Here is a 41,350-nt window from a genome sequence, read left to right as displayed (position 1 = left end):
TGGGGTCAGACCCCGATCTTCCGCATGGAAAATCGGGGTCTGACCCCAATTTGTTTGCGAGGGAATTCTGCTTAGCCGAGCCAGGTGCGCAGCAAGGTCAGCGCGCCGGAGCCGGCGGCGGCGAGGGTGACGATCAGTAAGGCCTTGCGGCGGGCCAGCGTGGCCGGGTTCAGTTGGTTCATCTGTTGTCTCCGATTTTCGCGTTTGTCTGTACAAGGGCCGGCCATCTGTGGGCCTGGTCCGCTTGTTGATGACTAAATTAGCACGAAAAACTTGATGTGTCTCAAGGATTTCGGAGAATTTTGCGCGAATAGTTGCAAATGCAACAATTTTCGCTTGACACAATCACTCAGACGAGTTTTGGTGCGCTGCAGTAGGCGGCAATCGCTTCGAGCACGGCGGCGTTCTCGCCCACGGCCTCGGCCAGGGCGATCGGCACCTGCGGATGGGCTGCGCGCAGGTCCGCGACCAGCGGCGGCAGGTCGCGCAGCACATGGCCGCCCTGCCCCAGGAAAATCGGCACGATGCTGACGGCCTCGGCGCCGGCCGCAATCGCCGCGTGGACGGCCTCGGGCAGGCGCGGCTCCATCAGCTCGAGGAAGGCCAGGCTCACGGCCGCGTCGGGATTGCGCGCCGCCACCAGCTCGGCCAGGCGCTCAAACGGGGCGCGCCAGGACGCGGAACGGGCCCCATGCGCAAACAGGACAATCGCGCGTTTGCTCATCAGTGGCGCTCCACCCACCACAGCGCCGCCAGTGCCATCGCGAAGAACAGCACCGAGGGCGCCACGGCCGTCAGGAAGGCGGGCCAGGTCGACAACAGGCCGAGGTGGGAAAACAGGGCATTGACCCAGAAGAAGGTCACGCCAATCATGATGCCGATGAAGATTTTCAGGCTGACCCCGCCGCTGCGCGTATGCAGATAGGCAAACGGCAGCGCCAGCGCCATCAGCACGAAGATGGTGAACGGGTCGATGATCTTCTTCCAGAAGGCGATGCGGAAGCGGTCGGTCTCCTGGCGGTTTTCGGCCAGATGGCGCGTGTAGACGGCCAGCTCCTGGGCCGACATGGTCTCGGGCGAGGACGCCGACACCGACAGAATCTTGGGCGTAATTTCGGACAGCAGATCCTTGCTCGGCAGCTTACGCGTGTCGACCACACTGGCCTCGTGCGCAATGCCGTTCACGCCGGCCTCGGCGCCTTTGCCGCTATTGCTGAACAGGGTCTCGGTCACCTCGTTCAGGCGCCAGGTGTTGTTGCCGCGATAGTCGGCGCTGGCCGCCGTCGTCAGCAGGCGCAGGCGAAAACGCGTATCGAATTCATACAGCTTGACGTCCTGTAGCTGGCCCTGGGGGCTGATCTTCTTGACGTTGAAGAAGCGCGAACCGCTGACCTCGCCATTGGGGCCGCGCACGATGTCCTTGGTCCACATGCCGGTGCGGAATTGCTGGGACACGGTCGCGCCCTTGGCCGACAGGCGCATCTCTTCGGCCAGGGTGGCCGTGCGTGGCGTGATCAGCTCGCCGAAGATGAAGGTCACGATCACGAAGCCGATGCCGATCTTCACCAGCATCAGGGCCGCCTGCAGGGTCGACAGGCCGGAGGCGCGCATGATCGTGAATTCCGAGGTCTGCGCGAACTGGGCCATCGTGTAGATGGTGCCGATCAGCGCGGCCACGGGCATCAGCTCGTAGACATGGCCGGGCAGCAGCATCAGCACGTACAGGAAGGCGTGGCCGATCGTGTAGGCGCCCTTGCCGACCGAGGGCAGCTCGCTGGTCAGGTCCATGAAGGCCTGCAGGCCGAGGAAGGCGGCCAGCACGAAGGCCACGGCCTGGGCAATCGAGACGGCGAAATAGCGTTGTAGGATTTTCATAGGCCGGCCTTGGCGCGTTTCAGCGCATTCCACAGCACCAGCGGATGGTAGCGGTGATTCACATTCAGGCGCCAGGCGAACAGGGCCACCACGCACAGGGCCGCGGCCAGGTGCAGCGGCCACCAGCCGAGCGCAAACGCCAGCTTGCCCTGCTTGACGCTGGCTTCGATCACGCGCGTCAGGTTGGCATAGGTGAAGAAGATCAGCACGGCGAAAATCAGATTGGCCGAGCTGCCGGCGCGCGGATTGACGAAGCCGAGCGGAATGGCCAGCAGGATCAGGACCAGGGCCATCAGCGGCAAGGCGATGCGCCACAGCAGTTCGGACATGGCGATGCGGCCGCCATCGGCCAGCAGTTCAAGCGTGGACATCGATTTGGTGGCCTTCTCGGAGCCGAGCACAGGCGCCTTGGTCTGCACGCGCATGCTGTAGCGCTCGAACTCCATCGACTGGAAATCGGCCTGGCCGGGCACGCCCTGATAGCGGCGCCCGTTCTTCAGCACCAGGTAGCGGTTGCCCTTCTTGTCTTCCTCGATCACGCCTTCGCGCGCGACCACGATGGTGTTGCCGTTCTGGTCGACCGTGTTGACGAACACATTCTGCACATTGCTGGTTTCGCCAGTCACGCCTTCGACGAAGAAGATGCGGTTGCTGGCGGCCGATTCGCGGAACTGGCCGGGCGAGACCTTCTGCAGGTCCTCGCGCTTTTCGAAGCGCTCGACGTATTCGTCGTTCTTCATGTTCGCCCACGGCGTCGCCACCAGACTGAGGAAGGCGATCAGCAGCACGATCGGCAGGCCGAACACCAGCACCGGGCGGATCCACTCGCGCAGCGACTGGCCGGAGGCAAACCAGACCACCATTTCGGAGTCGCGATAGCTGCGCGTGACCACGGCCAGCACGGCGATAAAGGCCGTCAGGATCAGCACATTGGGCAGATAGTTAAGGGCGGCGAACGCGATCAGGGCTGCCACATCGCTCGAGGCGACCTTGCCGCCGGCCGCCTTGCCCAGAATGGAAATCAGGGTCCAGGTAGCAAACAGCGTGAACAGCACGGTGAAGGTCGCGCCAGCGGCTGCGGCCATCTCACGGCGCAAAGCTCGTTGAAAAATCATTGGGGATTTATAATAGCGAGCTATGCACTGCGCTATCCATATCGTCAAACGGAGAACCACATGGACTTTAGCATAAAAGCTTACGACGCCAAAAACAGCATCGCCGCCGCCAAAAGCGGTTGCGTGGTCGTGGGCGTGTTCGAAAATAAGAAACTGTCGGCCGCGGCCGACGCCCTCGATGCCAGCGGCGCCATCAGCGCAGCGCTGAAGTCCGGTGATATCAGCGGCAAGCCGGGCAGCGCCCTGCTGCTGCGCGGTCTTGACAAGGTGGGCGCCGCGCGCGTGCTGCTGGTCGGCCTCGGCAGCGCCGACGCCCTCAGCGAGAAAGCCTTCACCAGCGCCGTCCAGGCCGCCGCCAAGGCCTTCACCACGCTCGGCTGCAACGACGCCGTGCTGGCCCTGCCCTTCGACGACGTCAAAGGCCGCGATACGGCCTGGGCCATCCGCAGCGCCGTCCAGGCCCTGCGCGAGTCGGTGTTCCGCACCGACGGCCAGAAGTCCAAGAAGGACACCAGCACCAGCGGCGTGCGCAAGATCACCCTGGCCTGCGCCGCCAATGCCGCCAACAAGACCGCCCTGGCCCAGGCCATCGCCATCGTCAATGGCATGGAGCTGACCAAGGAACTCGGCAACCTGTCGCCGAACGTGGCCAACCCGACCTATCTGGCCAATACCGCCAAGAAGCTCGGCAAGGACTATGGCTTCAGCGTCGAAGTGCTCGAGCGCAAGCAGCTCGAAGCCCTGAAGATGGGTTCCTTCCTGTCGGTCACGAATGGCAGCGAGCAGCCGCCCAAATTCATCGTCATCAAGCACATGGGCGGCAAGCCGAAGGACGCGCCCGTGGTCCTGGTCGGCAAGGGCATCACCTTCGACACCGGCGGCATTTCGCTCAAGCCGGGCCCGAGCATGGACGAGATGAAGTACGACATGTGCGGCGCCGGCTCGGTGCTCGGCACCTTCCGCGCGATCGGCGAACTGAATCTGAAGCTCAACGTCATCGGCGTGATCCCGGCCTGCGAGAACATGCCCTCGGGCCGCGCCACCAAGCCGGGCGACATCGTCACCGCGATGAACGGCCTGACGATTGAAATCCTGAATACCGACGCCGAAGGCCGCCTGATCCTGTGCGACGCCCTCACCTATGCCGAGCGCTTCAAGCCGGCCGCCGTGATCGACATCGCGACCCTGACCGGCGCCTGCGTGATTGCCCTGGGCAACCACAACTCGGGCCTGTTCACCCGTCACGACGAGGACCACGACGCCCTGGCCGACGAGCTGCTGGCGGCTGGCAAGCAGGCGTCGGACACGGCCTGGCGCATGCCCACGGGCGAGCTCTACAACGAGCAGCTGAAGTCGAACTTCGCCGATCTGGCCAATATCGGCGGCCAGCCGGGCGGCTCGATCACTGCCGCCTGCTTCCTCGAGAACTTCACGCGCAGCTACAAGTGGGCCCACATCGACATCGCCGGCACCGCCTGGAAGTCGGGCGCGGCCAAGGGCGCCACCGGCCGTCCGGTGCCCCTGCTGACCACCTTCCTGATCAAGCGCGCAGGCTGATCGGGCCGGAACGAAAAAAATGGCGAACCACGGTTCGCCATTTTTTTTGCCCAGCCTTGCCCACCAGATAAATGGGGTCTGACCCCATTTTTTCTTTTTAGAACACGGGGGTGCCGGCGGTGCCGGCATTGGGCGGGGCCGCCAGCGGGGCGGCGCGCTGCAGCACCACGGTCAGGGTGGCCGGATAGTCGAAGCCGGCGCCGGTCTGCTTGTCGACGTAGTAGCCGATGCCGGCCGTGAGCGCCACATTCGTCCACAGTGTGGTGTTTTCCTTGGAGGCGATGCTCTCGCGCGCCTGCAGCTCGCTGCCCTGGCGGCAGTCGACCTGCAGATCGCCGAAGCTGCGCCGCACGGTCACGCGGCCGGGACTGGTGACAAACCAGCGCCCGAATGGATTGCTGAGCACACAGCCGACGCCGCGCACCTCGCGGTGCTCGAACACGGTCTGCACCTGCAGCGTCTGTTCAAGCGGCTCGGTCAGGGTGGCGCAGCCGCTCAGGGCCAGCGCCAGGCATGGCAGGAAAAACGTCTTCATACCGCTTTAACGGCAGCGCCTGCTGTCATTTGAGGGGAATCGGCGTGGCCGCCGGCACCGGCACCGCCGTCACGCTGTTCTTCGGGCTGCCTTCGATCAGCTTGTCCGAATACACGAGGTAGACCAGGGCATTGCGCTTGGCGTCGACCATGCGCACCACCCGCACATGCTTGAAGAAAATCGAGGCTCGCTCGGTGAACACTTCGTCCTGCTGCGGCACCTTGCCCTTGAAGCTGATGGCGCCGACCTGGCGGCAGGCCACGGACGCGTCGGACTTGTCCTCGACCAGGCCGACCGCGCCCTTCAGGCCGCCCGTCTTGGCGCGCGACAGATAGCAGCTGACGCCGCCGACGAGGGGGTCGTCGAAGACCTCGACCACGATCTTGTGGTCGGGACCAATGAATTTGAAAACGGTGTCGACCGAGCCAATGGTCTCGGCACGCGCGAGCGACAGCCCGAGCGTGCACAACACAGCGAGAATAACGCGCATATCAGTCCTCGATAGGGGCAAAACGGGGCACCAGTGTGCCATCGATTTCGACCATCTCGAAGAAGTTTTCGCGGGTACGCACCCACAGATCGCCCTTGGGAGAGCGATACACGATCATGGGCGACAGATCGGCCTCGTAAGTGGCTTCACCGACGAGTTCGTAAATGCCGCCCTTGTAGTGGCGATAGCGCATCAAGCCTGTTCGGCTTGCTTGGATTTCAGGCTGTTGATGACTTTGACGATGCCGTCGATGCCGTCGGCCTGTTCCAGCCCGCTGAAGGCGGCCAGCACTTCATTGAGTACGCGGTTGCGCACTTCGGCTTCATCCGGGGCCATGCTCTTTTTGCGGGTGGTGGTGGGTTTGCTGTGTGCCAGCGCGGCCTGCCAGATCATCCAGCGGCGCTGCGTTTCGTACACGAGATATTCGTCAGGCTTGTCTTCACGACGGCGGACGATGTGGCCATCTTTGGCGGCCCAGGCTTCAAAAGCACTACGCATTTGTTTTTCCTCTTTCAATGCTTGAGCGCACGTCTCACTGATAAAATGGCAATACTTAATAATATGGCCATCGCCTGCATTCGTCAAATGCGTGACTGCAGTGCGCACGGGTTCGGGGTGCGTTCAAACCAAATCATAGCCGATAAATTTCTCGGTTTCAACAAAACGTTCTCTATCACAAGTTCGTTAGCATTAGTACCAGTTTAAATCGGCAAACTTCCGGGCGAGCTTTAGGCGATAATCGCGTCCTTGTCTGCGCCAACCGCTTGCTCTCTATGAAAATCGCCACCTGGAATGTCAATTCTCTGAAAGTCCGCCTGCCCCACCTGCTCCAGTGGCTGGCCGCCCATCCCGTCGATGTGCTGTGTTTGCAGGAAACCAAGCTGACCGATGACAAATTCCCTGTCGCTGAGATTGAGGCGGCAGGTTACAACGTTGCGTTTACCGGACAAAAAACCTATAACGGCGTGGCGATTCTGGCGCGCGCGCCGATCACGGACGTGGTCAAGAACAACCCGCACTTCCCCGACGAGCAGCAGCGCCTGCTGGCCGCCACCGTCGACGGCCTGCGTTTCATCTGCGCCTATGTGCCCAACGGCCAGGCGGTCGACAGCGACAAATACGTCTACAAGCTGGCCTGGCTGGACGGTCTGAAGACCTGGCTGCAGGCCGAACTGGCGGCCCACGCCACCCAGGGCCTGGCCATTCTCGGCGATTACAACATCGCCCCCGAGGACCGCGACGTGCACGACCCGGCCGCCTGGGCCGGCCAGGTGCTGTGCTCGGACAAGGAACGCGCGGCCCTGCAGGCCTTGCTCGACCTCGGCCTGAGCGACGCCTTCCGCCTGTTTGAACAGGCCGATAAATCCTTCAGCTGGTGGGACTACCGCCAGCTCGGCTTCCGTCTGAACAAGGGCCTGCGCATTGACCACATTCTGCTGTCGGACGCGCTGCGCGCGCGCTGCACGGCCTGCAGCATCGACCGCGAACCGCGCAAGTGGGAACAGCCGTCCGACCACGCACCCGTGGTCGCCACGCTCAGCTGAGCTGCTCGAGCAGGGCCGCGGCCTGGGTGGCCGGCTGCGGCTGGGCAAACAGATAACCCTGGGCAAACTGGCAGCCCTTGCCGCGCAACAGGGCGAACTGGGCCTCAGTCTCCACCCCTTCGGCCACCACGGACAGCTGCATGCTGTCGGCCAGCGCAATGATCGCGCGTACGATCGCGCGGTCCTCGGCGCTGTGCTCGAGGTCCTTGATGAAGGCGCGGTCGATCTTCACCTTGTGCACGGGGAAGCGCTTCAGATAGGCCAGGCTCGAATAGCCGGTGCCGAAATCGTCGATCGACAGCGGAATCCCCATGCCATTGATCTGGCCGAGAATCTCGAGCGTCTGCTCGCCGTGCTGCATGACGGCCGTCTCGGTGATCTCGAATTCGATCATGTCGGGCGCAATCCCGGTCTCGTCGAGCGCGCGCCGGATCGAATCGATCAGGCCGCGGTGCATGAACTGGCGCGCCGACAGATTGATCGACAGCGGCACCACGGCCAGGCCCGCTTGCTGCCAGGCCAGAATCTGGCGGCAGGCCGTTGCGATCACCCACTCGCCGATGGCGACGATCTGGCCGTTGTCCTCCAACATCGGAATGAACTGGTCGGGCGTGACCAGGCCGCGCTGCGGGCACTGCCAGCGCAGCAGCACCTCCATCGCATGCAGCTGGCGCGTGCGGATATCGATAATCGGCTGGAAATACAGCGTGAACTCCTGGCGCTGCAGGGCCCCGCGCAGGCTCGACTCGAGCTCGAAATGCTGGGCCGCCACGAGGTTCATGCGCTGGGTGAAGAACTGGAAGTTATTCCGCCCGCTGGCCTTGGCGTGGTACATGGCGGCGTCGGCATGGCGCATCAGGGTATCGACGTCCTCGCCGTCGTCGGGATAGACGCAGATGCCGATCGAAGGCGTGATGTGCAGCATGCGCTCTTCCAGCGGGAAGGGGGCGGCCAGCGCGTCGATGATCTTCTCGGCCACCATCGTGCTTTCCTCGCCGCTGCGGATGCCCGGCACCAGCACCACGAATTCGTCGCCGCCCAGGCGCGCCACGGTGTCGCTGGCGCGCACCGCGCGGCACAGGCGGCTGGCCACTTCCTTCAGCAGGCGGTCACCCGTGTGGTGGCCGAGCGAATCATTGATGGTCTTGAAACGGTCGAGGTCGAGGAACATCACGGCCAGCTTGCGCTCCGAGCGCTGCACGGCCAGCATGGCGCGGTCGAGCCGGTCGGCCAGCAGCGCGCGATTGGGCAGACCGGTCAGAGAATCGTGGTAGGCCATGTGGTGCACGCGCGCCTCGGCCTGGCGGCGCTCGAGAATCTCGCCCTGCAGCTGGGCGTTCGCCCCGGCCAGCTCGGCCGTGCGTTCGGCCACACGCAGCTCGAGTTCGTCGCGCGCGCGCCGCACGGCCTCGGCCGCCTCGCGGCGCTGGGTCACATCGTCGACCAGCCAGACCGAGCGCCCGTGCGGCTGGGACGGATCGAAGGGCCGGCCCGACAGGCGCGCCCAGAAGCGCGTGCCGTCCTTGCGCACCAGCTGGTGCTCGGACATGTTGACGCGTCCGGCCGCGAAATCCTCGCGCGTCTGCGCGCGCGCCGCCTGCCAGGTGGCCTCGTCCGGATACAGGGCGCGCACCGGCAGGCCGCGCACCTCGCCCGGCCCGTAACCGAACAATTCCTCCATCTTGGTGTTGCAGCGCAGATTGCGCCCATGCTCGACCACCGAGATCCCGAGCACGGCCGAATCGAGGATGGCCTGATTTTCCAGCAGCGCATTGCGCAGCGATTCCTCGGCGCGCTTCTGCTCGGTGCGGTCCTCGATGATCCAGATCGTGCCCTGGGTCGGGTCGGCCGGGTTGACCACATACGCGATCAGCTGGGCCCAGAAGATGCTGCGGTCCTTGCGCAGCATCGGCATCTCGTGGTGGAAGGGTTTGGCCTGGGACAGCAGCGGGAAGGCCAGGCGGCTGACTTCGGCATAGTCCTCGTCCGAGCAGTACAGCGCCCGCCCCGGCAGATTGCGCGCCTCCTCGCCCTCGTAGGCGAACATATCGGCAAAACCACGGTTGTAGCGCGTGATCAGGCGGTTCTTGGTGAACAGGATGGCGATCGAGGCATTCGTCATGATCGCCTGCACTTCCATCAGGGTCTCGCGCGAGGCCGTCACGTCTTCCAGAATCCAGATCGTGCCATTGCCCGAGCGCGCGTCGTCGATGGCCTTGGCGCGCACGCGGCACCAGAACTGGCTGCCGTCCTTGCGCCGGAATTCCCATTCGGCCAGTTCGAACAGCTGCCCGCTGCCCAGCAGCGGCCCGGCCAGCTCGCCGAAGCGCGCATACGCGCTGGCCGAGGTGAACACCTCGAGCGCGCGCAGGCCGACCATCTCCTCGTGCGTATAGCCAAACATCTCGGGCACGCGCGGATTGAATGAGCGCATCAGGCCATTGTGGGTGAACAGGATGCCGACCGAGGCATTGTCGAGAATCGCCTTCTGTTCGAGCACCAGGCGGCGCGTGGCTTCGTCGGCGGCGCGCTGGGCGCTGCGGTCCTCGAGGATCCAGATCGCGTCCTGGGCATTGATCGCATACAGGTAGGCATGGGCCCAGAAACGCTGGCCGTCCTGGCTGCACATCTCCAGTTCGGCGCGGTAGGCTTGGCCGGACACCAGCATCGGCGCGGCCGCCGCCATCAGCTCGGCATAGGCGAGCGCGTCGGGGAACAGGCGGCGCGTGTCGAGCCGCGCGCCCTCCTCCGGACAGGCGAACAGGCGCGCGAAATGCTTGTTGTAGCGCACGATGTGGCCGTCGCGCTGAAAGCCGATGGCCAGCGGCGCATTGTCCATCAGGGCCTGGATCTCGCGCACCGAGCGGCGCAGCTTGTCCTCGGCCAGGCGCTTGTCGTTGATGTCTTCCAGAATCCAGATGGTGCCGCCCTCGGTGTGCTCGGGGTCGATCGCATGGGCGTACACGCGGCACCAGACCAGGCTGCCATCCTTGCGCATGAACTGCCATTCGGTGTGGAAGGATTTGCCTGCGGCCAGCAGCGGCGAGGCGGCCTCGCCCAGGGCCTCGTAGCTGGCCTCATCGGCATAGATGGCCAGGCCGGCCTGGCCTTCGAGTTCGCCCGGCGCATAGCCGAGGATGTCGGCGGCGCGCCGGTTGCAATGCTGGATCACGCGCTGGCGCGAGGACAGGATGCCGACCGCCGCGTTGTCGAAGATGGCGCGCTGTTCGAGCAGGGTCTGGCGCAGCGCGGCCTGGTCCTGCTGGATGCTGCGCAGATCGGAAAACACCAGGGTGGCGCCGGCGATGCCGGCCTGGGCTGGCAGGGCCTTGGCGCACACCTGGACGCTGATGGCCAGGCTGCCGACCTGCAGTTCGCTGTCCCAGCGCGCCTCGTGCGCGCGCAGCGCGGCCAGCTGGGCCTCGGCCGGCGCCCATGCGGCCGGCGCGAACAACTGGGCGAGCGTGCTGCCGCAGGCGTCGTGGCCCAGCAGTTCAGTCAGCGCCGGGTTGACGGCGAGGATGGCGCCGAAGCGGTCGCAGGCACAGGCCGGCAGGCCGATCAGCCCGAGGGCTGCGGCCAGAAAGTCGCTGTTGAAGGCTCCCCGATCCATGTCCTGCCTGACTCCCCGCCGTTTCTGTCGACGGCGTCGCTGCCGATCATAGCCTGAAACGACCGAAAGTCTAAGTTTTTTGGCGGGGAATCGGTAAAAGCGCCACGGGCTGGCGCCACCGCTCCGCCAGGACGGCGGAGCGGCTTGTCAGACAGGCAAAGCTCAGAAGGCGTCGCCCGGTACGCGCACGCTGCCTTCCATCAGCACGCGTGCGCTGCGGCTCATGATGGCTTTCTTCACGCTCCACTGGCCGCCCTCGCAGCTGGCCTGGGCGCCGACGCGCAGGGTGCCGGACGGATGCCCGAAACGCACGGCCTCGCGTTCGCCGCCGCCGGCCGCCAGATTGACCAGGGTGCCCGGAATGGCGGCGGCGGTGCCGATCGCCACTGCGGCCGTGCCCATCATGGCGTGGTGCAGCTTGCCCATCGACAGGGCACGCACGAGCAGGTCGATGTCGCTGGCCGCCACCGGCTTGCCGCTCGAGGCAACATAGTCCTGCGGCGGGGCGACGAAGGCCACCTTCGGCGTGTGCTGGCGCTTGGCCGCCTCGTCGATGTGGCTGATCAGGCCCATGCGCACGGCACCGTAGGCGCGGATCGTCTCGAACATGGCCAGGGCTTTCGGGTCGCCATTGATGGCGTCCTGCAGCTCGGTGCCCGTGTAGCCGACCGCCTCGGCCTTGATGAAGATGGTCGGAATGCCGGCATTGATCATGGTCGCCTCCAGGGTGCCGACACCGGGCACCTCGAGCGCGTCGACCAGATTCCCGGTCGGGAACATGGCGCCGCCGGCGCCCTCCTCCTCGGCCGCCGGGTCGAGGAATTCGAGCTGGACTTCGGCCGCCGGAAAGGTCACCCCGTCCAGTTCGAAGTCGCCGGTTTCCTGCACCTGGCCGTCCGTGATCGGCACGTGGGCGACGATGGTCTTGCCGATATTGGCCTGCCAGATCGTCACCGTGCAGACGCCATTCTGCGGCACGCGCGACGGATGCACGAGGCCGCTGGCAATCGCGAACGAACCGACCGCGGCCGACAGATTGCCGCAGTTGCCGCTCCAGTCGACGAAGGGCTTGTCGATCGACACCTGACCGAACAGGTAGTCGACGTCATGCCCGGGCTTGGCCGACTTGGACAGGATCACCGTCTTGCTGGTGCTCGAGGTGGCCCCGCCCATGCCGTCGATCTGCTTGCCGTAGGGATCGGGGCTGCCGATCACGCGCAGCAGCAGCGCGTCGCGCGCCGGCCCCGCCACTTGGCAGGAGGCCGGCAGATCCTGCAGACGGAAGAACACGCCCTTGGAGGTCCCGCCGCGCATATAGGTGGCGGGGATCTTGATTTGCGGTGCGTGTGCCATGTTCAAGCCGCCTTGCTCGAAGCCAGGAAGTCCTGGGCGAAGCGCTGCAGCACGCCGCCGGCCTCGTAGATCGACACTTCTTCGGCCGTATCCAGACGGCAGGTCACCGGCACCTCGACCGTCTCGCCGTTCTTGCGGTGGATCACCAGGGTCAGCGTGGCACGCGGGGTGCGCGCGCCGACCACGTCGAAGGTCTCGGTGCCGTCGATGCCCAGGCTCAGGCGGTTCACGCCCGGCTTGAACTCGAGCGGCAGCACGCCCATGCCGACCAGATTGGTGCGGTGGATGCGCTCGAAGCCCTCGGCCACGATGGCTTCCACGCCGGCCAGGCGCACGCCCTTGGCGGCCCAGTCGCGCGAGGAGCCCTGGCCATAGTCGGCCCCGGCGATCACGATCAGCGGCTGCTTGCGCTCCATATAGGTTTCGATGGCTTCCCACATGCGCGTGACCTTGCCTTCGGGCTCGATGCGGGCCAGCGAGCCGGCCTTGACCTTGCCCTCGGCGTCCTTGACCATCTCGTTCTTCAGGGTCGGATTGGCGAAGGTGGCGCGCTGCGCCGTCAGGTGGTCGCCGCGGTGGGTCGCGTAGGAGTTGAAGTCCTCCTCCGGCAGGCCCATCTTGGCCAGATATTCGCCGGCGGCCGAGTCGAGCATGATGGCATTCGACGGCGACAGGTGGTCGGTCGTGATGTTATCGCCCAGCACCGCCAGCGGGCGCATGCCCTGCAGCGTACGGGCGCCGGCCAGCGCGCCTTCCCAGTAAGGCGGACGGCGGATATAGGTCGACATCGGGCGCCAGTTGTACAGCGGGCTGACCTTCTCGCCATCGTCGGCCTGCTTGGCGAACATCGGGATATACACCTTGCGGAACTGCTCGGGCTTGACGCTCTTGGCGATCAGGCTGTCGATTTCCTCGTCGCTCGGCCAGATGTCGGCCAGGGTGACCGGCTTGCCATTGGCGTCGTGGCCGAGCACATCCTTTTCGATGTCGAAACGGATCGTGCCCGCGATCGCATACGCGATCACCAGCGGCGGCGAGGCCAGGAAGGCCTGCTTGGCATACGGGTGGATGCGGCCGTCGAAGTTGCGGTTGCCCGACAGGACGGCGGTGGCGTACAGGTCGCGCTCGACGACTTCCTTCTGGATCTGCGGATCGAGCGCGCCCGACATGCCATTACACGAGGTGCAGGCATAGGCGACCACGCCGAAGCCGAGTTTCTCCAGATCGGGCAGCAGGCCGGCTTCCTCCAGATACAGGGTGACGGCTTTCGAGCCCGGCGCCAGCGAGGACTTGACCCAGGGCTTGCGCGTCAGGCCGAGCGCATTGGCCTTCTTGGCCAGCAGACCGGCCGCGACCATATTGCGCGGGTTATTGGTGTTGGTGCAGCTGGTGATGGCGGCGATGATCACGGCGCCGTCGGGCATCTTGCCCGGCTCGTTCTCGACCTTGCCGGCAATGCCGCGCGCGGCCAGTTCGCTGGTCGGCACGCGCTTGTGCGGATTCGACGGACCGGCGATATTGCGCACCACGCTCGACAGATCGAAGCGCAGCACGCGCTCGTATTCGGCGTCCTTCAGGCTGTCCGACCACAGGCCGACCTGCTTGGCATAGGTCTCGACCAGCTTGACCAGTTCATCGTCGCGGCCGGTCAGCTTCAGGTACTTGATGGTCTGCTCGTCGATCGAGAACATGGCGGCGGTGGCGCCGAATTCGGGCGCCATGTTCGAGATCGTGGCGCGGTCGCCGAGCGTCAGCTTGGCCGCCCCTTCGCCGTAGAACTCGAGGTAGGCCGACACGACCTTTTCCTTGCGCAGGAATTCGGTCAGCGCCAGCACCACGTCGGTGGCGGTGATGCCCGGCTGCGGCTTGCCGGTCAGTTCGACACCGACGATGTCCGGCAGGCGCATCCACGAGGCGCGGCCCAGCATCACGGTCTCCGCTTCGAGGCCGCCGACGCCGATCGCGATCACGCCGAGCGCGTCCACCATCGGGGTGTGCGAGTCGGTGCCGACCAGGGTGTCCGGATAGGCGACGCCGTCGCTCACCTGGATCACGGGCGACATGCGCTCGAGGTTAATCTGGTGCAGGATGCCATTACCCGGCGGGATCACATCGACGTTCTGGAAGGCCTTCTTGGTCCAGTCGATGAAGTGGAAGCGGTCCTCGTTGCGGCGGTCCTCGATGGCGCGGTTCTTGGCGAAGGCGTCGGGATCGAAGCCGCCGCATTCGACCGCCAGCGAGTGGTCGACCACGAGCTGGGTCGGCACCACGGGATTGACCAGGGCCGGGTCACCGCCCTGCTCGGCGATGGCGTCGCGCAGACCGGCCAGGTCGACCAGGGCGGTCTGGCCCAGGATGTCGTGGCAGACCACGCGCGCCGGGAACCACGGGAAGTCGAGCTCGCGCTTACGCTCGATCAGCTGGCGCAGCGAGTCGCTCAGCGTGGCCGGGTCGCAGCGGCGCACCAGATTCTCGGCCAGCACGCGCGAGGTGTAGGGCAGCTTGGCCCAGGCGCCGGGCTGGATCGCATCGACGGCGGCTTGCGCGTCGAAGTAATCGAGCGCCGTGCCCGGCAAATTCTTGCGGTATTGGCTATTCATTATTTGCGGTCCTTGATCGGCACGAATTGCAGGTCTTCCGGACCGACGTAGTTGGCGCTCGGGCGGATGATCTTGTTATCGATGCGCTGCTCGATGATGTGGGCCGACCAGCCCGAGGTGCGCGAGATCACGAACAGCGGCGTGAACATGGCCGTCGGCACGCCCATCATGTGGTAGGACACGGCCGAGAACCAGTCGAGGTTCGGGAACATCTTCTTAATTTCCCACATCACCGACTCGAGGCGCTCGGCGATGTCGAACATCTTGGTCGAACCGGCTTCGACCGACAGCGAACGGGCCACTTCCTTGATGACCTTGTTGCGCGGGTCGGAGATCGTGTACACCGGGTGGCCGAAGCCGATCACGACTTCCTTGTTGGCGACGCGGTTGCGGATATCGGCTTCGGCTTCGTCCGGATTGTCGTAGCGCTTCTGGATTTCGAACGCGACTTCATTGGCGCCGCCGTGCTTGGGACCGCGCAGCGCGCCGATGGCGCCGGTGATGGCCGAGTACATGTCCGAGCCGGTGCCGGCGATCACGCGCGCGGTGAAGGTCGAGGCATTGAATTCGTGCTCGGCGTACAGGATCAGCGAGGTGTGCATGGCCTTGACCCAGGAAGCCGGCGGCTTGACGCCGTGCAGCAGGTGCAGGAAGTGGCCGCCGATCGAGTCGTCGTCGGTTTCGGTGTCGATGCGCTTGCCATTGTGGCTGAAGTGGTACCAGTACAGCAGCATCGAGCCGAACGAGGCCATCAGGCGGTCGGCGATGTCGCGCGCGCCCGGCACATTGTGGTCGTCTTTTTCCGGCAGCGTGCAGCCGAGGGCCGACACGCCGGTGCGCATCACGTCCATCGGGTGGGCGGCGGCCGGCAGGGCCTCGAGCGCTTCGGTCACGGCCAGCGGCAGGCCGCGCAGGGATTTCAGCTTGGCCTTGTAGCCGCGCAGCTCGGCTTCGGTCGGCAGCTTGCCGTGCACCAGCAGATAGGCGATCTCTTCGAACTCGCACTGGTCGGCCACGTCCAGGATGTCATACCCACGGTAGTGCAGGTCATTGCCGCTCTTGCCAACCGAGCACAGGGCGGTATTGCCCGCGGCCACGCCGGACAGGGCAACGGATTTCTTCGGCTTGAAGGTCGGGGTGTCTTTGGTTTGTTCGGTCATGGTGTTCTCCTGAAGATGTTCTGGGAATTATTTCTTTTGTGCGGCAAACAGAGCGTCGAGCTTCTGCTCGTAGCTGTGGTAATCGATGCGCTCGTACAGTTCCATGCGCGTCTGCATGGTGTCGACCACGTTCTTCTGGGTGCCGTCGCGGCGGATCGCCGTGTAGACGTTCTCGGCCGCCTTGTTCATCGCGCGGAAGGCCGACAGCGGATACAGCACCAGGCCGACATCGGCGCCTTTCAGCTCGTCCACGGTAAACAGCGGGGTGGCGCCGAATTCGGTGATATTGGCCAGGATCGGCACCTTCACGGCGGCGGCGAACTGCTTGTACATCTCGAGGCTGGTGATGGCTTCCGGGAAGATCATGTCGGCACCCGCTTCGACGCAGGCGACGGCGCGCTCGATGGCGGCGTCCAGGCCTTCCACGGCGAGCGCATCGGTGCGCGCCATGATCACGAACTCGGGGTCGGTCTTGGCGTCGGCGGCGGCCTTGATGCGGTCCACCATCTCACCCTTGCTGACGATCTCCTTGCCCGGACGGTGGCCGCAGCGCTTGGCGCCGACCTGGTCTTCGATGTGCACGGCAGCGGCGCCGAACTTGATCATCGACTTGACGGTGCGCGCCACATTGAAGGCCGAGGCGCCAAAGCCGGTGTCGACGTCGACCAGCAGCGGCAGGTCGCACACGTCGGTGATGCGGCGCACGTCGGTCAGCACGTCGTCGAGGTTGGAGATGCCCAGGTCCGGCAGACCGAGCGAGCCGGCGGCGACGCCGCCACCGGACAGATAGATGGCCTTGAAGCCGGCGCGCTTGGCCAGCAGGGCATGGTTGGCGTTGATGGCGCCCACGACTTGCAGCGGGGACTCTTCTTTGACGGCCTTGCGGAAGGCCGCACCAGCGGAATATTGGCTCATGTTTGCCCTTTCATTGAGATGCCCAAGTGCATTGCAAGCCCCGTGCCACACCTTGAAACATCGCAAAATCAAGCACTTGGCACTCTGGGCCGGGGCGCATTATGTTTCAATGTGAAACACTGCAACGCAACGTGTGTTACACTGAAACCATGCGCCCGCGTCCCCTGCCCCCTGCCGAAACGAGCGACAAGCCGGTGATCTGGACCGTGTCGGTCTCGCGCCTGTCCGACCTGTTCCGCGACATCACGCTCGAATACGACCAGCTCGCCACGATCGAGCCGATCCACCTCGGCTTTGACGAGGCGGCCCGGCATATCCGCGAGCGCCTGGCCAGCGAGCGCTGCGACGTGGTGGTGGCGGCCGGCTCGAATGCCGCCTATCTGAAGGGACGCGTGTCGGTGCCGGTGGTGGTGGCCAAGGCCTCGGGCTTTGACGTCATGCAGGCGCTGGCGCGCGCGCGCCAGGTCAGCGAGCGCATCGGCGTGATCACCTACCAGCAGCCGCTGCCCGAACTGGCCCAGTTCAGCGCCACCTTCGGCTACGACATCGAGCAGCGCACCTATGTGACCGAGGAGGACGCACGCGCCCAGGTCAACGAACTGAAGGCGGCCGGCATCCAGGCCATCGTCGGCGCCGGCCTGATCACCGACCTGGCCGAGGAAGCCGGGCTGACCGGGGTGTTCGTCTACTCGGCCACCTCGATCCGCCAGGCCTTCGACGACGCGCTCGAAGTGGCGCGCCTGACCCAGCTCGAAAGCAAGCGCTTCCGCCAGGCGGCCGTGGCCGACACCTTGCAGGCGCGCCATGGCCTGGCCGATCTGCGCGGCGAGTCCGACGCGATGGAGGCGCTGCGCCAGCATGTGGTGCTGTTCGCGCGCTCGCCCGCCACCGTGCTGATCCAGGGCGAAACCGGCACCGGCAAAGAGCTCGTGGCCCAGGCCATCCACCGCGAAAGCCTGCGCCGCCAGGGCAGCAACCGGCCTTTTGTGGCCGTCAACTGCGGCGCCATTGCCGAGTCCCTGCTCGAATCCGAATTGTTTGGCCACGAGGAAGGCGCCTTCACCGGCGCGCGCCGCGGCGGCCATGCCGGCCTGTTCGAGGCGGCCAACCACGGCACCTTGTTCCTCGATGAAATCGGCGAGATGCCCCTGGCCCTGCAGACGCGCCTGCTGCGCGTGCTCGAAGAACGCGAGGTCGTGCGCGTCGGCGGCACCCGGCCGATTCCGATCCAGGTGCGCGTGATCAGCGCCACCCATTGCGATCTGGAAGCGCGTGTGCGCGAAGGAAAATTCCGCGCCGACCTGTTCTACCGCCTGGCCGTGCTGCGCGTGACGATTCCGCCGCTGCGCGCACGGCCCGACGATGCGCTGGCGCTGGCCGAATGGAGCCTCAAGCAGGCGCTGGCGGCGCTGGGCGCGCGCCCGCATCCGAATCTGGCGGCCGAGCTGGCGGCCTGCGCCAGCCTGTTCACGCGCTACGACTGGCCCGGCAATGTGCGCGAGCTGCGCAATCTGACCGAACGCCTGGCCCTGTTCCTGGCGGCCGAACCGCTGCAGGCCCTGAGCCCCAGCTTTGTGCTGCAGGTGGCGCCCGAACTGCAGCGCGCCGTCGCCGCCGCCGGCACGCCCGCCCCGGCCCTGCGCCAGGACAGCGTGGAAGCCGTGCTGGCGCGCTTCGGCGGCCGGCGCGACGAGGCCGCCGCCTACCTCGGCATCAGCCGCACCACGCTGTGGCGCAAGCTGAAGAACGCGCGCACGCTTGCGCTGAAATAAAGCCCTCCCCCGCCAGCCGCGCAGACTGGCGCGGCCCGTCGGCGCACCCGCGCATACTGGCAACACCGCACGCATACAGGTATGCGGAAATCTTCCTTCCCGCCTGAGCGCCGCGCCGCTAGCATCGCTGGCTTCCCTGAGGAGAGCACCATGTCCACGCCACAAGCGCCCGCGCTGTTCTCTTTGATCGGCAATACCCCGCTGCTCGAAGTGACCCGCATCGACACTGGCCCCTGCCAGCTGTTTCTGAAACTGGAATCGCAAAATCCCGGCGGTTCGATCAAGGACCGCATCGCCCTGTCGATGATCCGCACGGCCGAGGCCGATGGCAGCCTGCAGCCGGGCGGCACCGTCGTCGAAGCCACGGCCGGCAACACCGGCCTCGGCCTCGCCCTGGTGGCCCGCATCAAGGGCTACCGCGTGGTGCTGGTCGTGCCCGACAAAATGGCCAGCGAAAAAATCCTGCACCTGAAAGCCCTCGGCGCCGAGGTGCGCCTGACCCGCTCCGACGTCGGCAAGGGCCATCCCGACTACTACCAGGACATGGCGCGCCGCATCGCCGCCGAGCTGCCCGGCGCCTGGTATGCCGACCAGTTCAATAACCCGGCCAATCCGCTCGCGCACGAAAGCACGACCGGGCCCGAGATCTGGGCCCAGATGCAGCAGGACGTCGACGCCATCGTGGTCGGGGTCGGCTCGAGCGGCACCATCACCGGCCTGACCCGCTATTTCCGCAAAGTGCAGCCGGCGCTCGGCTTCGTGCTGGCCGATCCGCAGGGCTCGATCCTGGCCGAGTATGTGCAGAGCGGCCAGATCAGCTCGACCCCGGGCAGCTGGGCGGTCGAAGGCATCGGCGAAGATTTTGTGCCGGCCATCGCCGACCTGTCCGGCGTGCGCCGCGCCTACACGATCAGCGACGAGGAAAGCTTTCAGACGGCGCGCCTGCTGCTGCGCCAGGAAGGCATCGTAGCCGGTTCATCGAGCGGGACCCTGCTGGCCGCCGCGCTGCGCTACTGCCGCGCCCAGACCCGGCCGCAACGTGTCGTCAGTTTCGTGTGCGACACCGGGACCCGCTATCTGAGCAAGGTCTACAGCGACGCCTGGATGCGCGACCAGGGCCTGCTGGCGCGCCCGGCCCATGGCGATCTGCGCGACCTGATCGGGCGCCGCCACGACCAGGGCGAAGTCGTCAGCGTCAGTCCCCAGGACAGCCTGCTGACCGCCTTCAACCGCATGCGCGCCGGCGACCTCGCCCAGCTGCCCGTGCTCGACGATGGCCTGCTGGTCGGCATCATCGACGAATCCGATCTGCTGCTGCACGTGAGCCAGGCGCGCGCCGGTTTCGCCAGCCTGGTCGGCGACACCATGAGCCGCAAGCTCGAGACCCTGCGCCCGGCCGACAGCCCGGCCGCCGCGCGCGCCATCCTCGACCGCGGCCTGACCGTCGTGGTACGCGAAGGAAAAACCTTCTACGGCCTCATCACACGTTATGATTTGCTGATCCACTTGCGCAGGACACTGACATGAACAAAGCCCGCCACCTCGCCACCCGCGTCATCCACGCCGGCCAGACGCCCGATCCCAGCACCGGGGCCGTGATGCCGCCGATCTATGCGACCTCCACCTACGCCCAGGACAGCCCGGGCGTGCACAAAGGCCTCGACTACGGGCGCTCGCACAATCCGACCCGCTGGGCGCTCGAGCGCTGCGTGGCCGATCTCGAAGGCGGCGCGGCCGCGTTCGCGTTCGCGTCCGGGCTGGCGGCCATGTCGACCGTGCTCGAGCTGCTGGACGCGAATGCCCACGTGGTGGCCGGCGACGACCTCTACGGCGGCAGCTACCGCCTGTTCGAGCGCGTGCGCCGGCGCAGCGCCGGGCACGAGTTCAGCTATATCGACCTGACCCGGCCCGAGAACCTGCGCGCCGCGATCACCCCGAACACCCGCATGCTGTGGGTCGAGACGCCGACCAATCCCATGCTCAAGCTGGCCGATCTGCGCGCACTGGCCGCCATCTGCCGCGAGCACAACATCATCAGCGTGGCCGACAATACCTTCGCCAGCCCGATCGTGCAGCGACCGCTCGAACTCGGCTTCGACATCGTCGTGCACTCGATGACCAAGTATCTGAACGGGCATTCCGACATCATCGGCGGCGTCGCGATTGTCGGCCAGGAAGAACGCCACGCCCCGCTGCGCGAGCAGCTGAAGTTCCTGCAGAACTCGGTCGGTGCGATTGCCGGGCCGTTCGACAGCTATCTCGCGCTACGCGGCATCAAGACCCTGGCACTGCGCATGGAGCGCCACTGCGCCAGCGCGCTCGAGCTGGCCGGCTGGCTCGAGCGCCAGCCCAAGGTGCGCAAGGTGAACTACCCCGGCCTGGCCAGCCATCCGCAGCACGCGCTGGCGCGCGAGCAGATGCACGGCTACGGCGGCATCATCTCGATCGACCTCGACACCGACCTGGCCGGCGCCCGCCGCTTTCTCGAAGCGGTCGAGGTGTTCACGCTGGCCGAGTCGCTGGGCGGCGTCGAGAGCCTGATCGAGCATCCGGCCATCATGACGCACGCGACGATCCCGGCGGCCCAGCGCGCCGCGCTCGGCATCGGCGACGGCCTGATCCGCCTGTCGGTCGGCATTGAGCACATCGACGACCTGCGCGCCGACCTCAGCCACGCCCTCGCCGCCATCTGACATTCCAAACGGGGTCAGGTCCGGCAATCGGACATCCGAGAACTTTTTGCCTGCCGGTTGGTCGTCACTTAGATTCCAAACGGGGTCAGGTCCGGCAATCGGACATCCGAGAACTTCTTGGCCGGCAGATTGTCGCGCTCAATGACGACCAATTTGCCGCCTTTAAGTTCTCAGATGTCCGATTGCCGGACCTGACCCCGTTTGGGATCTCAGAGTAAGTGGATGCCGAAGGGTTTGAGGGCTTGGGCGAATAGCCAGAAGATGGCGATCGTTAGTACGGCGCTGGCGGCCAGCGTCGGCCAGAAGCCGAGGCGCGGCAGCAGCCAGGGGAAGACGAGGAACATCGGCAGGGTCGGTACCACGTACCAGAAGGTGTACCACGCGTGGTTGGCAATCTTTTCCTGGCCCTGTTGCTCGACGTACAGCCAGACCAGGCTCAGTACGGTGACCAGGGGCAGCGCCGCGATCAGGCCGCCCAGCTTGTCGCTGCGCTTGGCGGCCTCGGAGACCAGCACCACCACGCCGGCCGTCAGTAGATATTTGGTGATCAGCCAGGGCATGGCATCACCACTTGGCGGCGATACGCTCGCCCGGCATGATCGCGTATGGATCGCCCCAGCCCGGCAGCGCCTTCAGCCGTGCCAGCCAGGCGCCGATGTGCGGGTAGCTGGCGGCGACATCGATGCCGCTCTCTTCCACCGGATAGAACAGGTAGCCGCAAAGCGAGAAGTCGGCGATCGTCGGGCGCGCGCCGACGATAAACGGGCTGTGCGCCAGATGCTGGTCGACGATCCCGAAGGCGCCGTCGATGCGGCCGCGCAGCCAGGCCATCACGTCCGGGTTCGGCGCGCTCTGGCCGAATGCTTTCATGAAGCGGTAGGAGGCGAAATAGCTGGTGAATTTGTGGTTGTCGAAATACATCCAGCGCTGGATCTCGCGCTGCTCGTCGGCATCGCGCCCGCCGAACTGGCCGAAGCGCTCGGCCAGCAGGGTCAGGATCACGGCCGACTGGGTCTGGGCCTTGCCATCGATCTCGAGAATCGGCACCTCGCCCATCTCATTTGACTGCGCGCGCCAGGCGGCCGTGCGGGTGATGCCGTTCATGAAATCGACGAACACCGGCTCCCATTCCACGCCCATCGCATTGAGCGCGAACGCCACTTTGTAGGCATTGCCCGACTGGCCGAAGCAGTGCAGCTTGAGCATGGTTCCTCCGCTAACATTGTTGAGCCCGCTAACTTATCACAGGCGGCCCTCATTTGCTGATCAGCGCGTCGGGGTCGAGGGCCGGCATCTCGCTTCCATACCGTTCCTGCAGGCCGGCATAGATGGCCGGAAGACGCAGGCCGCTCGGGCAGTCGGACAGCGGCAGGTCTCGTTCGCTCGGCAACTGAATGCGGTAGCCCTCCTCGGCCGGGATGCGCCACAGGCTCATGTCGGCGCGCGGTTTGAGCGCTTCCAGCGGGCGAGGGCGGCGCGGGTTCTCGCCCTGACAGCTTGCCCAATCGCCATCCTGCAGCGCCAGCAGGCCGACGCTCGCGTAGCGGCGCAGGCGCGGCCCCTCCTCGCCCTCCTCGATCACCAGCAGGGCGCGCGGAAAATAGGTGTACATCGCGCGCCCCCAGTGATCGCCCGAGATGAACTTCAGGCCCATCGGCATCGTGCGTGTGCCGCCGAGTTGACGGATCAGGCGGTAGCGTACTTCAAAGGCCTGGGTGATGGTGATGCAGATCCGGGTCTCGCCACGCAGCTCCTGCTTGCAGGGGTCTGGCAGGAGGCGGTAGGACTCGAATTCCGCAATCACGACGGCGGTGACGGGGCCGGCCTGGGCCGGGCGCATCGACGCAAACAGCAGAGCAAGCAGTATCAGCAAGGCGGGCATGGCAGTCTCCGGAAGCAAGCGGATTGCCATGCTAGCGAGCCACAAGCGGGAGCACCTTGCGAGATCACATCTGCGCGCACATGTCGGCCAGCTTGGCCACGGTGTTCCAGTTGCGGGCGGTCATGGGCACGCCGATGGCGCGCTCGGCCCCGGCGGCGAGTTTGGACTTGCCGATGCCGGCCGGCGCGTGCAGGTAGAACACCTGGCCGATGATCTGGTAGCGCTCGCCATTGCTGGCCAGGGCGTCGAGCTTGTCCATGCGGGCCGACGCGGGCGCGGCGGCGAGAAAGCCGAAATGCAGGCTGGTCGGCGCGGCGCTGGCCTCGGGATAGGGATTGGCCGCGATGGCCTGCTGCAGTTCTGCTGCACTCAGCACCAGCACGTCGGGCGTGAAGCCGTGCGTCTGGCCGATGGCGGCGCCGATCGCGCGCGCCAAGGCGGCCGGGCTGGCCTCGGCGTGCTGGAACACGACGTTGCCGTTCTGGATGTAGGTGCGCACGGCCTGGCAGCCGATGGCCTCCATCGGGGCGGCCAGGGACTTCATTGGCAGCAGATTTTTGCCGCCGACATTAATGCCGCGCAGCAGGGCGATATAGGTGGTGCTCAATCTGTGTCTCCGATGGCGCGGGCCAGCGCCGCTTGGGCCAGCAGGCGGGTCGAATCGAGGGTGGGCAGCGGCGAATTGGCGTCGCTGATGATAAGAGGAATTTCCGTGCAGCCGAGCACGACGGCGTCACAGCCCTGCCCTTGCAGACGCGTGATCACGTCCTGGAAGGCGCGCACGCTGGCCGGGCGCAAGTCGCCTTGCACGAGTTCATCCATGATGATGCGGCCCATGAGCGCGCGGTCCGGCGCGGACGGGACGACGGCCTGCAGGCCGCGCGCGGCCAGGGCTTGCGGATACACGCTGCTGGCCGTCAGCCAGGCGGTGCCGGTCAGGCCGATGCGCCGGAAGCCGCGCGCGGCGGCGGCCGCGGCCACCTCCTCGGCGATATGCAGCCAGGGCAAGGGACTGGCGGCGGCCACGCGCGCAAAGGCGGCGTGGATGGTGTTGTCCGGGCAGATCAGAAAGTCGGCACCGGCGGCGGCCAGCTTGCGCGCCGAACTGAGCATGAGAGCGGCCACGCCATCGAGATCATCGTGCTCGAGACAGGCGACGTAATCGGCCAGTGCATGGCTGTGCAGCGAGATTTCGGGATGGGCGTGCGGCCCCAGCCGGGCGCTGCCTGCCTGGCAGATGCTGCGGTAGCACAGGGCCGCCCCTTCGGCCGAGCAGGCGACGATGCCGATGTGCTGGAGTGTCGGGTTGCGCATCCAGCCATGATGGCAGAGCCGGCGCCGTTCAGGCAAGCACGCGCTGCACCAGCCAGACGCTGCCGACGACGGCCGCCGCCAGCGAGGTCATGCGCGGTAGCAGCGGATGCCAGCGCACGGCCAGCAGGCGGCGCAGGCCGGCCAGCACCAGCAAGGCAGCGCCGACAAAGGCGAGCTGACCGAGTTCCACGCCGAGATTGAAACCGGCCAGGCTGGCCAGGCGGTTGTGGTCGGCCAGGCCGAGTTCGATCAGGCCGCCAGCGATGCCCAGGCCGTGCAGCAGGCCGCAGCCGAACACCAGCCAGGGCCGCTGCTGCTGGGCGCGCTGGCCGCGCCACAGATTGTCCAGCGCCAGCAGCACGATCGACAGCGCGATCAGGGGCTCGACGATGCGCGGCGGCGCCGCCACCCAGCCGAGCGCGGCGGCAGCGAGGCTGAGGCTGTGGGCCAGGGTGAAACTGGTGATCACGGTCAGCCAGTAGCGCCAGCCGGCCCCGGCCACCAGCACGGTCAGCAGGAACAGCAGATGGTCGGGACCGATGAGGATATGCTCGGCCCCGGCCGCGAGAAAGGCGCGCAGGGCCGGCCAGGCGCCCTGGTAGAACACATGCTGGGGCCGCTCGCGCGTGAGCAGCGCGCCTTCGCTGTCCTCGTTGCGCAGCACGCGCAGCGCCAGCTGGGTACGGGCGCTGGCGTCGGCGTGGAAGATGCGCGTGGCCACTTCCAGCGCGCCGACCTGGGCGCCATCCCAGACGTAGCGGCGCATCACGATCAGCTGGTCTTCGCCCTGCTGGCCGCCGTCGCCCGGATGCGAGAGCAGCAGGTCTTCGAAGGCGACGCGGCCGAGCTGCCCATCGGAGCGCAGACTCAGCAGAGCCGTCACTTCCATGCTCAGCAACTCACGGTGGGCCTGCAGCTCGCTCAGGCTGAGCAGGCCGTCATGGTTGTCGTCGACCCCGTGCAGAGCCGCCACCGGCACCGGCAGCACGACAAAGGCGGAATCGCCGACGATGCGGATGGCGCCCTGCCCGGCCGCGGCCAGATGGGCGCGTGCAGGCAGGCACAGCAGGCAGAGAACGAGGATCAGCAGGCGTCGCATGGCATCACCGGGCCAGCGCGGCCGTGCCCTTCACGCAGCGCTGAATGTAGGGATAGGCGTCAGTGATGTAGTAGTGGTAGATCCCGTTCGGGAACTCGGGCGTGACGCCCGTGCGGCCGTTGCATTCGTCGAGGTCGCCGAGGCCGGCCACATATTCGTAGTCCTGGGTGAAGGTGCCCATCGGCACCGAGCTGGTCGACGGACGGCCGCTCGACGGCGTGCTCTTCAGGCGGTAGCTCGAACTGATGACCTTGATCGCGCTCGTGCTGTCCATGGCCGTGCTGTAGCCATAGCGCGCGTAGATGGGGAAGCCGTCGATCGCGAAGCCGACCAGGGTCATCGCCTTGCCCTTGTTCAGCTTGGTGAGTATGCCTTCCGGCATGCCATGGTAGTGGTAGGCGCCGTCGGGCTGGACGTGGGCATTATTGCTGTCCACGCCAAACGGGAAATAGCTCTGGTTCAGCGCTTCGATCTTCCACACGCCGGCATTCTGGTAGCTCTCGGCTGTGGCGGGGTCGAACTTGACACCGTTGTAGGCGTAGCCGATCACATGGTCGACCGCCGTCGTACTGCCCGTGGTGGCCGGGTTCAGGGTGCCGGCGAACTGCACGGTGACGGCCTTGACCGCATTCGGATTGCCGGAATTGGGGAAGGTCCCGATCGTATGGTCGGGTACGCCATTGCCCGTCAGATTGCGCGTGCTGCCGCTGCAGCTGATCGACACCGTGGCCGGCAGGTTCACCGTCGTATTGGTCAGGCTGTGGCTGTAGGGGCAGTAGATATTGCCGGTGATGGTGCTGCTGCCGCCGCTGCTGGTGCCGGCGCTCGGCGTGACATTCACGCTGGCCGAGGCGGCGCCGGTGCCGGCCGAATTGGTGGCCGTGACCGAACACGCATAACTGGTGCCATTGCTGAGGCTGGACACGGTGATCGGGCTGGCGCTGCCCGTGCCCGTGCGTGTGAGGCCGCCGCCCGCGCAGCTCGCCGTGTAGGCCGTGATGCTGGCCCCACCATTGCTACTGGGCGCCGTGAAGCTGATGCTGGCCGAGCCATTGCCAGCCGTGGCCGTGCCGATCGTCGGCGCCGATGGCACGCTGATCGTCACCGGCGCCAGCGGCGTAACAGCCACCGCATTCGAAGCGCTGCCGGCCCCGGCGCTGTTGATTGCCCGCACGCTGCACAGATAGCTGCTGCCGTTGACCAGACCCGTGACCGTGATCGGCGTGCCGGTGCCGCTGGCGCTCTGGCTGACCGCACCGGCGCTGCAGCTGGCCGCATAGCTGCTGATGGGAGCGCCGCCGGTATTGCTGGGGGCGACAAACACCAGGGTGGCGCTGCCATTGCCCGCCGTAACGCCGGCCAGGGTCGGCGCGCCGGGCGTGCTCACCGTGATCGGAGCGGCGACCGGCGTCACAGCCAGCGCGGACGAGGCGGCGCTGTTGCCGAGCGCATTCGTGGCCTTGACCGTGCAGCTGGCCTCGACGCCATTGCTCAGACCGCTCACGGTCAGGGGGCTGCCGGTCCCGCTGGCCGACTTCACCACGCCGCCGCCGGCGCAGGTGGCCGTGTAGCCGGTGATGGCGCTGCCGCCATCGCTGGCCGGACTGGAGAACACCAGGGTAGCGCTGGCGTCGCCGCCGCTGAGCGCGCTCAGGCTCGGGGCGCCCGGCACCGTGCTGCCGGCAATGCGCGACACCGGCGTATAGCTGATGCCGCCCGCCAGCGCGGCCGCGGTGCCCGCCTTGTTCTCGGCGCTTTCGCTGAACGCCAGGAACACGGCCGACGCCGTCCCCTTCTGCTTGTCGAGAATGTCCTTCCAGTAGGCCAGGCCGCCGCTGTCGGGCTCGCGGTGCAGGGCATTGCGGTAGAGGGCGGTGACAAAGGCCGTGCTATCGGTGCTGGCGCCGAACAGGCGCGTGAATTCGGCCTCGCGCGTGAAGCCGGCCGCGATCTCGCCAAGGCTGGCGCCATTGTCCATCACGCTGATCCAGAAGCCGAGGCCGCCGGCATCGGGCACGCGGCTGAAGGCGGCCTGATACAGCCGGTAGATCTGGCCGGGGATGCCCTCGGTGTCGAAGGCCAGGTTCTGGTCGGCGAACTGGGCGCGCTGGCTGGTGCTCAGCGTGGTGCTGCCGCCATTGCCTTCGATATCGGTGATCGTCACGCTGCTGCCGCTGATGCTGATGCTGTAGCTGGCGCGGTTGCCGGGAAAGGCCACGGTGCTGGCGCTGTTGCTGCCCAGGCCAATGGCGGCCAGCAGGCGCGTGCCGCTGCCGCTGGCAGTCGGGCTGTCGCTGCCAGCGCCGCAGGCGGCCAGGCTGAGCAAAACGGGAATCGTGAAATAACGGGCTTGCATGGGCATCCTCCCCTCGGGCATGGGAGGATTCTCGTGCAAGATTATGAAGAAATTATGCAGGCGGCCCAGAAACGACACAGCCCGCCGAAGCGGGCTGTGGGGCTTATTCGACCTCGACGGTCTCGGGGGCCGCCAGCGGCGGCGCGCTGTCGGACTCGGGGAACTCGAGCTTGACCTCGTCCTTGTCGTCCAGATCGACCGTCACGCGGCCGCCACTGACCAGGCGGCCGAACAGCAGCTCGTCGGCCAGGGCCTTGCGGATCATGTCCTGGATCAGGCGCTGCATCGGGCGCGCGCCCATGAGCGGGTCGAAACCTTTCTTGGCCAGGAAGCGGCGCAGCGTGTCGGTGAAGATGGCCTCGACCTTCTTCTCGTGCAGCTGCTCCTCGAGCTGGATCAGGAACTTGTCGACCACGCGCAGGATGATTTCCTCGTCCAGCGAGCGGAAGCTGATGATGGCGTCCAGGCGGTTGCGGAACTCCGGCGTGAACATGCGCTTGATGTCGGCCATTTCATCGCCCTGCGACTTGGTCTCGGTAAAGCCCATGCTGCGCTTATTGAGACTTTCGGCCCCGGCATTGGTCGTCATCACGATGATCACATTGCGGAAATCCGCCTTGCGGCCATTGTTGTCGGTCAGCGTGCCGTGGTCCATCACCTGCAGCAGGATATTGAAAATGTCCGGGTGGGCTTTTTCAATTTCGTCCAGCAGCAGCACCGCGTGCGGCTTCTTGGTGATGGCTTCGGTCAGCAGACCGCCCTGGTCGAAACCGACATAGCCCGGCGGCGCGCCGATCAGGCGGCTGACGGCGTGGCGTTCCATGTACTCGGACATATCGAAGCGCACCAGCTCGATGCCGAGGATGAAGGCCAGCTGCTTGGCCACTTCGGTCTTGCCGACGCCGGTCGGGCCGGAGAACAGGAAGGCGCCGATCGGCTTGTCCGTCTTGCCCAGGCCAGCGCGCGCCATCTTGATGGCCGAGGCCAGCGCGTCGATGGCCGGGTCCTGGCCGAACACCACATTGCGCAGGTCGCGGTCGATCGTCTGCAGCTTGCTGCGGTCGTCCTGATTGACGGTCTGCGGCGGGATGCGCGCGATCTTGGCGATGATGTCTTCGATCTCGGTCTTGCCGATGGTTTTCTTCTGCTTGGACTTGGGCAGAATGCGCTGGGCGGCGCCGGCTTCGTCGATCACGTCGATGGCCTTGTCCGGCAGATGACGGTCATTGATGAAGCGCGCCGACAGCTCGGCCGCGGTGGTCAGGGCCGAGGCCGAATACTTGACGCCGTGGTGCTCTTCGAAGCGCGACTTGAGGCCGCGCAGAATCTGCACGGTCTGCTCGACGGTCGGTTCATTGACGTCGACTTTCTGGAAGCGGCGCGAGAGCGCGTGGTCTTTTTCGAACACGCCGCGGAACTCGGTGAAGGTGGTGGCGCCCACACACTTGAGCTGGCCATTGGCCAGGGCCGGCTTCAGCAGATTCGAGGCGTCGAGCGTGCCGCCCGAGGCCGAACCGGCGCCGATGATCGTGTGGATTTCGTCGATGAACAGGATGCCTTGCGGCGTTTCCTTCAGCTGCTTGAGCACGGCTTTCAGGCGCTGCTCGAAGTCGCCGCGGTATTTGGTGCCGGCCAGCAGCGCGCCCATGTCGAGCGAATACACGACGGCATTCTGCAGGATTTCGGGCACTTCGCCCTGGGTGATGCGCCAGGCCAGACCCTCGGCGATGGCGGTCTTGCCGACCCCGGCCTCGCCGACCAGCAGCGGATTGTTCTTGCGACGGCGGCACAGGATCTGGATCACCCGGTCGACCTCGTCCTCGCGCCCGATCAGCGGATCGATGCGGCCTTCGGACGCCATTTTATTGAGGTTCTGGGTGAACTGGTCGAGCGGCGACTCCTTGGTCTGGCCCTCGGCCTGTTGCTCCTCGACACCTTCGGACGCCTTGTGGGCTTCGGACGGCTGGTCCTTGCGCACCCCGTGCGAGATGAAATTGACGACGTCGAGCCGGGTCACGCCCTGCTGATGCAGGTAGTAGACGGCATGCGAGTCTTTTTCGCCGAAGATGGCGACCAGCACGTTCGCACCCGTGACTTCCTTTTTGCCATTCGAGGCGGACTGCACGTGCATGATGGCGCGCTGGATCACACGCTGGAAACCGAGCGTGGGCTGGGTGTCGACTTCGCCCGTGCCGGGCACGGTCGGCGTGTTGTCACCAATAAAGTTCGTGAGCGTTTTGCGCAGGTCTTCGATATTGACCGCGCAGGCACGCAGCACTTCGGCGGCCGAGGGATTGTCCAGCAGGGCCAGCAGCAGGTGCTCGACAGTAATGAATTCATGGCGGGCCTGGCGTGCGTCCACGAAGGCCATGTGTAGGGACACCTCAAGTTCCTGCGCAATCATACTTCCTCCATCACACACTGCAGGGGATGCCCTGCCTTGCGTGCGTGTGTTAAAACAAATTCGACTTTAGTACACGCGATGTCTTTGGAAAACACCCCGCACACGCCCTTGCCCGTGCGGTGCACGGTGAGCATGATCTGGGTGGCCGTCTCCCGGTCCTTATTAAAGTACTCCTGGATGATCGCCACCACGAACTCCATCGGGGTGTAGTCGTCGTTGAGCAGAGCGACCTGGTACATGGGCGGCGGCTTGACGGCCTGCCGCTCAAGGACGCTTTCGGTGTCATGCTTGGTTGCCATACACGTATTCTAATGCTTCTACTTCTGCAGCAATGGTTCAAGATCAGGGCGAAAGGGCTTCGTATTCCATCTTACGCCAGTTTGCTTGTCTCCGCAGATGGCACCGTTAACGGTGAAATCAAGAGTTGCTTTTGTACACCTACTCGCAGCCTCGATGCGACAAGTGTGTTAAATCCGCATAATCGCCCCCTAAATCGCTTGACTTCAATAATTATTCCACTAACAATGCACTTGTTGACCGGCACTTTGTGGTTAGGTTGACAAGAAGTGAGCAGGCTGAGGAGGGGGCAGGAAGCTTCTTGCTTTTATGGCTCGTGTGATAAGTTATTAAACAGAAAGTTTTTCTATGGCAACAGGTACTGTTAAGTGGTTCAATGATTCCAAAGGTTTTGGCTTCATTACGCCCGACGATGGCGGCGAAGATTTGTTCGCACACTTTTCCGCAATCAACATGAACGGCTTCAAGACCCTGAAAGAAGGTCAAAAAGTTCAATTCGAAGTCACGCAAGGCCCGAAAGGCAAGCAAGCTTCCAACATCCAGACGCAGTAATCCTGGCCATGTGAAAACCCCGCTCGAGCGGGGTTTTTTACATCAGGATGTCAGATGCCGAGAACCCGCCGCTGGCGGGTTTCTTTTTTTCTGGCAATAAAAAACCCCGCCTCGGCGGGGTCGGGAGCGCAAGGGTCGGCGCTTACTGCATCTGTTCGATCATCACCTCGCCGAAGCCCGAGCACGAGACCTGGGTCGCCCCTTCCATCAGGCGCGCGAAGTCATAGGTGACGCGCTTGGAGACGATGGCCTTTTCCATCGACTTGATGATCAGGTCGGCCGCCTCGGTCCAGCCCATATGGCGCAGCATCATCTCGGCCGACAGGATCAGCGAGCCCGGGTTCACGTAGTCCTTGCCCGCATACTTGGGCGCGGTGCCGTGGGTGGCTTCGAACATTGCCACCGAGTCGGACAGATTGGCGCCCGGCGCGATGCCGATGCCGCCGACCTGGGCCGCGAGCGCGTCCGAAATATAGTCGCCGTTCAGGTTCAGGGTGGCGATCACCGAGTATTCGGCCGGACGCAGCAGGATCTGCTGGAGGAAGGCGTCGGCGATCGAGTCCTTGATGACGATGTCGCGCCCGCTCTTCGGATTCTTGAACTTGCACCACGGGCCACCGTCGATCAGCTCGGCGCCGAACTCGCGCTGGGCCAGCGCATAGCCCCAGTCGCGGAAGCCGCCTTCCGTGTATTTCATGATGTTGCCCTTGTGCACCAGCGTGACCGAGGGCTTGTCATTGTCGATCGCATACTGGATGGCCTTGCGCACCAGGCGCTCAGTCCCCTCGCGCGAGACCGGCTTGACGCCGATGCCGGTGCTGTCCGGGAAGCGGATCTTCTTCACGCCCATTTCCTTGACCAGGAAATTGATCAGCTTCTTGGCGCCTTCCGAGCCCTCGGCCCATTCGATCCCGGCATAGATGTCCTCCGAGTTCTCGCGGAAGATCACCATGTCGGTCTTGTGCGGCTCGCGCACGGGCGAAGGCACGCCCTGGAACCAGCGCACCGGGCGCAGGCAGACGTACAGGTCGAGCTCCTGGCGCAGCGCGACATTGAGCGAACGGATGCCGCCGCCGACCGGGGTCGTCAACGGGCCCTTGATCGAGACCACATAGTCCTTCAGCACCTGCATGGTTTCTTCCGGCAGCCAGACGTCGGGGCCGTAGACGCGGGTCGCCTTCTCACCGGCGAAAATCTCCATCCAGGCGATTTTGCGCTGGCCGCCATAGGCCTTGGCCACGGCCGCATCGACCACCTTGATCATCACCGGCGTGATGTCGGCGCCGGTGCCGTCGCCTTCCAGATAGGGAATGATCGGCGTATCTGGTACATTCAGCGTGAAATCGGCATTGACGGTAATTTTCTGGCCGTCGGCAGGGACTGTAATATGTTGGTACATCGTGTTCTCCGATTGTATTCAGTCTTCTATAAGACATAAGACGTGTGTGGTCTATTATGCCGCAGGAACGCCCGCGGCGCACGCGGCCCGCCACGTCGGTTTGTCAGCCTAGCACAAAAGCATCTCAGGTTTTCATGTCACTGATTCTATTTAACAAACCTTTCGACGTCCTCTGCCAGTTCAGCCCCCAGCCCGGGCGCGCCACTCTGGCCGACTATATTCAGCGCCCCGGCGTGTATCCGGCCGGGCGCCTCGACGCCGACAGCGAAGGCCTGATGCTGCTGACCGACGACGGCAAACTCCAGCACCGCATCGCCCATCCGGAACGCAAGGCGCCGAAGACCTATCTGGTCCAGGTCGAAGGCGTGCCCGACGCGGCTGCGCTGGCGCGCCTGCAGGCCCCGCTCGACCTGGGCGACTTCACCACCCTGCCCTGCCGCGCCGCCCGCGTCGCCGAGCCAGATTGGCTGTGGCCGCGCCAGCCGCCGGTGCGCCAGCGCGCCCACCAGCCGACCAGCTGGCTGAGCCTGACGATCAGCGAAGGCAAGAACCGCCAGGTGCGGCGCATGACGGCCAAGGTCGGCTACCCGACTCTGCGCCTGATCCGCCTGAGCATCGGCCGTTTCAGCCTGGCCAGCCACCCGCTGCTGCCAGGCGAATCGATGGCAGTTGATCAGGCCGACCTGTGAAGCGGCACCCGTTTGCGCGCCGCACATCACTGGGAAAACGGGGCTTTTTAAGAGCGAAATTGTTGCGGCGCGATGAAATCCGGCGCGAAATTTCTTCATCTTTTTTTGAGAAAATTCAAAAAAGCTGTCAACCGGCTGTGTTCGCCTGCGTTAGAGCAGACAGATTCTCGCGAATCTAAAAAAACTAGTTTTTTTAACCCAAAAAGGATTTGACAATGAAGAAGATCATCGCTGCTCTGGTTGCTTCCCTGTTCGCTGCTTCGGCCTTCGCCGCTTCGGCTTCGGCTTCCGCTTCGGCCGCTTCGGCTGCCTCGATGGCTTCGGCCTCGGCTTCGGCTTCGGCTTCGGCTAAAGCTTCGAAGAAAGCTTCGAAAGCTGCCTCGGCTTCGGCCTCGGCTGCTTCGGCTGCCTCGGCTGCCTCGAAGTAATAGCTTCTTCGGCTATCTGAAAAAGGCGGGGTTTCCCCGCCTTTTTTTGTATCCTCCGGTACAATCGCGGCCATGAAAACCGTGATCACTCTCGCGGCCGCCCTCGTGGCCAGCGCCGCCCTCGCCCAGAATGTCCGCTTTGGCAGCACCCAGCTCAATGCCGGCATCCACCTGATCCAGGCCGAAGTGGCCGCCACCGACGCCCAGCGCATGCAAGGTCTGATGTACCGCGAACGCATGGCGCCCAACAACGGCATGGTGTTCGTGTTTGAGAACGCCTCGACCCAGTGCATGTGGATGAAGAACACCCTGCTGCCCCTGTCGGTCGCCTTCATCGACGCCGATGGCGTGATCGTCAATATCGAAGACATGGCGCCGCAGACGCTCGACAGCCACTGCTCGGCCAAGCCGGTCAGCTACGCGCTCGAGATGAACCTCGGCTGGTTCCAGCAGAAACACATCAAGCCGGGCATGCGCATCGACGGCTTGCCGAAATTGAAATAAGCAAGCAAAAAAACCCGCGTGACGATGTCAGGCGGGTTCTTCCACACACGGCCGCACCAGGCGGCCGTCAGCGCAGCACTGCTTAGGCCGTCATGGCCTTCAGAGCGGCAGCCAGGCGGCTCTTGTGGCGGGCAGCTTTGTTCTTGTGGATGATCTTTTTGTCGGCGATGCTGTCGATGGTCGACACGGAAGCCTGGAAGATCTGGGTTGCAGCAGCTTTGTCGCCAGCCTGGACAGCCTTACGCACAGCCTTGATAGCGGTACGCAGGGTCGAACGCTGGGCGGAGTTGTGCGCGTTCTGCTTGACTGCTTGACGAGCACGTTTGCGCGCTTGTGCGGTATTTGCCATGAAAGTTCCTAAAAATCGGTGGTTTGTGCATTGCCCCGATGGAAGGTATCAGGACAAAGAATTCTGTACAGCCTGCTATTGTAGCGGAATTTTTCCGCCCAAGCAAACGCTTATTTTAGCACGCTCTTGTCAGAAGAGCCAGGCCGGCGCCGCTATAATGCTCGCCCATGAACTTGCTCCGCACCCTCGCCGCCATTTCCAGCATGACCATGCTATCCCGAGTCACTGGATTGCTGCGCGAAAGCCTGTTTGCCGCCGCCTTTGGCGCCTCGGGCATGACCGACGCCTTCAACGTCGCCTTCCGTCTGCCCAATCTGCTGCGCCGTCTGTTTGCCGAGGGCGCCTTCTCGCAGGCGTTTGTGCCGATTCTGGCCGAGTACAAGACCAAGCACGGCGACGCCGCCACCAAGAGCCTGGCCGACCATGTGGCCACGGTGCTGCTGTGGGCCACGCTGGCGATCTCGCTGCTGGGGATCGTGGCGGCGCCCGTGCTCGTCTATCTGATGGCAGGCGGACTCGACCAGCATGCCTTCCCGGCCTCGGTCTTCATGACGCGCCTGATGTTCCCCTACATCGCCTGCATGTCCTTCGTCGCCCTGGCTGGCGGCATTCTGAATACCTGGCGCCAGTTCAAGGTGCCGGCCTTCACGCCGGTGCTGCTGAATCTGTCGTTCATCGGCGCCGCCCTGTTCCTGGCGCCGCACATGGCCCAGCCCGTGTACGCGATGGCGATCGGCGTGATGGCCGGCGGCATCCTGCAGGTGGCGATCCAGATTCCGGCCCTGCTGCGCCTGGGCATGCTGCCGCGCATCGGTCTGAATCCGATGGCGGCCCTGCAGGATCCCGGCGTGCGCCGCGTGCTGATCAAGATGGGTCCGGCCGTGTTCGCCGTCTCGGCCTCGCAGCTGAGCCTGATCATCAACACGAATATCGCCTCTAATCTGGGCCCCGGCGCGATCACCTCGCTGTCCTATGCCGACCGTCTGATGGAGCTGCCCAGCGCCCTGCTCGGCGTGGCGCTCGGCACGATTTTGCTGCCCAGCCTGGCCAAGGCCAGCAATGAGGACGACGCCGAGGAATACTCGGCCCTGCTCAACTGGGGCCTGCGCCTGAGTTTTCTGCTGGCCCTGCCGGCCGCGGTCGGCATGGCCGTGCTGGCCACGCCGCTGATCGCCACCCTGTTCCACTACCGTAATTTCACCGCCGCCATGATCGGCGCCTCGGCCGCGCCGCTGGTCGCGTATGCAATCGGCCTGATCGGGATTATTCTGGTCAAGACCCTGGCCCCGGCCTTCTACTCGCGCCAGGACATCCGCACGCCGGTGCGCATCGCCATCGGCGTGATGCTCGTGACCCAGCTGATGAACCTGGCCTTCGTGCCGCTGTTCGGCGTGGCCGGGCTGGCCCTGTCGATCGGCCTGGGCGCCAGCGTCAACGCGCTGTTCCTCTATCGCGGCCTGCGCAAGATCGGCATCTACCGCGGCCAGGCCGGCTGGGGGCCCTTCTTCGCCAAGCTCGGCGTGGCCCTGAGCGCGATGGGCGCCTGTGGCTGGTTTGCGGCCCAGCGCATCGACTGGGTCGCCATGCAGGCCCACCCCGTCCTGCGCGTGCTGGCCCTGGGCACCATCATCGGCGCCTGCGTGCTGCTGTATTTCGGGCTGCTGTTTGCGATGGGCTTCCGCCTGCGCGACTTCCGCCGCGTGGCCCACTGAGCTACTTCTTCAGCGGTACCGCGCCGCTGCTGGCTGACGCCGACGCTGATGGCGACGCCGACGCACTGGCCGAGGCACTGGCCGATGCCGACGCCGAGGCACTAGCCGATGCCGATGCCGGTTCGTCGATCTTCGGCGGCGGGAAGCCGAGGCGGCCGACGGCCTGCGGATCGACGGCTGGCTCCTCGGGCGCGCGCGGCACCATGTCGGTGTCGGCCGTCTGCGGCTGGGCTGGCGCAGGCGCCGGCGGCGGATCGTTCTTGTTGCTGCCGCCGCCCATGGCTGGCGGCAGCAGGGTCGTGCCGATGGCCGCAAACTTCCATTCCGAGATCTTGGTTTTCTTTTCAAAGGCGGCAAAGCGCGCCTCGAAATTGCCGACCTTGATCGGACGCGCCTCGGACAGGCTGTACACCGCCAGAATGCCCTTCTGATCGGGCGTGCGCTGCAGCCCCCACTCGGCCTTGCCCGTCATCGGATCGACATAGATGCGGCGCAGGTGCCGCTTGACGCCGGGGAAGCGCGGGTCGCGCAGCAGGTCCTCGAGCTTGTCCGGCTCGCGCTTCTGGCCGGCCGGCGTGGCCGCCGCGTAGCTGCCCAGGGCATCGCTGAATTCGCGCCCGATCTCGAGCAGGTCCTGCTCGGCATTGCGCCGCCCCAGCAGGCTACCGAGTTTAACCGTGCTGGCCGCCACCAGGCCGATGACGGCCACCAGGACCACCAGGCCAACATAGGTGAAGCCGCGCGCGGGCCGCATCACCACTCCGCGAACGGCTTGCCATTGCGGCCCACGCCCGCCGCCCCGCTCTTGATCGAGGCCACACTGCCCTTGATGCCCTCCTCCGGCGGCACCAGCACCCAGGTCGTGGTGCTGTCCGTGATCGGGTCCTTGGGCAGGGCGCGCAGGTATTTTTTCTCGACCAGTTCGTCCAGGCTGTCCGGATATTTGCCCGTATCGCCGTAGTATTTGTCGAGCGTCTCGCGCACATTGCGCAGGTTATCGGCCAGCATCGCCTCCTTGGCCGTATCGATCTGCGGGAAATAGCGCGGCACGGCCAGCGTCAGCAGCAGGGCCACGATGCCGAGCACCACCAGCAGTTCGATCAGAGTAAAGCCGCGCCGTTTCATGGTCACCACTTGCGGTAAGGGACGCCGTTCAGGCCCGTGCGGGGCGACAGCGAATACACATCATAGACATCCTCGCCCTCGCGCGGATCATTGGCCTCGCTGGCGTAGCTGCGCTTGCCCCAGGTCTGGGCGTCGGGCAGCTCGCTGTCGCCGTTGAAGGGGTCGCGCGGCAGGCGGCGCAGGAAGTAGATCTTGTTCTTCTGCGCGCTCTTATTGTCGGTGACGCCTTCGACCAGCACCTCGAGCGATTTCGGATAGCCGCTGGCGCCGGCCGCGCGGCTGATCCGCCCTTCGTCGCCGGCGCGCTTGTACTCGTCGAGCGCATGGCGGATCTCGCGCAGGGCCGTGCGCAGCTCCTGCTCCTGGCGGCGCTGGATGGCCACCTGGGTCACCGGGATGGCGAGGCTGGCCAGCAGGCCCAGAATGGCCAGCGTGACCAGCAGCTCGATCAGGGTGAAGCCCTTGGCCTGCATGCTTACTGCTTGCGATCGTCGTTGCCGCTGGCCGGCGGCTGGGCCGGGGCCTGCGGCGGCACCGGGATCACGGTGGCCCCGGCCGGCGGCGGCGTCATCGGCGTGGACGGGGCCATCGGCGGCAGCACCACGTTCTGGCGCGGGCTGGCGTCCGGACGGCGGCGGAAGCTCGCTTCGGTACCGGCCGTGAACTCGGTGGCCGCCGCCTCCGGCCGCTGCACATTGCGGATCAGGTGCGGGGTAATCGACAGCACGATCTCGGTCTTCTGATTGTCGTCCGTCGTATTCCCGAACAGGCGGCCAACGATCGGCAGGTCGCCCAGCAGCGGCAGCTTCTGGCCGTCGCTGCGCTCGTCATTGTTGATCAGGCCCGCCAGCACCTGGTTCTCGCCGTCCTTCAGCTGCAGGAAGGTGGAGGCCTGGCGCGTGCCGATGCGGTAGGCCACGGTGCCCGAGCGGGTCGTGATCTGGCCCAGCACATTGCTGACTTCGAGCGCGATGCGGATGCCGACTTCGTTATTCAGGTAGATGCTCGGCTCCACGTTCAGGGTCAGGCCGACGTCGACGTAGTTGATCGACTCCGAGGCAAAGCCGCCGGTGCCGGGCGAGATCGTGGTGGTGATGGTCGGCGCTTTTTCGCCGATCAGGACCTTGGCCTTTTCGTGGTTGCGCACGCGGATGCGCGGATTGGCCAGGGTGTTCGAGTCGCCCGAGGTGCGCTTGGTGTTGATGGTGGCGCCCACGCCCGACACGCCGATGTTATAGCCATTCAGATTGCGCAGATCGTTGACGGTGATCGGCGAACCCGAGCTCGAGGCCAGCGGCGCCAGCGCCACCGAATCCGGCCAGTTGATGCCGAGCGAAGTCAGACGCGAGCGCTTCACTTCGAGCACTTCGACTTCGAGCATCACTTCGGGTTCGGCCACGTCCTGCAGGGCGATCAGCTTTTCGGCCAGGCGCACCGCTTCGGCGTTATCGCGCAGGATGATCAGATTGAGCTTCTCGTCCACCACCACGTCGCGCGACTTGAGGATGGTCTTGAGCGTATTGGCCACCAGCTTGGCGTCGGCATTCGACAGGTAGAAGGTCTTGATGACCATCTCCTGATATTCCTTCAGCTTGGCCGCCACGTTCGGGTAGATCAGGATGGTGTTGCCGTCCATGACCTGCTGTTCCAGCTGGTTCGCCGTCAGCACATAGAAAATCGCCGCTTCGACCGTGCTGTTCTTCAGGTAGATCGAGGTGCGCGTATCGGTCTTGACGTCCTTGTCGAAGATGAAGTTCAGGCCCGACTGGCGCGCGATCACATCGAACACCTGGCGCAGCGGCGCATCCTTGAATTCGATCGTGATCGGCTTGCGGTAAAACGCCGACAGCGCCGCTTCGGGCGGCGGCGGCGCGGCGAAGCGTTCATTCACCTGGACCAGCAGCTGGCGCGCGCCGTCGTGGCTGGGCAGCTCGGCCAGAATCTCGTTCAGGCGGCGGCGCGCGCCATCGGCGTCGCGTGCCTCGATGGCGGCGCGCGCCTGCGTCATCAGGCGCGCATGGCGCGCATCCATCTCGAGCGCGCGCAGACCGGCGCGGGCCTTCTCGTGCTGCGGATCGAAGGCCAGTGCATGGCCATAGGCCTGCTGGGCCGCGTCGGCATTGCCGGCCGCGCGCGCCGCATCGCCCTGGGCCAGATAGGTATCGATGGCGCGGTCGCGCGCCGTCACATAGGCGATCCGGTAGCGCGCATTGTCGGGGTCCTTGAGGACCGCCTCGCGCAGGCGCGCCACGCCGGCGTCGAGCTGACGCTGTTCGACCAGGCGCTCCCCTTCCTGATAGGCCATCTGGGCGGCGCAGCCACCCAGGCTCAGGGCCAGGCTCAGCGCCAGCAGGCGCAACATGGACGTGGACTTCACTCTAGGGCTCCAATCGAAAGCTGCTGCTGCTGGTTGAGCGGCAGATAGGTCAGGGTCATGCTGGGCGGGGCGATGCTGTCGACCCGGTAGACACCGTCGATCACGCTGTTCGCCGCCACCACATAGGTGCGGTCGCCGCGCGCCAGGAACACCTGCCACTGGCCGTCGCTGACGGCTTTGCCGATCACCTGGAAGGGCAAGGGCGGCGCGCTCGGCGGCGGCGGCGGTGGCGGCGCTTCATTCTTCACCTGCGTGACCGGCGCCGCGGCGGCAGCCCCAAACAGGGCCGGCGTATGCGCGCTCGGGTCGCCGATCAGGGTCTCGCGCGGAATCAGGGGCAGCACGGCCGCTGCCGTCGGCACAGGTGCGGGCGCGCGCGCCGCGGCCGGCGCGGCGGCAGGCCGGGCGCGCACCACCGGTTCGCTGATCGCGCCGCTCGGGCTGCGGTCGCCGAACAGCACCAGGGCGGCGGCGCCGGCCAGGGCCAGGCCCATCACGAGATGGCGCGGCTTCATGGCGTATTCCCTTTCAGGTACAGGGTAAAGCTCAGACGCCCTTCGACCACCGGGTCGCCGGCCGTCTCGCGTTTAAAGCTCACTTCATCGAGGGCGGCGAACGGAATCGCGGCCAGCACCTCCATGCAGAACTGCCACACGAGCGCATAGCTGCCCTTGACCGGCAGGGTGATCTTGTAGGCGGTGAAGCGGCCGTTCTCGTCATAGCTCGACTTGTACTGGCCGCTGCTGAGCGTGACGCCGGTGCGGCCGGCCAGGGCGAAGATCTGCTTGATCTGCTGCTCGGCGTACTGCTGCTCGCCAAGCGTGGCGTAAAACGCGGCCAGGTTCTGGTCGGCACTGGGCGCTGCCTGCAGCGGTGCGGGCCCCAGTTGCGGCACGGCGCGCGCGGCGATCGTCTGTTGCGCGCTGCGCGCGGGCAGCAGCCAGGCCCAGGCCGCGCCCGCGGCCAGGCAAAGCAGCAGGGCCAGCGGCGGCAACCAGCCATGCTGGCGCACCGCGATGCGCAGGCTTAGCAGCAGGGTCTGGCGCGTCATGGCTGGCCTCCGCGGGTCGACCACTGCAGCTCAAGCTGGAAGCGGATCGGGCGCGCCGCATCACCTTCGTTGATCTCGTGCCGCGTCAGCAGCACCGACAGGATCAGGGGCTGGTGCTTGAGCGCTTCGATATACGCCACCATGGCGTCGCTGCCGGCCGCTTCGGCCTGCAGCTTGAGTTTGCGCGCGCGCGCATCCGGCTCCAGCGCCAGCAGACTGACGCCCTGGGTGTTCGCGCCATCGAGACTGGCGGCCAGTTCGCGCCAGGGCAGATTCAGCTGATGCACGGCGCTGTTCACGGCGGTCGCCTGCGGCGCCGGAATCAGCGCGGCCGGCGTGGCGCTGACCTGAGGCGTGCGCAGGCTGGCGCGGATGCGCGCCTCGCGCTGCGCCTGTTCGTCGAGCAGCTGGCGCATGCCGATACCGGCCGCAACGAGCAGCACCGCGCCCGCCAGCGCGCCCAGCCACCACCCTGCCCCAGTATTGAGCAGGCTGCGCTGCCAGCCCGGGCGCGCCAGATTGATCCGTACCGGCTTCATGCCCCCACCCCGCTATAGCTCAATTGCGCGGCCGCGCTCAGCGGCGGCAAG

General features: G+C 65.5%; 41 protein-coding genes (1 of these 41 cut by a window edge). 9 read left to right on the top strand and 32 right to left on the bottom strand.

Going from position 1 to position 41,350, the window contains the following annotated elements; genetic code table 11:
* Nucleotides 1-349 precede the first annotated feature (349 nt).
* Genes LZ005_RS19860 through lptF form a run of 3 tightly spaced genes read right to left on the bottom strand, consistent with a single transcriptional unit; the run spans nucleotide 350 to nucleotide 2,960 of the window.
* On the bottom strand, nucleotides 350-724 hold the full coding sequence (locus tag LZ005_RS19860; RefSeq protein ID WP_237810248.1) for a sirohydrochlorin chelatase: 375 nt from the start codon (nucleotides 722-724) through the stop codon (nucleotides 350-352).
* On the bottom strand, nucleotides 724-1,875 hold the full coding sequence (lptG, locus tag LZ005_RS19855) for an LPS export ABC transporter permease LptG (protein WP_237810247.1): 1,152 nt from the start codon (nucleotides 1,873-1,875) through the stop codon (nucleotides 724-726). Before lptG ends, LZ005_RS19860 begins: the two co-directional genes overlap by 1 nt.
* Nucleotides 1,872-2,960, bottom strand: coding sequence for an LPS export ABC transporter permease LptF (gene lptF / locus LZ005_RS19850; protein WP_237810246.1), 1,089 nt, complete (start codon nucleotides 2,958-2,960; stop codon nucleotides 1,872-1,874). Before lptF ends, lptG begins: the two co-directional genes overlap by 4 nt.
* A 90-nt stretch (nucleotides 2,961-3,050) precedes the next feature.
* Here lptF and LZ005_RS19845 point away from each other — a divergent pair, with 90 nt between their 5' ends.
* Nucleotides 3,051-4,547, top strand: a complete 1,497-nt coding sequence (locus LZ005_RS19845; RefSeq protein ID WP_237810245.1) for a leucyl aminopeptidase — start codon at nucleotides 3,051-3,053, stop codon at nucleotides 4,545-4,547.
* A gap of 97 nt (nucleotides 4,548-4,644) precedes the next feature.
* Here the strand turns inward: LZ005_RS19845 and LZ005_RS19840 are convergent, their stop codons facing one another.
* The 4 genes from LZ005_RS19840 to LZ005_RS19825 are packed head-to-tail and all read right to left on the bottom strand — an operon-like array spanning nucleotide 4,645 to nucleotide 6,070.
* Nucleotides 4,645-5,082, bottom strand: coding sequence for a hypothetical protein (locus tag LZ005_RS19840; protein ID WP_237810244.1), 438 nt, complete (start codon nucleotides 5,080-5,082; stop codon nucleotides 4,645-4,647).
* A 25-nt stretch (nucleotides 5,083-5,107) separates the two neighbouring features.
* On the bottom strand, nucleotides 5,108-5,572 hold the full coding sequence (locus LZ005_RS19835) for a CreA family protein (protein WP_237810243.1): 465 nt from the start codon (nucleotides 5,570-5,572) through the stop codon (nucleotides 5,108-5,110).
* Between the two features lies 1 nt (nucleotide 5,573).
* A complete protein-coding gene (locus tag LZ005_RS19830) occupies nucleotides 5,574-5,765 on the bottom strand; it encodes a DUF1653 domain-containing protein (protein WP_237810242.1) in 192 nt (63 codons plus the stop codon).
* The gene (locus LZ005_RS19825) at nucleotides 5,765-6,070 is read right to left on the bottom strand and encodes a hypothetical protein (protein ID WP_237810241.1); all 306 of its coding nucleotides are present in this window, start codon (nucleotides 6,068-6,070) and stop codon (nucleotides 5,765-5,767) included. The genes LZ005_RS19830 and LZ005_RS19825 overlap by 1 nt, the downstream gene beginning before the upstream one ends.
* A gap of 275 nt (nucleotides 6,071-6,345) precedes the next feature.
* Here LZ005_RS19825 and xth point away from each other — a divergent pair, with 275 nt between their 5' ends.
* Nucleotides 6,346-7,116, top strand: coding sequence for an exodeoxyribonuclease III (xth, locus tag LZ005_RS19820; protein WP_237810240.1), 771 nt, complete (start codon nucleotides 6,346-6,348; stop codon nucleotides 7,114-7,116).
* Here the strand turns inward: xth and LZ005_RS19815 are convergent.
* From LZ005_RS19815 to prpB, 5 genes are all read right to left on the bottom strand, one after another.
* Nucleotides 7,109-10,729: an EAL domain-containing protein gene (locus tag LZ005_RS19815; RefSeq protein ID WP_237810239.1), complete on the bottom strand. Its 3,621-nt coding sequence runs from the start codon at nucleotides 10,727-10,729 to the stop codon at nucleotides 7,109-7,111. The genes xth and LZ005_RS19815 overlap by 8 nt on opposite strands.
* 162 nt (nucleotides 10,730-10,891) lie before the next feature.
* Nucleotides 10,892-12,082: a 2-methylaconitate cis-trans isomerase PrpF gene (gene prpF, locus LZ005_RS19810; RefSeq protein WP_237810238.1), complete on the bottom strand. Its 1,191-nt coding sequence runs from the start codon at nucleotides 12,080-12,082 to the stop codon at nucleotides 10,892-10,894.
* 2 nt (nucleotides 12,083-12,084) lie between these two features.
* Nucleotides 12,085-14,682, bottom strand: a complete 2,598-nt coding sequence (gene acnD, locus LZ005_RS19805) for a Fe/S-dependent 2-methylisocitrate dehydratase AcnD (protein WP_237810237.1) — start codon at nucleotides 14,680-14,682, stop codon at nucleotides 12,085-12,087.
* The gene (gene prpC, locus LZ005_RS19800; protein ID WP_237810236.1) at nucleotides 14,682-15,842 is read right to left on the bottom strand and encodes a 2-methylcitrate synthase; all 1,161 of its coding nucleotides are present in this window, start codon (nucleotides 15,840-15,842) and stop codon (nucleotides 14,682-14,684) included. Before prpC ends, acnD begins: the two co-directional genes overlap by 1 nt.
* A gap of 27 nt (nucleotides 15,843-15,869) precedes the next feature.
* Nucleotides 15,870-16,757, bottom strand: a complete 888-nt coding sequence (gene prpB, locus LZ005_RS19795) for a methylisocitrate lyase (RefSeq protein ID WP_237810235.1) — start codon at nucleotides 16,755-16,757, stop codon at nucleotides 15,870-15,872.
* A gap of 149 nt (nucleotides 16,758-16,906) precedes the next feature.
* Between prpB and prpR the strand changes: the two genes are divergently transcribed.
* The 3 genes from prpR (at nucleotide 16,907) to LZ005_RS19780 (ending at nucleotide 21,222) form a co-directional block, all read left to right on the top strand.
* Entirely contained in the window at nucleotides 16,907-18,529 is a 1,623-nt protein-coding gene (gene prpR, locus LZ005_RS19790; protein WP_237810234.1) for a propionate catabolism operon regulatory protein PrpR, read from the top strand.
* Nucleotides 18,530-18,679: 150 nt separating this feature from the next.
* Entirely contained in the window at nucleotides 18,680-20,056 is a 1,377-nt protein-coding gene (locus tag LZ005_RS19785) for a pyridoxal-phosphate dependent enzyme (RefSeq protein WP_237810233.1), read from the top strand.
* Entirely contained in the window at nucleotides 20,053-21,222 is a 1,170-nt protein-coding gene (locus tag LZ005_RS19780) for a PLP-dependent aspartate aminotransferase family protein (protein ID WP_237810232.1), read from the top strand. Before LZ005_RS19785 ends, LZ005_RS19780 begins: the two co-directional genes overlap by 4 nt.
* A 209-nt stretch (nucleotides 21,223-21,431) precedes the next feature.
* On the opposite strand, the gene LZ005_RS19775 is transcribed toward LZ005_RS19780, so the two are convergent.
* The 9 genes from LZ005_RS19775 to clpS form a co-directional block, all read right to left on the bottom strand.
* Nucleotides 21,432-21,782, bottom strand: a complete 351-nt coding sequence (locus tag LZ005_RS19775; RefSeq protein ID WP_237810231.1) for a DUF3147 family protein — start codon at nucleotides 21,780-21,782, stop codon at nucleotides 21,432-21,434.
* 4 nt (nucleotides 21,783-21,786) lie between these two features.
* Nucleotides 21,787-22,428 (bottom strand): glutathione S-transferase family protein, encoded by a 642-nt coding sequence (locus LZ005_RS19770; RefSeq protein WP_237810230.1) that lies wholly within the window; start codon nucleotides 22,426-22,428, stop codon nucleotides 21,787-21,789.
* A 49-nt stretch (nucleotides 22,429-22,477) separates the two neighbouring features.
* Entirely contained in the window at nucleotides 22,478-23,104 is a 627-nt protein-coding gene (locus LZ005_RS19765; RefSeq protein ID WP_237810229.1) for a hypothetical protein, read from the bottom strand.
* 64 nt (nucleotides 23,105-23,168) lie between these two features.
* Complete coding sequence (locus LZ005_RS19760) at nucleotides 23,169-23,711, bottom strand: DUF1697 domain-containing protein (RefSeq protein ID WP_237810228.1); 543 nt, start codon at nucleotides 23,709-23,711, stop codon at nucleotides 23,169-23,171.
* A complete protein-coding gene (locus LZ005_RS19755) occupies nucleotides 23,708-24,418 on the bottom strand; it encodes an aspartate/glutamate racemase family protein (RefSeq protein ID WP_237810227.1) in 711 nt (236 codons plus the stop codon). The genes LZ005_RS19760 and LZ005_RS19755 overlap by 4 nt, the downstream gene beginning before the upstream one ends.
* Before the next feature lie 28 nt (nucleotides 24,419-24,446).
* Complete coding sequence (locus LZ005_RS19750; RefSeq protein ID WP_237810226.1) at nucleotides 24,447-25,517, bottom strand: HupE/UreJ family protein; 1,071 nt, start codon at nucleotides 25,515-25,517, stop codon at nucleotides 24,447-24,449.
* 4 nt (nucleotides 25,518-25,521) lie between these two features.
* Nucleotides 25,522-27,873 (bottom strand): YHYH protein, encoded by a 2,352-nt coding sequence (locus LZ005_RS19745; RefSeq protein ID WP_237810225.1) that lies wholly within the window; start codon nucleotides 27,871-27,873, stop codon nucleotides 25,522-25,524.
* 103 nt (nucleotides 27,874-27,976) lie between these two features.
* Nucleotides 27,977-30,277, bottom strand: coding sequence for an ATP-dependent Clp protease ATP-binding subunit ClpA (gene clpA / locus LZ005_RS19740; protein ID WP_237810224.1), 2,301 nt, complete (start codon nucleotides 30,275-30,277; stop codon nucleotides 27,977-27,979).
* Complete coding sequence (clpS, locus tag LZ005_RS19735) at nucleotides 30,274-30,576, bottom strand: ATP-dependent Clp protease adapter ClpS (protein WP_237810223.1); 303 nt, start codon at nucleotides 30,574-30,576, stop codon at nucleotides 30,274-30,276. The genes clpA and clpS overlap by 4 nt, the downstream gene beginning before the upstream one ends.
* 346 nt (nucleotides 30,577-30,922) lie before the next feature.
* On the opposite strand from clpS, the gene LZ005_RS19730 reads away from it, so the two are divergent.
* Complete coding sequence (locus LZ005_RS19730) at nucleotides 30,923-31,126, top strand: cold-shock protein (RefSeq protein WP_237810222.1); 204 nt, start codon at nucleotides 30,923-30,925, stop codon at nucleotides 31,124-31,126.
* Nucleotides 31,127-31,268: 142 nt separating this feature from the next.
* Here the strand turns inward: LZ005_RS19730 and icd are convergent, their stop codons facing one another.
* Nucleotides 31,269-32,525, bottom strand: a complete 1,257-nt coding sequence (icd, locus tag LZ005_RS19725; protein ID WP_237810221.1) for an NADP-dependent isocitrate dehydrogenase — start codon at nucleotides 32,523-32,525, stop codon at nucleotides 31,269-31,271.
* 134 nt (nucleotides 32,526-32,659) lie between these two features.
* On the opposite strand from icd, the gene LZ005_RS19720 reads away from it, so the two are divergent.
* Entirely contained in the window at nucleotides 32,660-33,214 is a 555-nt protein-coding gene (locus LZ005_RS19720) for a pseudouridine synthase (protein ID WP_237810220.1), read from the top strand.
* Nucleotides 33,215-33,407: 193 nt separating this feature from the next.
* On the opposite strand, the gene LZ005_RS19715 is transcribed toward LZ005_RS19720, so the two are convergent.
* The gene (locus tag LZ005_RS19715) at nucleotides 33,408-33,716 is read right to left on the bottom strand and encodes a hypothetical protein (RefSeq protein ID WP_237810219.1); all 309 of its coding nucleotides are present in this window, start codon (nucleotides 33,714-33,716) and stop codon (nucleotides 33,408-33,410) included.
* Between LZ005_RS19715 and LZ005_RS19710 the strand changes: the two genes are divergently transcribed.
* Complete coding sequence (locus LZ005_RS19710; RefSeq protein ID WP_237810218.1) at nucleotides 33,715-34,146, top strand: DUF192 domain-containing protein; 432 nt, start codon at nucleotides 33,715-33,717, stop codon at nucleotides 34,144-34,146. The genes LZ005_RS19715 and LZ005_RS19710 overlap by 2 nt on opposite strands.
* 82 nt (nucleotides 34,147-34,228) lie before the next feature.
* Here the strand turns inward: LZ005_RS19710 and rpsT are convergent, their stop codons facing one another.
* The gene (rpsT, locus tag LZ005_RS19705; protein WP_237810217.1) at nucleotides 34,229-34,495 is read right to left on the bottom strand and encodes a 30S ribosomal protein S20; all 267 of its coding nucleotides are present in this window, start codon (nucleotides 34,493-34,495) and stop codon (nucleotides 34,229-34,231) included.
* A 167-nt stretch (nucleotides 34,496-34,662) separates the two neighbouring features.
* Between rpsT and murJ the strand changes: the two genes are divergently transcribed.
* Nucleotides 34,663-36,207 (top strand): murein biosynthesis integral membrane protein MurJ, encoded by a 1,545-nt coding sequence (gene murJ / locus LZ005_RS19700; protein WP_237810216.1) that lies wholly within the window; start codon nucleotides 34,663-34,665, stop codon nucleotides 36,205-36,207.
* Nucleotide 36,208: 1 nt separating this feature from the next.
* Here the strand turns inward: murJ and LZ005_RS19695 are convergent, their stop codons facing one another.
* The 8 genes in view from LZ005_RS19695 to LZ005_RS19660 are tightly spaced (at most 11 nt apart) and all read right to left on the bottom strand, a layout consistent with a single transcriptional unit that may run on beyond the window.
* Nucleotides 36,209-36,961, bottom strand: coding sequence for a type II secretion system protein (locus LZ005_RS19695; RefSeq protein ID WP_237810215.1), 753 nt, complete (start codon nucleotides 36,959-36,961; stop codon nucleotides 36,209-36,211).
* Nucleotides 36,961-37,332 carry a type II secretion system protein gene (locus tag LZ005_RS19690; RefSeq protein WP_237810214.1) on the bottom strand — a complete coding sequence of 124 codons (372 nt, stop codon included), beginning with the start codon at nucleotides 37,330-37,332 and terminating at the stop codon, nucleotides 36,961-36,963. The genes LZ005_RS19695 and LZ005_RS19690 overlap by 1 nt, the downstream gene beginning before the upstream one ends.
* 2 nt (nucleotides 37,333-37,334) lie before the next feature.
* Nucleotides 37,335-37,805 carry a type II secretion system protein gene (locus LZ005_RS19685; protein WP_237810213.1) on the bottom strand — a complete coding sequence of 157 codons (471 nt, stop codon included), beginning with the start codon at nucleotides 37,803-37,805 and terminating at the stop codon, nucleotides 37,335-37,337.
* A gap of 2 nt (nucleotides 37,806-37,807) precedes the next feature.
* The gene (locus tag LZ005_RS19680; RefSeq protein ID WP_237810212.1) at nucleotides 37,808-39,694 is read right to left on the bottom strand and encodes a secretin N-terminal domain-containing protein; all 1,887 of its coding nucleotides are present in this window, start codon (nucleotides 39,692-39,694) and stop codon (nucleotides 37,808-37,810) included.
* Between the two features lie 11 nt (nucleotides 39,695-39,705).
* A complete protein-coding gene (locus LZ005_RS19675; protein WP_237810211.1) occupies nucleotides 39,706-40,224 on the bottom strand; it encodes a hypothetical protein in 519 nt (172 codons plus the stop codon).
* Nucleotides 40,221-40,760 carry a hypothetical protein gene (locus tag LZ005_RS19670; protein ID WP_237810210.1) on the bottom strand — a complete coding sequence of 180 codons (540 nt, stop codon included), beginning with the start codon at nucleotides 40,758-40,760 and terminating at the stop codon, nucleotides 40,221-40,223. The genes LZ005_RS19675 and LZ005_RS19670 overlap by 4 nt, the downstream gene beginning before the upstream one ends.
* Nucleotides 40,757-41,299 carry a hypothetical protein gene (locus LZ005_RS19665; protein WP_237810209.1) on the bottom strand — a complete coding sequence of 181 codons (543 nt, stop codon included), beginning with the start codon at nucleotides 41,297-41,299 and terminating at the stop codon, nucleotides 40,757-40,759. The genes LZ005_RS19670 and LZ005_RS19665 overlap by 4 nt, the downstream gene beginning before the upstream one ends.
* On the bottom strand, nucleotides 41,296-41,350 hold the end of the coding sequence (locus LZ005_RS19660; protein ID WP_237810208.1) for a hypothetical protein. Its footprint extends 773 nt past the window's final position; the window shows 55 of its 828 coding nt (coding positions 774-828); its start codon lies beyond the right edge, outside the window; the stop codon is at nucleotides 41,296-41,298. The genes LZ005_RS19665 and LZ005_RS19660 overlap by 4 nt, the downstream gene beginning before the upstream one ends.

The organism is Massilia sp. TS11 (assembly GCF_022012445.1).
In the GTDB taxonomy this organism is placed as follows: Bacteria; Pseudomonadota; Gammaproteobacteria; order Burkholderiales; family Burkholderiaceae_D; genus Telluria.
This window is presented reverse-complemented; position numbering and strand designations above follow the sequence as displayed.

Coding starts and splice junctions, on each gene's coding strand:
- prpR (WP_237810234.1), top strand. CDS start 16,907: ATGCGCCCGCGTCCCCTGCCCCCTGCCGAAACGAGCGACAAGCCGGTG.
- LZ005_RS19770 (WP_237810230.1), bottom strand. CDS start 22,428: ATGCTCAAGCTGCACTGCTTCGGCCAGTCGGGCAATGCCTACAAAGTG.
- LZ005_RS19715 (WP_237810219.1), bottom strand. CDS start 33,716: ATGGCCGCGATTGTACCGGAGGATACAAAAAAAGGCGGGGAAACCCCG.
- LZ005_RS19780 (WP_237810232.1), top strand. CDS start 20,053: ATGAACAAAGCCCGCCACCTCGCCACCCGCGTCATCCACGCCGGCCAG.
- LZ005_RS19675 (WP_237810211.1), bottom strand. CDS start 40,224: ATGAAGCCGCGCCATCTCGTGATGGGCCTGGCCCTGGCCGGCGCCGCC.
- LZ005_RS19750 (WP_237810226.1), bottom strand. CDS start 25,517: ATGCGACGCCTGCTGATCCTCGTTCTCTGCCTGCTGTGCCTGCCTGCA.
- icd (WP_237810221.1), bottom strand. CDS start 32,525: ATGTACCAACATATTACAGTCCCTGCCGACGGCCAGAAAATTACCGTC.
- LZ005_RS19765 (WP_237810229.1), bottom strand. CDS start 23,104: ATGCCCGCCTTGCTGATACTGCTTGCTCTGCTGTTTGCGTCGATGCGC.
- clpA (WP_237810224.1), bottom strand. CDS start 30,277: ATGATTGCGCAGGAACTTGAGGTGTCCCTACACATGGCCTTCGTGGAC.
- acnD (WP_237810237.1), bottom strand. CDS start 14,682: ATGAATAGCCAATACCGCAAGAATTTGCCGGGCACGGCGCTCGATTAC.
- prpB (WP_237810235.1), bottom strand. CDS start 16,757: ATGAGCCAATATTCCGCTGGTGCGGCCTTCCGCAAGGCCGTCAAAGAA.
- LZ005_RS19825 (WP_237810241.1), bottom strand. CDS start 6,070: ATGCGTAGTGCTTTTGAAGCCTGGGCCGCCAAAGATGGCCACATCGTC.
- murJ (WP_237810216.1), top strand. CDS start 34,663: ATGAACTTGCTCCGCACCCTCGCCGCCATTTCCAGCATGACCATGCTA.
- lptF (WP_237810246.1), bottom strand. CDS start 2,960: ATGGCCGCAGCCGCTGGCGCGACCTTCACCGTGCTGTTCACGCTGTTT.
- LZ005_RS19685 (WP_237810213.1), bottom strand. CDS start 37,805: ATGCAGGCCAAGGGCTTCACCCTGATCGAGCTGCTGGTCACGCTGGCC.
- LZ005_RS19775 (WP_237810231.1), bottom strand. CDS start 21,782: ATGCCCTGGCTGATCACCAAATATCTACTGACGGCCGGCGTGGTGGTG.
- rpsT (WP_237810217.1), bottom strand. CDS start 34,495: ATGGCAAATACCGCACAAGCGCGCAAACGTGCTCGTCAAGCAGTCAAG.
- LZ005_RS19730 (WP_237810222.1), top strand. CDS start 30,923: ATGGCAACAGGTACTGTTAAGTGGTTCAATGATTCCAAAGGTTTTGGC.
- clpS (WP_237810223.1), bottom strand. CDS start 30,576: ATGGCAACCAAGCATGACACCGAAAGCGTCCTTGAGCGGCAGGCCGTC.
- LZ005_RS19785 (WP_237810233.1), top strand. CDS start 18,680: ATGTCCACGCCACAAGCGCCCGCGCTGTTCTCTTTGATCGGCAATACC.
- LZ005_RS19720 (WP_237810220.1), top strand. CDS start 32,660: ATGTCACTGATTCTATTTAACAAACCTTTCGACGTCCTCTGCCAGTTC.
- LZ005_RS19690 (WP_237810214.1), bottom strand. CDS start 37,332: ATGAAACGGCGCGGCTTTACTCTGATCGAACTGCTGGTGGTGCTCGGC.
- prpF (WP_237810238.1), bottom strand. CDS start 12,082: ATGGCACACGCACCGCAAATCAAGATCCCCGCCACCTATATGCGCGGC.
- LZ005_RS19695 (WP_237810215.1), bottom strand. CDS start 36,961: ATGCGGCCCGCGCGCGGCTTCACCTATGTTGGCCTGGTGGTCCTGGTG.
- prpC (WP_237810236.1), bottom strand. CDS start 15,842: ATGACCGAACAAACCAAAGACACCCCGACCTTCAAGCCGAAGAAATCC.
- LZ005_RS19745 (WP_237810225.1), bottom strand. CDS start 27,873: ATGCAAGCCCGTTATTTCACGATTCCCGTTTTGCTCAGCCTGGCCGCC.
- LZ005_RS19830 (WP_237810242.1), bottom strand. CDS start 5,765: ATGCGCTATCGCCACTACAAGGGCGGCATTTACGAACTCGTCGGTGAA.
- LZ005_RS19860 (WP_237810248.1), bottom strand. CDS start 724: ATGAGCAAACGCGCGATTGTCCTGTTTGCGCATGGGGCCCGTTCCGCG.
- LZ005_RS19835 (WP_237810243.1), bottom strand. CDS start 5,572: ATGCGCGTTATTCTCGCTGTGTTGTGCACGCTCGGGCTGTCGCTCGCG.
- LZ005_RS19670 (WP_237810210.1), bottom strand. CDS start 40,760: ATGACGCGCCAGACCCTGCTGCTAAGCCTGCGCATCGCGGTGCGCCAG.
- LZ005_RS19680 (WP_237810212.1), bottom strand. CDS start 39,694: ATGTTGCGCCTGCTGGCGCTGAGCCTGGCCCTGAGCCTGGGTGGCTGC.
- lptG (WP_237810247.1), bottom strand. CDS start 1,875: ATGAAAATCCTACAACGCTATTTCGCCGTCTCGATTGCCCAGGCCGTG.
- LZ005_RS19845 (WP_237810245.1), top strand. CDS start 3,051: ATGGACTTTAGCATAAAAGCTTACGACGCCAAAAACAGCATCGCCGCC.
- LZ005_RS19755 (WP_237810227.1), bottom strand. CDS start 24,418: ATGCGCAACCCGACACTCCAGCACATCGGCATCGTCGCCTGCTCGGCC.
- LZ005_RS19815 (WP_237810239.1), bottom strand. CDS start 10,729: ATGGATCGGGGAGCCTTCAACAGCGACTTTCTGGCCGCAGCCCTCGGG.
- LZ005_RS19710 (WP_237810218.1), top strand. CDS start 33,715: ATGAAAACCGTGATCACTCTCGCGGCCGCCCTCGTGGCCAGCGCCGCC.
- LZ005_RS19840 (WP_237810244.1), bottom strand. CDS start 5,082: ATGAAGACGTTTTTCCTGCCATGCCTGGCGCTGGCCCTGAGCGGCTGC.
- xth (WP_237810240.1), top strand. CDS start 6,346: ATGAAAATCGCCACCTGGAATGTCAATTCTCTGAAAGTCCGCCTGCCC.
- LZ005_RS19665 (WP_237810209.1), bottom strand. CDS start 41,299: ATGAAGCCGGTACGGATCAATCTGGCGCGCCCGGGCTGGCAGCGCAGC.